At 63.0% G+C, this 57671-nt stretch carries 38 protein-coding genes and 2 tRNA genes (1 of these 40 running past the window's edge); 14 read left to right on the forward strand and 26 right to left on the reverse strand.

What is annotated here, in order from left to right; genetic code table 11:
• Window positions 1–282: VOC family protein (locus K1X71_07645; GenBank protein ID MBX7073008.1), on the reverse strand; the 282-nt coding region annotated here is incomplete at its 3' end.
• Window positions 283–412: 130 nt separating this feature from the next.
• Here K1X71_07645 and K1X71_07650 point away from each other — a divergent pair.
• The gene (locus K1X71_07650) at window positions 413–1657 is read left to right on the forward strand and encodes an NAD(P)/FAD-dependent oxidoreductase (protein MBX7073009.1); all 1245 of its coding nucleotides are present in this window, start codon (window positions 413–415) and stop codon (window positions 1655–1657) included.
• On the opposite strand, the gene K1X71_07655 is transcribed toward K1X71_07650, so the two are convergent.
• The 3 genes from K1X71_07655 to ruvB all read right to left on the reverse strand — a co-directional run bounded on the left by K1X71_07655 (window position 1647) and on the right by ruvB (window position 4425).
• Window positions 1647–2858, reverse strand: a complete 1212-nt coding sequence (locus tag K1X71_07655; GenBank protein MBX7073010.1) for a CoA transferase — start codon at window positions 2856–2858, stop codon at window positions 1647–1649. The two genes, K1X71_07650 and K1X71_07655, sit on opposite strands and share 11 nt — an antisense overlap.
• A gap of 58 nt (window positions 2859–2916) precedes the next feature.
• Complete coding sequence (locus K1X71_07660) at window positions 2917–3252, reverse strand: hypothetical protein (GenBank protein ID MBX7073011.1); 336 nt, start codon at window positions 3250–3252, stop codon at window positions 2917–2919.
• Between the two features lie 138 nt (window positions 3253–3390).
• The gene (gene ruvB / locus K1X71_07665) at window positions 3391–4425 is read right to left on the reverse strand and encodes a Holliday junction branch migration DNA helicase RuvB (GenBank protein ID MBX7073012.1); all 1035 of its coding nucleotides are present in this window, start codon (window positions 4423–4425) and stop codon (window positions 3391–3393) included.
• A gap of 189 nt (window positions 4426–4614) precedes the next feature.
• Here ruvB and K1X71_07670 point away from each other — a divergent pair, with 189 nt between their 5' ends.
• Window positions 4615–6240, forward strand: coding sequence for a Ppx/GppA family phosphatase (locus K1X71_07670; GenBank protein ID MBX7073013.1), 1626 nt, complete (start codon window positions 4615–4617; stop codon window positions 6238–6240).
• Between the two features lie 3 nt (window positions 6241–6243).
• Here K1X71_07670 and K1X71_07675 read toward each other — a convergent pair whose 3' ends face one another.
• The 3 genes from K1X71_07675 to K1X71_07685 all read right to left on the reverse strand — a co-directional run bounded on the left by K1X71_07675 (window position 6244) and on the right by K1X71_07685 (window position 8747).
• Complete coding sequence (locus K1X71_07675) at window positions 6244–7113, reverse strand: NAD(P)H-hydrate dehydratase (protein ID MBX7073014.1); 870 nt, start codon at window positions 7111–7113, stop codon at window positions 6244–6246.
• Window positions 7114–7132: 19 nt separating this feature from the next.
• Window positions 7133–7924: a nickel pincer cofactor biosynthesis protein LarB gene (larB, locus tag K1X71_07680; GenBank protein MBX7073015.1), complete on the reverse strand. Its 792-nt coding sequence runs from the start codon at window positions 7922–7924 to the stop codon at window positions 7133–7135.
• Between the two features lie 97 nt (window positions 7925–8021).
• Window positions 8022–8747 (reverse strand): FCD domain-containing protein, encoded by a 726-nt coding sequence (locus K1X71_07685; protein MBX7073016.1) that lies wholly within the window; start codon window positions 8745–8747, stop codon window positions 8022–8024.
• 279 nt (window positions 8748–9026) lie between these two features.
• Between K1X71_07685 and K1X71_07690 the strand changes: the two genes are divergently transcribed.
• The 3 genes from K1X71_07690 to accC all read left to right on the forward strand — a co-directional run bounded on the left by K1X71_07690 (window position 9027) and on the right by accC (window position 12075).
• The gene (locus K1X71_07690; protein ID MBX7073017.1) at window positions 9027–10121 is read left to right on the forward strand and encodes a Xaa-Pro peptidase family protein; all 1095 of its coding nucleotides are present in this window, start codon (window positions 9027–9029) and stop codon (window positions 10119–10121) included.
• Window positions 10122–10187: 66 nt separating this feature from the next.
• Window positions 10188–10670: an acetyl-CoA carboxylase biotin carboxyl carrier protein gene (accB, locus tag K1X71_07695; GenBank protein ID MBX7073018.1), complete on the forward strand. Its 483-nt coding sequence runs from the start codon at window positions 10188–10190 to the stop codon at window positions 10668–10670.
• Window positions 10671–10719: 49 nt separating this feature from the next.
• On the forward strand, window positions 10720–12075 hold the full coding sequence (gene accC, locus K1X71_07700; protein MBX7073019.1) for an acetyl-CoA carboxylase biotin carboxylase subunit: 1356 nt from the start codon (window positions 10720–10722) through the stop codon (window positions 12073–12075).
• Window positions 12076–12087: 12 nt separating this feature from the next.
• Here accC and K1X71_07705 read toward each other — a convergent pair whose 3' ends face one another.
• From K1X71_07705 to K1X71_07730, 6 genes are all read right to left on the reverse strand, one after another.
• A complete protein-coding gene (locus tag K1X71_07705; GenBank protein MBX7073020.1) occupies window positions 12088–14262 on the reverse strand; it encodes a DUF1926 domain-containing protein in 2175 nt (724 codons plus the stop codon).
• Between the two features lie 66 nt (window positions 14263–14328).
• On the reverse strand, window positions 14329–15387 hold the full coding sequence (gene galT, locus K1X71_07710) for a galactose-1-phosphate uridylyltransferase (GenBank protein MBX7073021.1): 1059 nt from the start codon (window positions 15385–15387) through the stop codon (window positions 14329–14331).
• A gap of 67 nt (window positions 15388–15454) precedes the next feature.
• Window positions 15455–17653: a hypothetical protein gene (locus K1X71_07715; GenBank protein MBX7073022.1), complete on the reverse strand. Its 2199-nt coding sequence runs from the start codon at window positions 17651–17653 to the stop codon at window positions 15455–15457.
• A gap of 147 nt (window positions 17654–17800) precedes the next feature.
• On the reverse strand, window positions 17801–19285 hold the full coding sequence (gene glgA, locus K1X71_07720) for a glycogen synthase GlgA (protein MBX7073023.1): 1485 nt from the start codon (window positions 19283–19285) through the stop codon (window positions 17801–17803).
• Window positions 19286–19524: 239 nt separating this feature from the next.
• Window positions 19525–20724, reverse strand: coding sequence for a pyridoxal phosphate-dependent aminotransferase (locus tag K1X71_07725; protein MBX7073024.1), 1200 nt, complete (start codon window positions 20722–20724; stop codon window positions 19525–19527).
• Window positions 20725–20900: 176 nt separating this feature from the next.
• Window positions 20901–20986: transfer RNA gene (locus K1X71_07730), tRNA-Leu, on the reverse strand.
• A 203-nt stretch (window positions 20987–21189) separates the two neighbouring features.
• On the opposite strand from K1X71_07730, the gene K1X71_07735 reads away from it, so the two are divergent.
• On the forward strand, window positions 21190–23586 hold the full coding sequence (locus K1X71_07735; GenBank protein ID MBX7073025.1) for a hypothetical protein: 2397 nt from the start codon (window positions 21190–21192) through the stop codon (window positions 23584–23586).
• Here the strand turns inward: K1X71_07735 and K1X71_07740 are convergent.
• From K1X71_07740 to K1X71_07755, 4 genes are all read right to left on the reverse strand, one after another.
• Window positions 23583–24815 carry a hypothetical protein gene (locus K1X71_07740; GenBank protein MBX7073026.1) on the reverse strand — a complete coding sequence of 411 codons (1233 nt, stop codon included), beginning with the start codon at window positions 24813–24815 and terminating at the stop codon, window positions 23583–23585. The genes K1X71_07735 and K1X71_07740 overlap by 4 nt on opposite strands.
• Before the next feature lie 108 nt (window positions 24816–24923).
• A complete protein-coding gene (locus K1X71_07745) occupies window positions 24924–25118 on the reverse strand; it encodes a hypothetical protein (protein ID MBX7073027.1) in 195 nt (64 codons plus the stop codon).
• 80 nt (window positions 25119–25198) lie between these two features.
• Window positions 25199–25372 (reverse strand): hypothetical protein, encoded by a 174-nt coding sequence (locus K1X71_07750; protein MBX7073028.1) that lies wholly within the window; start codon window positions 25370–25372, stop codon window positions 25199–25201.
• A 413-nt stretch (window positions 25373–25785) separates the two neighbouring features.
• A complete protein-coding gene (locus K1X71_07755; protein ID MBX7073029.1) occupies window positions 25786–27465 on the reverse strand; it encodes a squalene--hopene cyclase in 1680 nt (559 codons plus the stop codon).
• Between the two features lie 254 nt (window positions 27466–27719).
• Here K1X71_07755 and K1X71_07760 point away from each other — a divergent pair.
• Both K1X71_07760 and K1X71_07765 read left to right on the forward strand, forming a co-directional pair.
• A tRNA-Met gene (locus tag K1X71_07760) sits at window positions 27720–27793 on the forward strand.
• 373 nt (window positions 27794–28166) lie between these two features.
• Window positions 28167–28469 (forward strand): helix-turn-helix domain-containing protein, encoded by a 303-nt coding sequence (locus tag K1X71_07765; GenBank protein ID MBX7073030.1) that lies wholly within the window; start codon window positions 28167–28169, stop codon window positions 28467–28469.
• A gap of 120 nt (window positions 28470–28589) precedes the next feature.
• On the opposite strand, the gene K1X71_07770 is transcribed toward K1X71_07765, so the two are convergent.
• The gene (locus K1X71_07770) at window positions 28590–35585 is read right to left on the reverse strand and encodes an SUMF1/EgtB/PvdO family nonheme iron enzyme (protein ID MBX7073031.1); all 6996 of its coding nucleotides are present in this window, start codon (window positions 35583–35585) and stop codon (window positions 28590–28592) included.
• 290 nt (window positions 35586–35875) lie between these two features.
• Here K1X71_07770 and K1X71_07775 point away from each other — a divergent pair, with 290 nt between their 5' ends.
• Window positions 35876–36475 (forward strand): sigma-70 family RNA polymerase sigma factor, encoded by a 600-nt coding sequence (locus tag K1X71_07775; protein ID MBX7073032.1) that lies wholly within the window; start codon window positions 35876–35878, stop codon window positions 36473–36475.
• Between the two features lie 40 nt (window positions 36476–36515).
• Complete coding sequence (locus K1X71_07780; GenBank protein ID MBX7073033.1) at window positions 36516–40553, forward strand: protein kinase; 4038 nt, start codon at window positions 36516–36518, stop codon at window positions 40551–40553.
• Between the two features lie 5 nt (window positions 40554–40558).
• On the opposite strand, the gene K1X71_07785 is transcribed toward K1X71_07780, so the two are convergent.
• The 3 genes from K1X71_07785 to K1X71_07795 all read right to left on the reverse strand — a co-directional run bounded on the left by K1X71_07785 (window position 40559) and on the right by K1X71_07795 (window position 43773).
• Complete coding sequence (locus K1X71_07785; GenBank protein MBX7073034.1) at window positions 40559–41338, reverse strand: site-specific DNA-methyltransferase; 780 nt, start codon at window positions 41336–41338, stop codon at window positions 40559–40561.
• Between the two features lie 156 nt (window positions 41339–41494).
• Window positions 41495–41779 carry a DUF433 domain-containing protein gene (locus K1X71_07790; protein MBX7073035.1) on the reverse strand — a complete coding sequence of 95 codons (285 nt, stop codon included), beginning with the start codon at window positions 41777–41779 and terminating at the stop codon, window positions 41495–41497.
• Window positions 41780–41934: 155 nt separating this feature from the next.
• Window positions 41935–43773, reverse strand: coding sequence for a hypothetical protein (locus tag K1X71_07795; protein MBX7073036.1), 1839 nt, complete (start codon window positions 43771–43773; stop codon window positions 41935–41937).
• 394 nt (window positions 43774–44167) lie between these two features.
• Between K1X71_07795 and K1X71_07800 the strand changes: the two genes are divergently transcribed.
• On the forward strand, window positions 44168–45736 hold the full coding sequence (locus K1X71_07800) for a cellulase family glycosylhydrolase (protein ID MBX7073037.1): 1569 nt from the start codon (window positions 44168–44170) through the stop codon (window positions 45734–45736).
• Window positions 45737–45883: 147 nt separating this feature from the next.
• Here K1X71_07800 and K1X71_07805 read toward each other — a convergent pair whose 3' ends face one another.
• From K1X71_07805 to K1X71_07825, 5 genes are all read right to left on the reverse strand, one after another.
• The gene (locus K1X71_07805) at window positions 45884–47461 is read right to left on the reverse strand and encodes a hypothetical protein (protein MBX7073038.1); all 1578 of its coding nucleotides are present in this window, start codon (window positions 47459–47461) and stop codon (window positions 45884–45886) included.
• Between the two features lie 254 nt (window positions 47462–47715).
• Entirely contained in the window at window positions 47716–48162 is a 447-nt protein-coding gene (locus K1X71_07810; protein MBX7073039.1) for a hypothetical protein, read from the reverse strand.
• Between the two features lie 250 nt (window positions 48163–48412).
• Window positions 48413–51277, reverse strand: coding sequence for a hypothetical protein (locus tag K1X71_07815; GenBank protein MBX7073040.1), 2865 nt, complete (start codon window positions 51275–51277; stop codon window positions 48413–48415).
• Window positions 51274–53373, reverse strand: coding sequence for a hypothetical protein (locus K1X71_07820; GenBank protein MBX7073041.1), 2100 nt, complete (start codon window positions 53371–53373; stop codon window positions 51274–51276). The genes K1X71_07815 and K1X71_07820 overlap by 4 nt, the downstream gene beginning before the upstream one ends.
• Window positions 53370–54668, reverse strand: coding sequence for a hypothetical protein (locus tag K1X71_07825; GenBank protein ID MBX7073042.1), 1299 nt, complete (start codon window positions 54666–54668; stop codon window positions 53370–53372). Before K1X71_07825 ends, K1X71_07820 begins: the two co-directional genes overlap by 4 nt.
• 250 nt (window positions 54669–54918) lie before the next feature.
• Here K1X71_07825 and K1X71_07830 point away from each other — a divergent pair, with 250 nt between their 5' ends.
• The 3 genes in view from K1X71_07830 to K1X71_07840 are tightly spaced (each overlapping or abutting the next) and all read left to right on the forward strand, a layout consistent with a single transcriptional unit that may run on beyond the window.
• Window positions 54919–55626: a hypothetical protein gene (locus K1X71_07830; GenBank protein MBX7073043.1), complete on the forward strand. Its 708-nt coding sequence runs from the start codon at window positions 54919–54921 to the stop codon at window positions 55624–55626.
• Window positions 55553–57022 carry a DNA polymerase Y family protein gene (locus K1X71_07835; GenBank protein MBX7073044.1) on the forward strand — a complete coding sequence of 490 codons (1470 nt, stop codon included), beginning with the start codon at window positions 55553–55555 and terminating at the stop codon, window positions 57020–57022. Before K1X71_07830 ends, K1X71_07835 begins: the two co-directional genes overlap by 74 nt.
• Window positions 57022–57671 carry the beginning of an error-prone DNA polymerase gene (locus K1X71_07840; GenBank protein ID MBX7073045.1) on the forward strand. Its footprint extends 2554 nt past the window's final position, so 650 of the gene's 3204 nt are visible here — the first part of the coding sequence; it begins with the start codon at window positions 57022–57024; the stop codon falls past the right edge of the window. The genes K1X71_07835 and K1X71_07840 overlap by 1 nt, the downstream gene beginning before the upstream one ends.

Consider the following 57671-nt stretch of genomic DNA (forward strand, 5'->3'; position numbering starts at 1 on the left):
TTGCTCGCGCAGCGTCTGCTCCACGGCGTCGACATCGGCCACGTGCAGCGCCAAGTGATCGGTGCGGGTGGAGAGCGCCGCCTTCTCGGTGGGCGCCGTTTCGTCCACGATCAAGTGAATTTGCAAGCCGTGCCGGTAGAGCCAGGCGCCGGGAAAGCTGAAGTTCGGCCGGGACAGTTCCTTGAATCCCAACAAGTCGCGATAAAAGGCCCGCGACGCCTCCAAATGCCGGGTGGTGCGGGCCAAATGATTGATCGCGAGAATCGGAATCGGCGCCGGCATGGCTCGACCTCGTGCTGCCAGTGGTGCGGTCGCGCCGTCAGCGGCGCCTGGCGGCAATATAACCGCAGCGCCGCGCGGCTAATAGACGCGGGCCATTCCACCATAACGTCCACCGTGTACAACAGGCGCCATGAGCGAGGCGTATCAAGTGGTGGTGATCGGCGCCGGCGCCGCGGGATTGGTCGCGGCCGAGCGGGCCGCCGCGCGCGGTCGCAAAACGTTGCTGCTCGAAAAGAATCCCCGGCCGGGCGTCAAAATCCTCATGTCGGGGGGCACGCGCTGCAATCTGACCCAAGCCACCGACAGCCGCGGAATCATCGCCGCCTATGGCAAGCCAGGGCGCTTTTTGCACTCGGCGCTGGCGCAACTCAGCCCGCAAGATTTGGTGGCGCTGGTCGAGGCCGAAGGGGTGCCCACTAAGGTCGAAGCGACGGGCAAGATATTTCCCGTCAGCAATCGCGCGGCCGACGTGCTGGCCGCGTTCACCAATCGCCTGCGGCGCACCAGTTGCGAGCTATCGCTCGCCGAACCGGTGCAAGAGATCGCGCGCGATGTTGGCTTCGTCTTGAGCACTCCCAAGCGCAGCATCGTGACGGAAAAGCTCATCATCACCACGGGCGGCCGATCGTATCCCAAGAGCGGCACGACTGGCGATGGCTACGGCTGGGCACGGCAATGGGGGCACACCGTGGTCACGCCGCGCCCGGCGCTGGCGCCGTTGACCACGCCCGCCCCCTGGGTGAAGGAACTGCAAGGGGTGACGATCCCGGATGTCGCGCTCGAGATCGTTGAAGCACTCGCGCCCGGCCAGCGCCATAAGCCGCTCGACCGTCGGCGTGGCTCGCTCTTGTTCACGCACTTTGGCCTGTCGGGACCGGTGGCGCTCGACATTAGCCGCACCGTCGCCGCATACGCTTCGCCGAGCAAGCTGACTCTGCTGTGCGACTTTCTGCCGGAGCTTCGCGCCGCTTCGCTCGACGAATCGCTGCGCCAACAATCGACTGTGGCGGGCAAGCGGCTGGCGGTGTCGCTCGTGCCCGAAGTAATTCCGCGCCGGCTGGCCGAGACGTTGCTAGCCCGCGTCGAGATTTCGCCCGAGCGCCGCGCGGCGGAACTGGGGCGTGGCGAACGGCAACGCCTGGTCGAGGCGATCAAGTCGCTGGCCATTCCGCTCGAAGGCGCGCGCGGCTTTGAAAAGGCCGAAGTCACCGCCGGCGGAGTGAGCCTGGACGAGGTCGATTCGAGCACGATGCAAAGCAAGCTCGTGCCGAACCTCTATTGGGCCGGCGAGGTGCTCGACCTGGATGGCCCCATCGGCGGCTACAACTTTCAGGCCGCGTTCAGCACCGGCTGGCTGGCGGGCATCAGTGTGTGACCGATCCCAGCGCGCCCGAGCCTTCGACCTGCGCTAGTTCCGCGTCGTCAAACGACAGCCAATCGCGCAGCACCGCGCGATTGTGCTCGCCCAAGGCCGGCGGTGGCTGTGTCTGCGATACGTCGCGGCCCGGCCAATGAATTGGCGTCGTCAATAGCCGGTAGCGACGCCCCGCGCTATCGTCCACTTCCACTACCATCTGGCGGGCAGCCGTCTGCGGATCGTCAATCGCCCGGTCGACTCCCAACACTGGCGCGTGCGGCACACGAGCGGCCGACAGCACGGCATGCCACTGTGCGCCGGTCCGTTCGCTCATGAGTCGCGCCACCTCGGGAACTAGCGCATCGCGATGGGCCACCCGCGCCGGATTGGTGGCATAACGTGGGTCGCGAGCCCAGGCTGGCCGTTCGACCGCGGCGCAAAAATCGGCCCACTGCCGGTCGTTGCCGATGCCGAGCACCAGATGGCCATCGGCGGTGGCAAAGACTTCGTAAGGCACAATTTGCGGATGCGCGTTGCCCCAGCGCCGCGGCGCCTCGCGCGTGACCAGCGTGCTTTGCGCCACGTTCACCAAACTGGCCAGCGTGCAATCGGCGAGCGCCAGATCGAAATGTTGCTGCTCGGCGCCTTGATCGCGCGCGCGCAGCCCGGCTAGCGCGCTGATGGCGGCATAGAGTCCGGTGATGATGTCGGACATGGCCACACCAACTTTCATCGGCGCGCCGTCCGTCTCCCCGGTGATGGCCATCAGCCCCGAAGTCGCCTGCACCACCAGGTCGTAGCCCGGCACTGGGGCCAGCGGGCCAGTGCGGCCATAGCCCGAGATCGAGCAGGTGACCAGCCGCGGATTGATCGCCGCCAAGCGCTGTGGCGTGAGGCCAAACTTCTCCAGGTCCTTGGGCAAAAAGTTCTCGACCATCACATCAGCGCGGCGGATCAGCGCTTCGAGCAGCGGCCGCGCGGCCGCATGCTCCAGGTCGAGCGTGAGGCTGCGCTTGTTGCGATTGCAAGACAGATAATACGCGCTGGGGCCGTCGCCATCGACAAACGGCGGCCCCCAGTGGCGGGTGTCGTCGCCGGCGCCCGGACGTTCGACCTTGACCACATCGGCGCCCAGATCGGCCAACAACTGACAGCAAAACGGCCCCGCCAAGATGCGAGACAGGTCGAGCACGCGAATGTTGGCGAGTGGCCCGGTCATGGCGATGTCTGCTAGCGGCGAGAGCGCTCCCTGAACAAGGTTAGTGCGCCGCGGCCGGTCAGGCGGCGTCGCTGCAGGCCAGGCCACTGTCCATGCGCCACAGACCCACATCGTTGGCGATGATCATCAGCATGGCGCCCATCAACCCCACATTCTTGAAGAAGTGAATCTGTTGCGCGCTGCGCGCCGTCGGATCGGCGAAGGTCCAAAAGTCGTGAAAGAAGAACGTCGCCAAGACAAGAAACACCAGCAGCAGCGCCGCGCCGATTCGCGCGTAAAAGCCCAGGATGATCGAAAAAGCTGCCGGCCAGCAAAAACAGGATCGCGACCGCCAGCGCGCCCTCCGGCAACGGCACGCCTTGCTCTCGCATGGCGCCAGCGACTCCCCCGTAATTCGGAATCTTGTTGCCGATGGCGCTCATCAAGAAGATTGTGCACAGCAAGATGCGACCCGCCAGACTGACCGGTCCGCGCAATTCGTTTGGCATCTGACGGCTCCTGTGATTGTTGCTTGCCGCGCGTCGCGAATGGACTAATGGAAAAGCTGCTGCTGGCCTGGGCCATCGGGTTCGTCGGGCATGGCCAGTCCCAAGTGCCCAAAGCCGGCGGCGGTGAGCTTGCGCCCGCGCGGAGTGCGAATCACCAGTTCCGCGCGCAACAGGTACGGCTCTACCTCGTCGGAGAGTGTGTCGACTGCGGTGTTCATGGTGTGGGCCAGCGCCTCGACGCCGACGGGACCGCCATGAAACACGCGGGCCAGTGTCTCCAGGTACTTGCGGTCCTGGCCATCGAGCCCCAAGGGATCGACCGCCTGCATGTCGAGCGCCGCCTCGGCCACTTCGACCGAGATGCGGCCATCAGCCCGGCTGGTCGCGTAGTCGCGCACCCAGCGTAGGCGATTGTTGGCGATGCGCGGCGTTCCGCGGCTACGGCGAGCAATTAACTGGCAGCTCGCCGCGTCCGCCGCAATGCGGAACTTGGCCGCGTTGCGCCGCACAATCTCGGCCAACTCGTCGATGGTGTAAAAGTCGAGATGCTCGCGCATATGAAACCGGTCGCGCAGCGGCGCCGACAACAACCCGGTGCGGGTCGTGGCGCCGATTAGCGTGAACGGCTTGAGCGGCATGTTGATCGTGCGGGCGTTCACCCCTTCGCCCAGCGCGATGTCGATGCGAAAGTCTTCCATCGCCGGGTACAGGAACTCCTCCACCGCCTTGGGCAGGCGATGGATTTCGTCGATGAACAGCACTGAGCCATGGTCGGCGTTGGTGAGATAGGGAATTAAGTCCTTCGGAGCCTGTAGCGTCGCGCCGCTGGCGATCTGCAAGCTTACGCCGAGATCGCGCGGGATCACCGTGGCGAAGGTGGTCTTGCCGAGCCCCGGCGGGCCGTCGAACAGGATATGCCCCAGCACGTCGCCGCGCTTGCGCGAGGCATCGACGGCGATCTCGATGCGCGCATACACCTCGCGCTGGCCCACCATGTCTTGCATGCGCTGCGGCCGCAAGTCGCGATCATCGTCTTCGGGTTCTGGCGTTTGCCCTTGCAGAATCGCTTCGCGAGCCATGGGTTTCTTTGGCCCCAACCGGGGAATCGTCACGCGCTGAACAAATGTTGACGGCGCCACTCAATATAACAGCGAAACTCGCGGCCCGGCGAGGGGAGTCAGCCGCGTTTCGCCGGCGTCGTATTGTGCTATCCTAGCGAAGGCGGGAAACGGAGTTCCTGGTGTTCCACGCTCACCCACCAATGGCCAATGGAATCGACGCAGTATTATCTTTCGAACGACTTGGCGCCGCGACTGGCCGCCATCGACATTGGCACCAACAGCATCCGCATGATTGTCGCCGAGGCGCTGCGCCACGGCAGCTATCGGATTCTGGACGACGAAAAAGAGCCCACTCGCATCGGCCGCAACCTGAGCACCACTGGGCGGCTCAACCCGGAGGCGGTCGAAAGCTCGCTGCAAACCTTGCGGCGGATGAAGCAGATCGTCACGGGCTATCAGGTGCGTGAACTGCGCGCCATCGCCACTTGCGCGGTGCGCGAAGCGACCGACGGCGCCGATTTTTGCCGTCGCGTGCGGGATGAGGTCGGCCTCGATATCCAAGTGGTCAGCGCCGAGGACGAGGCCCGCCTGGCGTTTTACGGCGTGCCGCGCAGCTTCGATCTGGACGGGAAGAACGTCGCCGTGGTCGATATTGGCGGCGGCAGCACCGAAATCGTGCTTGCGTCGAACAAGCTGATCGAATCGATCTATACCACGCCGCTGGGCGCGGTGCGCATGACCGAGCTGTATGGCGGCAGCCAGGCCGAATCGAACGAGGAATTCGAGCGACTGGTGCGCAGCGTCGATCGACTGCTCAAAAAACACACTGAAAAACCTCCCTTTGTGCCGCACTTGCTGATTGGCTCTGGCGGCACCTTCACTACGCTCGGTTCCATGGTGCTGGCCGCCCGTGGCGCCGCCAACCAGCGCGTGCAAGGCGCCGTGGTCACTCAGGCCGAAGTGCGGCATCTGCTTGAACGCCTGCGCAAAATGCCCGCCAAGAATCGGCGCGCGGTGCCCGGCCTCAGCCCCGATCGCGCCGATATCATTGTGGCCGGTCTGGTGGTCATCGACGCCGTGCTGCGCCGCTTTCGCGTCAATCAATTGCAGGTGCATGCCGGCGGCGTGCGCGACGGGTTGTTGTTGACCATGGTCGACGAATCGATGGGCGCCGCGCCGGCCCCGCTGCGCGATCAGACCGAGGCCGCGCTGCAGTTCGCCGCGCGCTGCGGTGTCGACTTGGCGCATTCACAGCATGTGGCCCGGCTGGCCGCGCGCATCTTTGATCAACTGGCCGAGCCCTTCGCGCTGGCGGCCGGCGATCGCGGCTTGTTGGAGACCGCCGCCCGACTCATGGATGTCGGCTACTTGATCGATTACGACCAGCACCACAAACATAGCTATCAACTGATACGCAATAGCCGCCTGACTGGCTTTCAGCCACAAGAACTGGAACTGATCGCCAACATCGCGCGCTACCACCGCGGCGCGCGGCCCAAGAAAAAGCACGAAGCCTACCGCCGGCTCGCCAAGCGCGACCAGCAACGTGTCTCGCGGTTGGCCGCAATTTTGCGCGTCGCGGGCGGACTCGATCGCAGCCATAGCCAGCAGGTCAGCGACCTGCACATCGAGTTCAAGCCGGGCCAAGTCGTTGTGGCCATCGTGGCCGACCAGTTGCCCGAGGTCGACCTCTGGGGCGCGCGGCGCCGCGCGGAGTTCTTCGAAGACTCCTTTGGCGTCGATCTGCTGCTGAATTGGGATCCGCCCGGCGAAGTCCCTGCGGAATCGAACGGAAAGTCTGCCCGCCGCCGCAAGTCGCCAGCGGCGACTTAGCGCCTACTTGTCATCCCGCCGGATTGCGGCCGGCAAGTAGTCGATCAAATCGCGCGCGGTCAAGCTTGCTTCACCCAGTTCTGCGGCTGCCAGGTCACCCGCCAAGCCGTGCCAATGCGCACCCAGCCGTGCGGCGTCATAAGGAGCGAGCCCCTGGCACAAGAGCGCCACCAACAGCCCGGTGAGCACGTCGCCGGTTCCTCCAGTGGCCATGCCTGGATTGCCCGTGGTGTTGAGGGAGACGCGCTCGCCATCGGTGACGAGCGTGCGATGCCCTTTGAGCAGCACGATCGCGCGATGATTGGCAGCGAATTCAGCGGCCACCTGCTCGCGCGCCGCCTCGTCGTAGTCCCCCTCGGCGCCAAGCAACCGCCGGAACTCGCCAGGATGCGGGGTGAGGATTCGTGGACCGCCTGGCAGCGACAGCGCGCCTCGCTGCCGCGCGAGCACGTTCAGCGCGTCGGCGTCGAACACCGCCGCGCCCGTGAAGTGTGTGTAGAGCCAACTCACCACTTGCTGCACGCCAGCGCTGGTCGATAAGCCAGGGCCGCAGCCCACGCAAGTGGCGTCGGCGGCCAACTCGGCCAGTTCCTCGCGCGCCTCTGTCGCCAGCGCGCCCTTCTCATCGGCCGACAAGGGCGCCACCATATAGCAGGGGTTGAAGCTTGCCACGATGGTGTGGCAACTGGCCGGCGTTGCCAACCGCACCAGTCCCGCGCCGCCACGCAGCGCCGCCATGCCGGCCAGCGCGATAGCGCCTCCCATCGCCTGCGATCCGCCCACCAGCAGCGCCCGCCCATAGTCTCCCTTGTGCGTCTCTGGGGCCCGCTTGGGGAGTTTTAGCAGCGGAGTGTCGTCGCGAGAAATAGTCACGTTGCTCGCCGGCGGTCGGCTACCGCTCGCTCCGCTGGCGCGCCTGAGCGGCGTTCTTGGCGATCAGTCCGGCCACATAGGCGCCTTTGAATCCCGAATCGATGTTCACCACCGTCACATTCGACGCGCAGCTATTCAGCATGCCGAGCAGGGCCGACAAGCCGCCAAAGCTGGCGCCATAGCCAACGCTGGTCGGCACACCCACCACGGGACAACTGACGTAGCCCCCCACAACGCTCGGCAGTGCGCCCTCCATCCCAGCGATGACCACCACCGCGTCCGCGTCGGCCAGTTTGTCCAAGTGCGCTGGCAAGCGGTGCGGCCCCGCCACCCCCACGTCGTGAATCATCCGCACGTCGGCGCCCATCCACAGCGCGGTTTCTCGCGCCTCTTCCGCGATCGGCAGATCGCTGGTGCCGGCGGTGATGATGACGATCACCCCCCCCGCCCCCGCCGCGCGGCTCCCATTGCCGGGCACGCGAAACGTCCTCCCCAGCGCGTTGTAGGCGGCGTCCGGGAAAATGCGGTGTAAATGCGCGGCTTGTTCGGGATTGATGCGTGTGGCGAATCCATCGGCGCCGCGGGCAATCAGCGCCCGCAAGATATCCACCAGCGAATCGTTCGTCTTGCCTTGCCCAAAGACGACTTCCGGAAATCCGCAGCGGCGCTGGCGATCGAGATCGACCGAAGCGACCTCAAGCTGGGCCACGCCAAAATGCGCGGTCGATGCGGCGCGCTCGGCGAACTGAGCGACATTGATCTCGCCCCGCAACAGCGCGGCGCCGATTTCTTCCCAGCGATCACGATCCATAGCTGTATCGTAATCGCGATTGCCGCGCCTGCGAAGCCTGCGCGGGGCGCGCTTCGCGATGACGAGAACGCTGCTCTCAATAATGCCGGCGTAACGACTACGCGGTGGCGATGGCGGCGGCGCCGTTCGACCCGGCCGGTTGACTGGCCGCTTGAACGTGCTCGCCCAGTCGGGCGGCCGCCAGGTCGGCGTCGCGCCACATCAGCGCTTCCATGATCTGATCGTGCTCGGCTTGCGCCCGCGCATAGTCGGTCGGTTCCGAGTGTGCGGTCCACGCCAGAAAGATGTCGGTCAGCGCCTCTTCCAGCGTGCGAGCCAGAATCGAATTGCCCGATAGGCGCGCTAGCCGCGAATGGAACTGCAAGTCGTGCCAGCGCCAGTAAGCGACATCATCGACGCGAAAGCGCGCCTTGCCCACCTCCTCGGCCAGCGACTCGAGCTCGGCCTGCGATGCCCGTTCGCAAACCAGCCGGATCATCAGCGGTTCCAGCGCGGCGCGCGCCTCGTGCGCTTCGCGCAGCGCGCCGTCTTGATCTTGCGTCGCCTCGCGCGCGTCGGCGATGACGTGTAGAAAGTTGGGCTGCAAGAAGGTGCCGCCCCCTTGCACGCGCCGCAAGGCGCCGCGCTCTTCCAGCCAATCGAGCGCGTTGCGCAGCGACGGCCGGCTGACGTTTAGTTGCGAGGCTAGCTCACGTTCTGGCGGCAGACGGTCTTCTTCCACCAGTCCGTTGTTGAGCACATACGAACGCAGTTGATCGAGGATCAGCTGCGTCAGATTGGCGCGACGGACGGGCATGGGACTGGGGAGGAATGGCTTTCTCACGATTGGATGCTCTCGCTGGTTGGTGTGGCATACAAGCGGGGTCTTGCCAGTCCTGGCGCCCGATTGGCCCGATTCCTTACGGGGCCTCATTGTAATTCACATACCCTGCGCGTCCACGAAAACTTCTACCTGTCGGGGGTAATATTTGCCGGAGTGCGGTCGACCATGCCCGCGGACCGGCCCCTGGCCCATTTTCGCGCACTTGCGAAGCAGCGCACAAACTGTTAGCAAATGGCAGTTTCGGGCTGCAAAGGGGTGGTTTTGCCGAGCGGAAACAGCATGGCCGACTTTGCTTCGCGACGTGATAAAGCCTGCCGGGCGCTGCGCGGCCTGGGGCTGGAAACGCTGCTCGTCACCAACTTCACCAATGTCACCTACCTTACCGGGTTCACCGGCGACGACAGTTATCTGCTGCTTTCGCGTGACCGTGCGGTGCTTATCAGCGATCCGCGTTACACCACACAGTTAGAAAGCGAATGCCCTGACCTGACCTTGCACATTCGCCCGCCAGGGGAGGGCATGGTGGCCGCCATCGCCGGCTTGCTAAAAAGCCAGAAAACCGCGCGCCTCGGGGTCGAAGCCGACTCGCTCACCTTGACGCTCGCCGCGGACATTCAACAGCAGGCGACCCAGGTCGAATTGGTGAGCGCTGCGCGGGTTGTCGAAGAACTGCGCGAGATTAAGGACAAGGACGAAATCGCCCAAACTCGCCAGGCTGTGTGGTTTGCGGAAAGAGCGTTCGGCGCGCTGAGGGCCACGCTACGCAAGGAGCTTACCGAAAAGCAGGTGGCCGACGAACTGGAGAACCAGCTTCGTTTGTTTGGCGCCAAGTGCGCGAGCTTTCCGCCGATTGTGGCCGTCGGCGCGCGAGCGGCGCTGCCGCATGCGCGTCCCACCGATCAAAAAATCGGCGCTAGCGAGTTTGTGCTGGTCGACTGGGGGGCCAGTGGTCGCCTCTACATGAGCGACTTGACGCGTGTTTTAGTGACCGGTAAAATCCCGCCCAAACTCGAACGCGTGTATGGAGTTGTGCTCCAAGCACAACTCGCTGCGATCGAGGCGATTCGACCGGGCGTCTCCGGCCACGACGTGGACGCGGTCGCCCGCGGCATCATTCACAAAGCTGGCTTCGGTCAGTACTTTGGGCATGGTCTCGGGCACGGTCTCGGTTTGGAGATTCACGAGGCGCCACGTCTGGCTCGCGAGCAACACCGACCCCTGCGGCCCGGAATGATCGTTACCGTCGAGCCCGGCATCTATTTGCCCGGCTGGGGAGGCGTTCGCATCGAAGACGATGTGCTGGTCACCAAGTCCGGGCACGAAGTGCTGACGAGCGTACCCAAGTCGTTGGAAGAAATGGTCGTCGATTGTTGAAAGCCGATGCTCCGCGGCGCCGCGGAACGATCTGGCTTGCTGCCGAATACACCGGGAGATGATTGCATGGCGAGCCCAGCCCCGAACGCGGGTGAAATCTTCGATTTGCAGCGAATCCGCCGGCTCGCCAAATTGATGAACGACCAGGATCTGAGCGAGATCGACCTGCAGCAAGACGGCGCCCGCTTGCGGTTGCGGCGCGGCCATGCCGTTAGCGTGCCGGCGGTCAGCGTGGCTGCTCCGGCGCCTGTCAGCGGCGCGGGCGCGGCTGCCCCCGCGGCGCCCACTGCGGCCGACGACGCGCATGTCGCGCTGGTCACCAGCCCGATGGTGGGCACATTTTACACGGCCAGCAGTCCGGAGTCGCCCGCCTTCGCCAAGGTGGGGGACCATGTCAACGCTGAGACGATCGTGTGCATCGTGGAGGCCATGAAGGTCTTCAACGAGATTCCGGCCGGAGTGGCGGGTCGCGTGATTGCCGTCTTGGTCGAGAACGGCGACCCCGTTGAATACGGGCAGCCTTTGTTCAAGATCGACACCCGCGGGTAGTTCGGTCGCTTCATCCACCGGAAAACGCGCGGCGAGTCGGAATCGGCCCATGTTCAAACGGATATTAATCGCCAATCGCGGCGAGATTGCGCTGCGAGTCATCCGTGCCTGTCGCGAAATGGGCATTGAGACGGTGGCGATCTTCAGCGAGGCCGATCGCGGCGCGCACTATCTCGATCTGGCCGATGAGGCGTACTGCGTTGGCACGCCGCGCGCCGGCGACAGTTACCTCAAGATCGATCGCGTCATCAGCGCCGCCGAAATCGGCAACGTGCAGGCCATTCATCCGGGCTACGGCTTCCTGTCAGAGAACGCGCACTTCGCCGATGTCTGTCGCAGTTGCAACATCGAGTTCATTGGCCCCTCCCAGGAGTCGATGCAAAAGCTCGGCGACAAGGAGACCGCGCGGCGGTTAGCCCGCGCCGCCAAGGTGCCTACCGTTCCCGGCAGCGACGGCTTAATCGCGCACGAGGCGGAAGCGATCGAAGTCGCCCACAAGATCGGCTTTCCCGTGCTCATCAAGGCCACGGCCGGCGGCGGTGGCAAAGGCATGCGCGTGGCCGCCAACGATCTGGCGCTCAAGTCCGCATTGCAGCAGGCGCAGGCCGAGGCGGCCGCCGCGTTTGGCAATCCCGGCGTCTATCTCGAAAAGTACATCGAAAATCCGCGCCACATCGAAGTGCAGGTGATTGGCGATCAGCATGGCAATGTCGTGCACCTATGGGAACGCGACTGCACCACACAGCGCCGGCATCAAAAGCTGATCGAAGAGAGCCCCGGGCCGTTTCTTCAGGAAAAGACCCGCCAGGCTATCTGCGAGGCCGCGGTGCGCATGATCAAGGCGGCCGACTACTACAATGCCGGCACCGTCGAGTTCATCGTCGACCGCAGCGGCAGCTTTTACTTCATCGAGGTGAACGCGCGCATCCAGGTCGAGCATCCCGTGACCGAAATGGTCACCGGCATCGACTTGATCAAGGCGCAAATTCACGTCGCCGCCGGCGAGAAGCTTCCCTTCACGCAAAAACAGATCGCCCGCCAAGGCTGCGCCATCGAGTGCCGCATCAACGCCGAGGATCCCAGCCGCAACTTCCAGCCGGGGCCGGGCAAGATCAAGCTGCTCATTCCGCCCGGCGGGTTGGGAGTGCGCTTCGACTCGCACGCCTACACCGGATACACGGTGTCGCCATACTACGACTCGATGATCGGCAAGATCATCGTGCATCGTCCCACCCGAGACGAAGCGATCGCCTGCATGCGGCGCTGCCTGGCGGAACTGAAGGTCGAGGGCATCCCCACCACGGCCCCCTTGCTCGATGAGATCTTGAATCACGCCGACTTCACATCGGGCGCCGTCGACACCACCTGGGTCGAGCGCACTTTTCCGCGCAGCGCCGGCCGCTAGGAACGCATACCGCTAGGAAGCGTGAGCCGCCAGCACGCAGCGCTGCGGCATGCGGCTTTCCGCCAGGCTGGTGTCTATTTCCAAGCCGATGTTCACGCTCCAGCGGCCATCGGCATCGCCGACCACCTGCCAGTGTGGCAGCACTGCCACCGATTGATGCACCAGTTCAAAACCACCTTCAGACTGGCTGACCGTTTGAATCGGGAACGTCCAAAAATCGGTGGGCCGCGACGCCGCCAGCGCGACCCGAATCCCTAGCCAGTCGTCAACTAGCCCCAGCGACTCCACGCCATACAAGTCGAGCGACGTTCCCAACTGCCCCAGCCGCTGGCGATCGGGGCCATGAAAATAGCGGTCGTCGGCGCCAGCCGGCAGCCCGGCGAAGTTTATTTCCATCGCAAAGTGGAGCGGCGTCTCGCGCGGCAAGCCGTCCAGCTCGTACGAAATATCGAGCGTCGAGCCGCCCGCTTCCAGGGTCACGCATTTGGTGATGCGAATCTCGTGTCCCGCCACCCAACCTTGGCGATGCAGTTGAAGCTGCACCACTTCGCGACTGCGGCGCAAGCGCGCCTCGTACACGCCGTTCAAAAAGTCTCCCTGCTCCTCGGCCCGTCCGGCGGCCACCGCGTCGAGCGACGTCTCAAGCGCAAAGAAATGATCCAACAAGCCCTTGCGCGAATAGCTGTCGTACTGAATGCGCTGATCGAGATCCGCCTGTTTGAAAATCACTCGATCGTGGATGCTGGCGCACGTGTCCGACTGATTTTGTCCGCCGGCCAGCACCTTGCGATGATACGCCTCCGGGCGGCGCGACAGTGTGGCCAACAAGTTATGGCAGATCGAGCGCACGTCCAGTTCGTAGAGTTGGCCTCCGCGCGCCGGCGCGCAAAACGCCACCAGCCGATCGCTGGCAAGCTGCACCTCTTGCCGGGCGTCGAAATTGAAGTCGCCAGCGGCGATCTCCACCCACGCCTCGGGGCGGCCAGTGGCTTCGTCCAGCAAGTTGTCGGCCGCGATCAAATGGTTGTAAACCGCGTTGCGCAGGTGCGGCAGATAGATGCCCCCAAAGGCGCCGTGCCAATAACTGCAATTGCACTGCCCCTTGTAAAGCTCGGCGCGGGCCCGGTCGATCAGTTCCGGCGCGGCGCCGCGCGCGGCCAGCGCCGCCAGGCGGCCGCTGACCATCATCATGCGGCAGTACATCTCGTCGGATTCGGGGTACTTGGCCTTGAAGTTGCGCCAAAAACCGCCGCGCACAAATCGCCGCAACGTCGGCCAGCGCGGATCGTTTTCCATGTCGTGCGTCACGCGCTCGTAGTCGGCCAGTTGCTCCACCGGCAGCACCCATTCGGTCATCTCGCGATAACTCGCGTCGGGCAGATAGGTCTTGCCGATCGGTGGCGATTGGTCGGCGCACTCCGCCAGCGTGGCGCAGCGCAGCCAAGAGGCGTTGGCCGCCAGCGCGTCGAGAAAGCGAGTCAGCCAGCCGTCCTGGTAGCAATGCTTGTGCGTCTCGGGCCAGGTGCCGAACTTCTCGCCGTCGTCGCCAAAGACGGCCGTCGCGCCAGGATGCCGCGCCGCCACCCCCGCCAGATAATCGATGGTGGCCTGCGGATCGGCGAACGGAATGGTGTACCGCAGTCGTTCGCTCCCCGGAAACACCTTGAGGATCTGGCCATCGTCCTCGGTGATGTAGTATCCGTATAGCTCGTCCTCAACCAGTCCCGCGCAGCGGAAGTGAAAATCGTCGAGAATGATGTACTCGATGCCTGCCGCGACCAAGTCGCGCGTCAGCGATTGTTCCCAAACGCGTTCCGGTATCCAGGCGCCGCGCACGCGCGTGCCCAGCCGGCGCTCGATCCAATCGCTGTAGCGTTGAATCTGGCCAATGCGGTCGCGGCTGGGCAGCATCGAGAGGATCGGCTCTTCCAGCGGCCCGCCTATGATCTCCAGTCGCTCGTCGGCCACCAGTTCGGCCAGCCGGTCGATATAGTCGGGATGGCGGGCTTCCAACCACTGCATCAAGCAGCCACTGGTGTGCAGCGCAAAGCGCAGCGCCGGGTAGTTCGCGGCCACGTCCAAGAAGGGTGAGTAGCTTTCCTGGTACGCCTGCTCAATCACGCTATCGAAGTTGCCGACCGGTTGATGATTGTGCAGCGCCAGAACGAAGCGAATGGCATCAGACATGAGGTTCGCCGTTTTGCAATCTGCGGGTTCGTATGGACATCCGTGAACTACGAAACTTGCTTGCTTCTAGTGCAGCACGCGCAAGGGCGCGGCGCGCCGGGTCGGGGACTCGGCCTCGACATCGCGGAGGAACGCCGCCGCCTCTTCTGGCCCCACCGGATTGATGTAAAAGCCGCTGCCCCACTCAAAACCGGCGGGCTTGGTCAGTCGCGGAATGATCTCCAAGTGCCAGTGATAATGGGGCAGCTCGCCGGCGTCGAACGGCGAGTTGTGAATGATGTAATGATACGCGGGGCGGTCAAGGGCGGTTTCGATCTTTGCCAGCGTCTGACGGAGCACCCGCGCCAATTCTTCCACGCTGTGCTTCGGGATGTTCTCGAAATGGCTGGAGTGCGTCTTGGGGACAATCCAGGTCTCGAACGGAAAGCGGCTCGCGAACGGGCAGAACGCGACAAACCCCGGCGAATCGAGCACCAATCGCTTCTCCGCCGATAATTCCTGCTGCGCCATGTCGCAAAAGACGCAGCGGCCGCGGTAGTTGTAAAACTCCAGGGCCCCGGTCATTTCCTCCCACACGTTGATGGGCACGATCGGCGTGACGATCAGTTGGCTATGCGTGTGTTCGAGCGAGGCGCCCGCCGCCGCGCCGACATTCTTGAAAATCATGCCGTAGACCAGTCGCGGATCGCGCTTCAGATCGACCAGCCGGTCGCGGTAAACCCAGAGCACTTCTTCGATTTCGCGCTCACTGAGATCGGCGGTACTGAGCAAATGCCGCGGCGACTCGATGATCACCTCGTGCGCCCCTACCCCGCGCATCAGGTCGTACATTCCCTCGCCGCGCTTGTTCAGGTCGCCTTCAATCTCCAGCGCCGGAAACTTGTTCGGCACCACGCGCACCCGCCAGCCTCCGCGATTGGCCGTGGCGCCGTCCGGACGGTACGCCAATATCTCGCTCGGCGTCGCGTCTTCGTTCCCCTCGCAGAAGGGGCAATAGCGCCCCGTGGCCAGTTCCGGCGTCGGCTCAAAATCGTTCGGACGCTTGGCGCGGCTGCGCGCGATGATCACCCAGCGGCCAGAAATCGGATCTTTGCGTAGTTCGGGCGGGTCTTGCTTGTTCGTCATTGTGCGATTCAACTCGTCGGCGGAGGTACCAAAAAATCCTTAGCAGTCGCTCGCGCGCTCCCGCTTGTCACACCTGCCACATCAACAGTTCATAGTCGTGCGCAGGCACGCTTGTTTCGATCGCCCCCTCACGTGGCGCCCGCTCGGTGGCGTGCTCGTCGGCGATCAACTCCAGATAAAAGCTCACCGGATCGTCGGTCTCGCACGCCAGGCTGCGGAACGGCACTGCAATCTCCATGATGCCGTCGGTGGCTACTTCGACCTGCGATTCGAACACCGGCACATCGCCATGATAGAGCCGCGCCACCGGCTGCGCCGCCGAAGGATTGGCGATCAACAGCTCAAATCCGTTGGGCTCGAAGAAGGCGACTCGCACCGCCTCGACCTCCGCCAGCCGATCGCTGGCGGCGCCGCCGCGGCAATCGAGCCGAATCAACAGCCGCTCAGTGTCAAAGCCAAAATGCGCGGACGACAACAGGCCGTCGCTAGCCATAGTCATGGCGCCCTTGCCGCGATCGCATTGCAAGCGCCCCGCGTTGATCCATTCGAAGTAAGTGCGCCGCCCATCGACCTTGACGTTCAGCAGCCCCACCGGGTCGCTATACGCCCGTGTAGGCCGATGGCTCTGGCTGATCGGGCGCAATAGCTCCAAAGGCGCCGGCTCGCCCAGCGCGGCGTACACGTTTTGCAGATGCTTGCGGAACAAGCGATCGAACACGGCGTCCTGGCAACTCGAGTGATCGTCGCCAAACCACCAGAACCAGTCGCTTCCCTCGGCGATCATCAATTCGCGCCAAGCCTGTTCGATCTGCTCGGGGCTCTTGCGCCCCTCCGCTTGCGTGTCGAGCAGAAATCGCCGCGTTTCAAATAGCGCGTCCCAGGCGCGATTGCACTCGGAATGGCCAATCCAGATCCCAAAGTTGTGTTGAATCCAACTGCCGGGGAACAGATGCCCTAACCGATCGGTGGCCGGGTGGCGATCGAGATAATCGCAAACCCGCACCGACGACACCCGCGGATGCGTCGCCACGCGCTGATACATCTGTCGCAAGAAGTCGACGCCGCCGTTGGGGTAGTATTCCCAACAGTTCTCGCCGTCGAGAATCACGCTCACCAGCGTGGGCCGATGTCCTTCATTGGCGCGCGTCGCATGGGCGATCCCTTCCAGCTTGCCCAAAAAATCGTCCACCGCCTGCCCGGCGCCGTAACGCTGATAGTGAAAGCCCACCTGATCGCTCATCGCATGATCTCGAAAGATCATCTGCAGCGCGCGACCGCGCTCTTCCACGCGCCACGGTCGATACAGCATCTCTGGATTGCGCAGGTAGCCCGCCCCGTCGCGCGAGATCCACCCGTCCGTCGAGCAAGACAAAATCTCCTCGTCGGTGGCGATCCATTCAATGCCCGCGTCGGCGATGGCCGGTATCACCGCCTGACAAACAGACCCCTCCGAGGGCCACATGCCGCGCGGCTTGCGGCCGAACAGCCGCTCGTGCTGCGCCACCGCCGCCCGAATATGACGCTCCGCGTCTTCCGGGTAGCCCTCCAGATGCTTGGGCAAATGCACCTCGGGCATGGCGCGGCGCGCCAGTCGCTTGTCGATGAGCAACGGCAAGATCGGATGATAGAACGGCGTGGTGGTGAGCTCCACCTGTCCGCGGTCGGCCAGTTCCTTATGCAGCGGGATCACCTCGCGCAAAAGCTGCATCTGCTTGCCGAGGAGCCAGTCTTTGTCTTTTTCGCTCCAATGGCGCCCGCGGGCGCGAAACTCGGCCAGATCGGCGTCGCGCTCGAACGCGATCGGGTGCATCCAGGTCAGGTTCGACCACACTTGCAGGTCGAGAATGTCCTGTTTGCGAAAGCGCTTGGCGGCCCGCAGCGGCGGATCAACGTTCATGCCGCGCTTCTGGTATAGCTCCAGATAGCGCGGATAGGGGCGAATCATCTGGTCAGCATGGACCATGAAGAAGTTGTCGAGTAGATAAATGACGTCTTCTTCGGCCAGGCCATCGGCCGGCAGTCGCGACACGCGCAGGTGTGTGTCTTCGCGGTCGTGGTCGGTGTAGGCCAGCAGTTGCAACAGCAGGCTCGGCACCAGGTTGATCGTGGCATGCAACTCCGGCACTTCGCGCAAGTGCATGGCCATGCCCCAATAATCCTTGGTCCCGTGCAGCCGGACCCAAGGCATCGGGTTTTCGCCGCCGACATCGTCGGGGTAATAGGGCTGATGCTGATGCCAATAAAACGCCAAACAAAGCTGATGCATGGCACTCCTTGCCCAAATACCCGGCGCCCGGCCCCAGCGCCAAATCAACAGAGATCCGTCTCTAATCGTTTGCTTGTCGCTTCGCGGACGAAACCAGTCGAGTGGCGTCCCTCACAGCGCGGCGACTTGGTTACATCGGCATCATGCTCAGCGCGCGGCCACCAGCCGCCGTTGCAGCATCTGCTCGTACAACTCCTGATATTGCTGCGCGCTGCGCCGCCACGACCAATCTTGTCGCATGCCGCTCGACACCAGTCGCGACCACACGCTGGGCGTCGCGTAGGCGGCCAGCGCGCGCGACAGCGTCTCGCGCAGCGCCAGCGCGCTGTAGTCGTAAAAGCTGAATCCGTTCGCCGTGCCCACGGCCAGCGTCTCGTCGGTGCAATTAGTGATTGTGTCCGAAAGTCCTCCGGTCGCGCGCACCACCGGCACGGCGCCGTAACGCAGGCTGTACATCTGATTGAGCCCGCACGGCTCATAGCGGCTGGGCATCAGAAAGATGTCGGCGCCCGCCTCGATGCGGTGCGCCAGCGCGTCGGAAAACTCTAGCCGCAGCGCGAACTTGTGCGGGTGTCGCTGCGCCAGTTGCTCGAACATCTCGTGATAGCGTGGCTCGCCGGTGCCAAGAACCACCCACTGCGCCGGGGTGGTCGCCAGCGACTCGCGCAGCATGGGATAGATCAGATCCATCCCCTTTTGATCGACCAACCGGCCAATGAAGCCAATGAGCGGCTCGTCGTTGTCGGTCGGCAAACCCAGTTCTTGTTGTAGCGCGCGTTTGCACTCGCGCTTGCCTTGCGCCCAACTACCGGCGTCGTAGTTGGCGGGCAAGTCGCGATCGGTCGCTGGGTTCCAGATGTCGTAATCCACTCCGTTGAGAATGCCCACCAGCGCGTCGCGCCGCTGGCGTAGCACCCCCTCGAGCCCGCAACCTTGCTCCTCGGTTTGAATCTCCTGGGCGTAGCGCGGGCTGACGGTGCTGATCTGGTCGGCGAAGATCAGTCCCGTCTTGAGCAGGTTCAACTGGCCATAGAACTCCATCTGCTGCCAGTTGAAGTATTTCCAATCGAGGCCGGTCAGCACCATGTCCCAGTGCCAAAACTGCCCCTGATACGCCAGATTATGTACCGTGAACAACGTGCGAATGTGGTCGTAGCGCGGTACGCCGCGATGCTCAATCTTGAGATATGCGGGCAATAGCCCCGTCTGCCAGTCGTTGGCGTGCAGCACATCGACCGGCAGGTCCAGCAGGTCAATCGCTTCCAGAACGGCCCGGCAGAAAAAGACGAATCGCTCGCAGTTGTCGATGTAGTCTTTGCCGTTTTCGCGATACAACTCGGGGCGATCGTAGTATTCGTCTTGCTCGACGAGGTACACATCGACATCGCTCCCCGGCAACTGGCTATGCAAATAGCGGCCGCGCGCCTGCTTGCGCCCAATCTGCACCGCAAAGTCGATATCGGTCGGCGCCAGTGGCAACCCGGCCCGTTTGGCCTGCCGATAGGCGGGCATGAGCACGGTCACGTGGTGCCCTAGCCGCGCCAACTCGATCGGCAGCGCGCCACAGACATCGGCCAGTCCGCCGGTCTTGGCAAAAGGAACCGCTTCGCTCGTCGCCAGCAGGATATTCAACTTCGCGTCATTCCAATCCAAGAGATCGAACTGCAAAGCCACTCGCCCTCTATCCTATTCTAGTCCAGTTTGCGCAATGTGACGGAAAAACCCGCGCGATCATTCCAGCGGCTTCGTTACGATCGGCCATCCGGATGCGGACAATCCAATGACCATTTCGCAATCATCGCGCGCCGGGTGCTACGCTGGCGCGATGGCGGCAGCGATGCTGGCGCTGGGCGCGACAGTTGCGCGGCGCGCTACTTCGCGCTCTTCAAAAAGCCCTCGATGCGGTCGAAACCCGCTTCGAGCACCGGCAAACCGGTGGCGAACGACACGCGGGCGTACCCCTCGGCGCCAAACGACGAGCCCATCACCGTCGCCACGTTTTGTTCTTCCAACAACGTAAGACACCACTGGGCCGAGTCGTTGACCCGCTTCCCGCCGTAATCGCGCCCCAGATACGCTTTGATATTCATGAAGGCGTAGAACGCGCCCGCTATGTCGGGACAAGAGACATCGGGCAGTTGGGCGATTCGCGCGCGAACGTAATCGCGTCGCTCGGCGAAATGTTGCAGCATTTCGGCCACGCAATCCTGCGGCCCTTCCAGCGCCGCCAGCGCGGCGTACTGGCTGACACTGCACGGATTCGACGTTTCCTGACTTTGCAGATTGGCCATCGCCTCGGCGATGTTGGCTGGCGACAATGTCCAGCCAATGCGCCAACCCGTCATGGCAAACGTCTTGCTCACGCCGTTCACCAAGATCGTGCGTTCCGCCAGTCCCGGCCGTACGGTGGCAAAGCTCGCAAACCGGTTTTGACCGTAGATCAGCCGTTCATAAATCTCGTCGGCCAGCACCAACAGGTTCTTTTCGATCACCACGTCGGCCAGCGCCGCCAACTCCTCGGGCGAGTACATTGTGCCGGTCGGGTTCGATGGCGAACAGAGCAGCAGCATCTTCGATTTGGGGCCAATCGCGGCGCGCAGTTGCGCCGGCGAGAGCTTGAAGTCTTGCGACTCCTCGGTGCTGACGATCACCGGCCGCGCGCCGGTCAGCTTGACCAGTTCGGAGTAGCTGACCCAATAGGGCGCCGGAATGATCACCTCATCGCCCGGGTTGAGCACCGCGGTGAAAACGTTGTGCAGCGAGTGCTTCGCCCCGTTGGAAACGACCACCTGGTTCGGTTTGTACTCCAAGCCGTGGGTGGCCTGATACTGCTTGACCACGGCCGCCTTTAGCTCCGGAATGCCGCTGGCCACCGTGTAATGCGTCTGGCCGTCGCGCATCGCCTTGGCTGCCGCGTCGCAAATATGCGCTGGCGTGTTGAAGTCGGGCTCTCCCACGCTGAAGTCGTAGACCGTCTTGCCGGCCGCTTTCAACGCCTTGGCCTTGGCCGCCATGGCCAACGTGGCCGATGGCTCCAACGCTTGGACCAGCTTGGATACGGTCATCGACATCGTGCAGAACCTCCAGGGGCAGGCGGCAGGGGGGCGGGAAACAGGGCTTTATACCACGAGACAGCCGCCCCTTGCAGGTGGTTCAGAGCCGCTGAACGGATGTCGCTTCACCATGCCGCAGGCGCAATCAACTCGCCTGTGCGCAGGCGATGAATGTATCGCCAGAAGCCCCAAAGTAGCCGAGGCGGGGATCGAACCCGCACGGGGGTAACCCCCCACAGGATTTTAAGTCCTGTGCGTCTGCCTATTCCGCCACTCGGCCAACGGTGTGACAGTCACTATCGTACCCGTCGGCCGCCACGTTCTGTAGGTCACCGCCGCCACTCGGTTTGACACCCTGCGCGGCGGCTGTTTTGATGAAACCCCGCAGCCGCCAAGTCATCGTTCTGCCATGTCCGATCTGCCGGCCGACCGCCTGCAGCGCGCCACGATCGAAAGCGTTGCTCGCGGGCCTGGAAATCGCACTTGAAGCAAGCCAAAAAACCATCCTCGACTGCGATCACCCGTTTGCCCGGCGGACGCTGGCACTGGACGTTATTGGCGGTTTCGATTTTTTTGGCGATGGTCGTTTGGCGCTGGCAAACGCTCACGTGGCCGCCGTTCGACGACAACGCGGTCGGACTCTGGAGCGAAGCCAACTGGCTGGCCGAGAACCAGTTCAACTATCTGCGGCTGCGCTACGAGGTGCCCCACATGCTGGAGCAGCCTGGTTCTGCCCGCAGTTACATGATTAGCGTGCAGCCCACGCTGCTGGCGTTGGCCATAAGGCTGTTGCCGTCGGTCGGCGCCGTGGTCGTGGCGCAGCACCTGTTGGCGCTTTTTTACACAGCGATGATCGCGCTTCTGGTCTATGCGCTACTATGCGACCTGGTCGATCGCCTGGTCGCGGCGCTGGCTGCCCTGGTCGTCGTCACCTGCCCGCTCTTGGCGGCTCAGACCGACCTCGGCGGAATGGATTTGCCAATGGCCGCCGCGGCGCTCGGGGCGGCGCTGTGCGTTAAGCGGGGACGCCCCCGTTGGGCGATTGCCTGGAGCGCCGTCGCGTTTCTGTTCAAGGCCACCGCCATTGTGGTGGGCGCCGCGCTGGTGATTTGGCTTGCCGTGGCGGCGCTTGCAGAGCAGCGGCGCGGCGGCAAGTGGCTTAGCGCGCCAACTCGCAATGCGCTGCTGGCGATCGTCATCCTGGCCCTGCAACTGGCGCTGATGAAATGGGCCTCCGACGTGCCAATTCCTTGGTCGTTGACCAATTCTCCCTTCTTGCGAATCACCATCTTGCCGTGGACCAATCCCGATTTGTTGGCGCTATTGGTCGCGGTGGCCGCTGTGGTCGGTTGGGTATGGGCGCGCGGGCGCGGCGCCACGACGCTCTCCAGTTCGTCCGTCAATCTGCTGGCCTTTACCGCGCTGACGCTGCTGCTGCTTATTGTGGCGCTGACTGTGGCGATCTATGTGCCGCGCTATCTGGTGCTGGCGGTCCCGCTGGTGTGGCTGGTGCTGATCTTGGCGCTGCATGGATTAGGCGTCACCACGCGCTGGCTGCGCGTGGTGCTGTTGGCGGCGCTGGCGATCAATCTGGTCAACAGCCACGGCGCGCTCTATCCCAAATTGCCGTGGCGCTATCCCTTCCTCTGGGAACGCAGCCGTGAGTACCAACGACTGGCAGGCGCCTGGCGCGACGCCGTCGCGCTGCTCGAAGCTAAGTATCACGACGAACTGATCTTCTACGACTGGCCCGCCAATTTCTATTTTGATCCTCGCTACGGTTATCTCCAAGAGCGACTCCCGAACGCCTATCACATCACCGATCGCCCTTTCGACACCACCTCGTTCGATCGGCTGGTCCGCCGTTATCGAAACGAACATCAGACCGCTGGGCCACTCTTTGTGTACGCCAACAATCGCCCCTATGGCGGTCCGCTCACTCCTCCGCCCGACGCGAACAGCCAGCAACTCTACGGCGACGGCCTCCCCTCTCCGCTCGTTGTTTATCGCCAGCCATGGAACGACACGGCGCCGTCGCACGCGCTCGGCGTGTGGTACTTTCACGCGCTACGCGATATCGAACCGCGCGGCAGCCTGTCGCTGGCCCGCCTGCTCGCCTCGGCCGGACAATGGGACGCTGGCATCGAGCAAGCGCAACGAGAAGTGACAAACAATCCCGACGACCGGGGCGCGCGGCGCACCTTGGCCGCGCTGCAACTTCTACATGGCTGGCACGATCAAGCGCTGGCCACCATTACAGCGGCGCCCCCCGCTGCGCCGGCCAGCGTCGACGCGCAACTCGCCGGCGAGGCCCTGTGGGGACTCAAACGCGAGGCCGAAGCCGCGCGGCAATGGAAACAAGCCGTCGAACTGGATGGCCGCAACACCGAGGCGCGGCTGAAACTGGCCGAATGGCAATTGCGAAACGAGCGGCCCGCGCTGGCGCTCGCGCAGTTGCAAGCGGCGCGAGCCATGGAGCCGCGGAATCACGATGTGTCGCCGCTGTTGGCGGTGGCCCTGGCCGACACCGGCCGCCCCTGCGAGGCAATCCCGATCTTGGAAGCGCATCTTCACGAACGTCCAGACGATCTGCGGTCGGCCATCACGCTGGCGCGGCTTTGGGCGACGTCGACCGACGCCGGTTGCCGTGATCCGCAAAAAGCGGTCGCGCTGGCCGAACAGCTTTGCCAACAAACCATGCGCCGCAGTCCCGCCTGTTGGGAAGTGCTCAGCATCGCCAGTCAGGCCGCCGGCCAACGAGAGGCGGCGCTTGCGGCCATCGACGAGGCGATTACGATCTGCGATTCCAAGGCCGATCCGGCGCTGGCCGAGCGGTTGCGACAACAGCGCGCAAGTCTTGCTGACTCGGCTGGCGACTAGCGCCCCTTGGCCGCTCTGATCTTGAGCGTCACCGAACCGTGATTGTCGGCCAGGCTGCCCCAACCATCCTGGCAGCGCACATACAATCGACCCGGATGCGGCGCCTCGATTTCCCCTTCGTCCCCTAGCTCAAATGGCTCGCTCAACTCAAAGTCGCGAAACCAAACGCCGATCAGTTTGCCGGCGCCTTCCTGGTTCCCCGCCGCCGTCAAATCCGTCCCCTCCTTCTCCAGGCGCCACTCGCCCGTGGTCGTGAATTGCAAGACATCTCCCTCGGCAACTTCCACGCGCGTGGGTTGCCATCCCCGCTCGGCATGGACCTTGACACTGATCGGCCGGCTATGCGGACGCGAGAAGCGCTTGTTCCAATCCCAACTGCAAAGATCGGCCCGGTATCCCGGTTCGACGTTGCGCACAAACTCCAGATATTCGAACGAGATCTCGTTCGACATCGAGCCATACGCGTCCTCAAAGCGCGTGGGCTGCCGGTTGAGCAATGCCAACCCCAGCGGGCGGAAACGGTCCGAGTAATTGGTGTTGTTGGCCAACAGGTGGCACAGCGCCCAGCGCCAGGCGTAGTTCTGCCACGAGTCGCCGCTCAACTCGCGGGCGTTGACAATCTCGTTGAGGCTCTTGGGATCGCTCTCGCGCAAGTATTGCAATATCTGCGGTTCAACCTGCACGCTGGGATCGTTGGCCCGCCAGTAGTTGCCCATCTCGGCCATGCCTTCGCTGTACCACGTCGGGCCGACATCGCCAAAGGTCTGCGCGCAATAGGCATGCACCGCCTCGTGTTGCGGCGTGCCGTGATCGGCCACCGCGTACACGACCGACTTGGCCAGATAGCGGTTGCCGCGCACCAGCTTGCGCGAGATGGTGACCCCCGCGCCGTGCTCGATCTTTTCGCGCCCCTCGGCTTCGAGCGAATTGGCCGGCCAATTTTTCACATCGCGCACAACGTAACATTCGATGATGCCCGACAGCGGCCGCCCCCAATAGTTGGAGATCAGGCCGAGCATGGTCTCCAGGCGATCAAGCAGCGCGCGCGCCTCGCGCGGCGCGAGATCGGTGTGAACCAAGAAGTGCTGGCTTTGATAATCGGCCGGCGCGGCCGGCGCCTGATCGTCGTCGCCCTTCGGCTCCTTGGCGTGCGAGCTGGCTGTAGCCAAGATGCCAGCCAAGACCATCGCCGTCACCCCCAGAATCATCAGCCAGCGGCGCGGTTGCATGCCAGTTCAATGTCTTGGAGCCAGTGAATCCGCGGCGCGCCCCAACGCGGCCGCGATACAGCGCATTCTAATTGCCTGTCGCAGCCAGGGGCCAAAAAAATCGATCGCTCACCGCCGCCGGCGCGACTGGTTGCCGTCGCACACAAAGCAGCCCACGCTGGCGCCGAGCGACACGAAGGCGATCACCCCCATCGGGTTCATGGTCTCTTGCCCCTGCTGCGATGGCTGAACGAAATACAGCATTATCCCCAATAGCAGGCCGATGATCGTGGTCCAGGCAATCGTCTGATGATGCGGCTTCATCGAGCGGCGTCCCTTTCAAGTTGTGTCGCAAATCAGGCGGCGACTAGCGCTGGCGACCGAAAGAACTGTTCAGCCGACTGCTAATTGCGGCTGACGTAGTAATATTGCGACAACCGTAAACGCGGCCGCGCGGCGGGCGCCACGGCAATGCGGCGCGGGCGGCCGACTGGTCGCGACGCGCGTGCTCCCTGAGTGGCGCGACCTAAAGCGGCGATCGCGATCAGGCCACTGACAAAGCCAAGCAGAAACCGCATCATGGGCTCCTTCAAGCAGATGACCGCGCCCGCTCGGCGGCGCGCGGATAGGCAGGCAACGGTGGGTACGAGGGGCGGAAACTATCGACTGCTTCGGCACGCGGCGGGCAGAAACATCATGCGATGCGCGCCATAGCGCTCCGCATAGCTGGCCACACCAGAAACCCGATGGGTCAGAGAATTTATGCCGGCGTCTGGTCGCTGGCCAGTCTCTGCCATAGAGCCCTAGCGCGCCCGCGCCACCTTGGCCAAGGCGTCGTTACGAATCTTTCAAAAACACGCGCGGCAAGTCAAGCAACTTTGGAGATTTCTATCGAGAAGCTCACCGCGCAAATTCAAGAAGCAAACTAGTTGTTCCCAATCCATTGGGGGGCGACTCGCGCTTCGTATCGCGCCAGCAGCCAGCGCGCGCACTACGGCGAAATGGCAGCCGGCTTCGAAGACTTCTCGTTGTGCGCCGTGGCGTACAGCGGCAGGTGGCGATAGTACACTTCGAGAATGTAGATCGAGAGGCACGTCACATAGAGCCGGCCGCCGTGATAGCCCCACTGATCCGCCTTGCCCCCTGTGGGATGCCAGCTACCCATCTCCGGTCCCTTCTTTTCCTGCTTGTTCGGCAGGATCTCGCGCATCAGGTGATTCCATGTGTGCCAGCGGTCGTCGTCGAGATTGTGCAGCACCTGCGTCGCGTAGTACCAGTAATACACGTCGCGGCTGTCCCAGTCGGGCAGGTTCTCCTTCACCACCAGAAAGTCGGCGCCAAGATTCAGCCGTTGGTCATTGCGGTCCCAGCCGAGCCACTGCCGACACAGCAACCCCTCGGCCGTCATCGAGCGCTTGACCTCGCCCCCCGCCAGATAGGCGTAGCGGCTGCCACCTTCGTAGGCCACGCTCTCCAAAAACTGATTGATCATGGCCCATACCGGGCTGGGGATCTCGAGTCCTCCCATCTTCGCGCTTTGCAGCGCCATCACAAACCAGCCCGTCACCGAGGTGTCGCTGTCTTCACCCGGAATGTAGCGCCAGCCCCCTTTTCGTTTGTCTTGCGCGCTGAGGCAATACTGAATGGCCCGCTGCGCCGGTTCGCGCAGTCTGGAGTCTTGCGACATGGCGAACAACTCGCAAACCGCGATGGTGCATTGCGCCTGACTGTATAGCCCGCTATGCAGCGGCCCCTTGTGAAAGAAGTTGCCGTGCTCGTCTTGCAACCGCAACAGAAAGTCGATGCCCTTCTCGACGTGGTTCTTGTACTTCCCTTTTTCGTGCGTGTTGCCCGCGCCCTGAAACGCCAAAAGCGCCATGGCCGTGGCCGCCGCCACGTTTTCAAATTGCGAGCCGTCGCTGTACGGACCTTGCAAACTCCAAGAGCCATCGGAGCGCTGATGATTGGCCAGCCATGCCAGGCCCGCCGCCACCGCGGCCTCGGTCTTGCCGGTGCCGCCATAGGTGCCGATCAGCGCGCGGCGCGTCCCTTCTTCGCGCCCCGAGAGCGCGTTGCCAATCGCAGGCGCGTCGACCTTGCTGCTCGCGAACAGCCCCCCCGGACCAATCTCCAGGTCCGGAGGCGCGGCGAACGGGTCGTCCACCGGAGTCAAGTTCTCCGGGTTGATCACGTCGATCGCCTCGCCGGTGTCGACCCCCAATTGCGCGTCGTCCAGGTTCAACTCTTCTGGCGGCTCGTTGATCGGTTCGTCGATGTTGAGCACCTCCAAGCTCACCAGCTTGGGCAGTTCCACCGGCAAGAACCACAATCCCAAAATGATCACCAGCAGCATGTGAACCAGCAGGCTCACCAGCCACGGGGGCGCGTTCTTGATCGCCAGTTCTTTGAGGTTGTTCTCTTCGTGCTCGCCGGTCGATTCAGGCGTCGGCGCCGCGCTTTGTGGCGCGCCTGCGCGCGCAGCGCCATCCGGCGGACTCGGCAGCGGTTCCGTGCCAGGAGCTACCGGCATCCGCCAGCGCGCTTTGCCGCTGGCATCGGTCGGAGGCGGTGGCGGCAGCGGCGCGGATACGGGCTTGCCCGGCGGCAACGGGACCGGCGGTTCGGTCGGCGGGCCAATCGAAGGTGATAGTTCAGAATCCTGCGGCGACATGTCCCTTGGTGGCGCCGGTGCGCAATTGCCGAGCGATGAGGGGAAGGTGCGAAAGGACTCTTCCAGTCTAGCTGTCTGGCGCCGGCGGGAGAATCAATCAGCGGCGGAATTCGCTCGCATGGCATCGCCCATATTGCCGTAACAGGCCGCTTTGCCCGCACAAGCGGCCTTGGCGTCTGGCGAGTCGCGTCAAGATCGCGATCGTCCTCCCCTCGACACCCGCGCGGCAACTTATACAATGCAGGGACACATGACGCGGGGTGGAGCAGTCCGGTAGCTCGCGAGGCTCATAACCTCGAGGTCGCAGGTTCGAATCCTGTCCCCGCCACTTGTTTGAGCGGTAGCGAAAAGTCGCTACCCTCGGGTTATACGAAAGGCCAGCGTTCTCAGACGCTGGCCTTTCTGCGTTCTATTGCCAGTTCTGGCCACGAGTTCCGACCTCGCCAGAAGTCTCAAAGTCTCACGATCTGGCCGACGCGCGCTGAGCCGGATCGCACTTCTCCCGACCATTTGTAGCTCAATCTGGATCGAAAGTCTCGGCAGTCTCTCTATCTCTGTTCGCTCGGGTTAACGGCTGTTGTCATCGTTCAGGATTTCGGCTGGCGGAATTCGTTCATTGCATGCACTGCAAGATTTCACGTCCGCGAGCCTGTCATCCATTTGGCACTCACGGTGAACGGTTGCTAGGGCTGAAGGGAACGATGTCGGAGGCCGAACTGCACATGCTCCAACAGCGCAGCCGATGCGGCCTGACCAGCGTCCGCCGTGGTGCAAGCAATGACCAGTTGGCGCTGAGAGAGGATGAGTGGTTCGTCCCCGACCTCGCACGGGAACTCGGAGTTCGCCCGCACCGCATCTACGCTTGGATACGCAACGGTAGACTGCCCGCACGGCAAGTGGACGGCACCGACGGACGCTGGATCGTCCGCGCCGATGCTGCTCTACTTGAAAGCCTAGAAGCTGCTGCGAACGACGTTATCGCTCAAGGAAGCAAAAGTGCCTGATCGATCATCACGCTGCCAGCAAAGTCGCTTCGCGCGAGTGTGACAAGAGGTGTCTTGTGAAGAACCGTCGTCGAAACAATACGCGCTTCTCAGAGGCGCGGCGGGCCTCCGCAGGATTGCCTAAGCTCCGCAGGTTCGTCGTGGTTTGCGGCGAACATAGGCAAAGATTCCGAGAACGCCCAGCCCGGCCAGCGCCATCGTCGATGGCTCGGGGACGGTGGCGACGCGGAAGCCGAGAGCGCTGACTTCGATCGTCGGGCTGTTGACGATCCAGTTCGAGGCCATCAGGAAGTTCGAGCTGGTGTCCAACGCACCACCCCGCAAGCTCCGAGACGAGCCGCCGATGAGCGGATCGGTCCATTCAAAGACGTTGCCCCCTTGGTCGAACGTACCGTAGTAGCTTTCACTCAAGGGTCCAGCACTAGCCACGGTCGTCACGTTGCCGTTCTCGCTGTTCCAGTCGGCGCCAAAAAGGTAGTTGGCGACGTTCGTTCCTGGGTTGCTGATGCCGCCCGTGCTGTTGGCCGTGGCAACCGTGGGCACTGAGTTGCTCTGTGTGGGGTAGTCCCAGTAATCGCCGCTGCCGCTCGCGAGCGTAGGGTCGTAGTACGCCGCCTTGTACCATTCGTCCTCACTCGTCAGGAACCAGATCGCGCCTGAGTCGCGCGTAATCGAGGTGCCATTGCTCGGCGTGGGCGTTCCGCCCAACACCGTGTAGGCACCCGTCTCCGTGTCCCCCAAGCCTTGTCCATTGTGCAGCCAGTTGGCAAAACGGATGGCGTCGTACCAGTTAACGTAGTTGACTGGCTTGTTGCCCATGTTCGTCTTCGTGGTGTACGTGTAGCTGCCGGAGACCCCGCTGCGCGCGATCCCCCCACGGGCGCTGCTACCCATGTTCGTGTTGTAAAGGGCCAACGGATCGCTGGCCGCTTTGAAATTCAAGAACTCGGCGTACTGGGCGTTGGTCACTTCAGTCGTGCCGATGCGGTAGTTGTAGGCGACCGAGCCATAGCCTGTTGTGTCGGCAGCATTTCCCGCATTGCCGACCGGCACGGTGGGAATGGTGATGGCATAGAGGTTGGTGCCGCCCAGCAGGGCGAATGTGATCAAGACCGCTGCCGCGCTCACAGCACGACGCCGGCGCCGCACGATAAAAAGGCCCGCGACTCCCAGCGCCGCCAGGGCGAACGTCGACGGCTCGGGGACCATGGCGATGCGGAAACCGACGTGCGCTTGCTCGACCGCCGGAAGACTGATGCCTTGGTTGGGCAGCAGGTCGCCAGCGGTAAAGCTGGCCCAGGAGCCTCCGCGCTGACCCCGAAACGAGCCACTGATGACGGCTTCGTTCCACTCCACAACATTGCCCGCCTGGTCATTGGTGCCGTAATAGCTCTGACTCAAGGGGCCGGCGCTGCCCACGGTCGTGATGTTGGCGAAGCCGTTCCAGTTGGCCCCAAAAGCGAAGTTCGCGATATTGGCGCCGGGGTTGGAGATACCGCCCACACTGTCGGCCGTGGCCGGTGTCGGCGCCGTGTTGCTCTTTGTCGGCCAGGCCCAGTACCCGCCGCTGCCGCCGGAAAGCGTTGGATCGTAGAGAGCCGCCTTGTACCATTCGTTTTCGCTCGGCAAAAACCAGGCCGCGCCAGAATTGCGGACGATGCTCATTCCGTTGGTTGGCGTGGGCGTGCCACCCAGGAGCGTATAGGCGCCGGTCTCCGTACCGCCGCTTCCCTGTCCGTTGTGCAGCCAGTTGGCAAAGCGAATCGCGTCGTACCAGCTTACAAAGGTGACCGGCTTGTCACCCATGTTCGCCTTGGGTGAATAGGTGTAGCTGCCGCTAGCGCCGCTGCGCGCGATTCCGCCGCGGGGGTCGCTGTCCATGTTCGTGCTGTAGAGGGACAGTGGGTCGTTGGCAGCCTTGGCGTTCAAGAATGCCGCGTACTGGGCATTAGTCACTTCGGTCGCGCCGATGCGGTAGTCGTAAGCGACCGCGCCAAAGATTCCTTGGTGGTGAACCTGTCCGGCATTCCCCGGATTGCCGACGGGCACGGTAGGGATCGTGACGGCGTAGAGATTGGTGCCGCCCAGCAGGCTGAAGGTGATCAACGCCGCTGCCGCGCGTGTAGCGCGACAACGTCGTCGCACGATGAACAATCCGACAACGCCCAGCGCCGCTAGCGCGAACGTCGACGGCTCAGGGACGGTCGCCACGCGGATGCCGACAGAGTCGATCTCGACGACGGGTTGAGGCCGAGCCGGGAGGATCGAGGCGGCCAGGCTGCTCAAGGGGTCGCGAAACGCCCCCCCCCGCAAGCCCCGAAACGACCCGGCGATCAAGGCTTCGTTCCACTCCCACACATTACCAGCTTGGTCCGCCGTTCCATAGAAACTGTTGCTCAAGGGGCCAGCGCTGCCGACGGTGGTCACGTTGCCGTCCAGGCTGTTCCAATCGGCGCCTGAAAGGTAATTGGCGACGTTCGCGCCCGGGTTGCTGATGCCGCCCGTGCTGCTGGCCGTGGCAATCGTGGGTGCGGTGTTGCTGGCCGTGGGATACAGCCAGTAGTTATCGCTGTCGCCCCCTTGCGCGGCCGGCTGATAGTAGGCCGCCTTGTACCATTCGTCCTCGCTGGTCAGGAACCAGGTCGCGCCCAGGTTGCGCGTGATGCTCAGGCCGTTACTCGGCGTCGGCGTGCCGCCCAACAGCGTGTAGGCGCCCGTCTCCGTGTCCCCCAAGCCCTGGCCGTTGTGCAGCCAATTGGCAAAGCGGATCGCGTCGTACCAACTCACGTAGTTGACCGGTTTGTCGGCCATGTTTGTCTTGGTGGCGTAGCTAAAACTGCCGCTGACGCCACTTTGCGTGATCCCGCCGCGCGCGTCGCTGCCCATGTTCGTGTTGTAAAGGGCCAGTGGGTCGCTGGCGGCCTTGAAGTTCAGGAACTCGGCGTACTGAGCGTTGGTCACTTCGGTCGTGCCGATGCGGTAGTTGTAGGCGACGGCGCCATAGCCGGTCGTGTCCGCTGAATTCCCCGCGTTGCCCACCGGCACGGTGGGGATGGTCACAGCGTAGAGATTCGTGCCGCCAAGCAGGCTGAAGGTGATCAACGCCGCCGCCACGCGTGTAGCGCGACAACGTCGTCGCACGATGAAAAGGCCCGCGATGCCGAGCGCAGCCAGCGCGAACGTCGACGGCTCGGGGACGGTTGCCACGCGGAAGCCAAAGTAGCTGACGTTGGCCGACGGAATTCCATAATCGCGCCAAGCGGCGCCGGTGTGTTGAAAAAACCGCTCCCAACCGCCGCCGCGCACGCCTCGAAACGAGGCACTCCGTTCCGGGACGAATAGCACCGCTTCGTTCCACTCCCACAGGCTGCCACCCTGGTCGAACGTGCCATAGAAACTCGGCGACGACGTGTAGGCCCCAACATCCGTCAAGTAGTTCTGCGTGCTGCTGTAACTCGTTGATCCGGTGACCGCGTACCCATCGTTGTAGCCGCTGGAAAACGGGTCATTCCGTATGAAATTTCCGACTCGTGTGTTGTCGGGCGTGGTGCCTGGCGGCTGATCGGAGTAGGGGATACTGTTCGTGCGCATGGGAAAGTCCCAATAGCTGCTGCTGTCTCCACCTTGTGCGGCAGGTTGGTGATAGGCTGCCTTGTACCATTCGTTTTCGGTTGGCAGGAACCATTGCGCGCCGGGATTGCGCGTGACGTTCAACAGGGCCGCATCGCTGGTAGCGCCGTTCAGCGTGTACGCGCCACCCTCGGTCGTGCCGGCAGTTTGAGGCCCGACGGGCTGTCCGTTGTGCAGCCAATTGGCAAAGCGGGCCGCATCTCCCCAACTCACATAACTGATCGGACGGCTCGTGGATCCGATCGCGCTGTACGTGTAACTGCCTGGTGCGCCGCTACGCGCAATGCCTGTGATGTTCAAGTCCGTGGCCATGGATGTGTCGTAGAGCGCGTACGTATCAGTAGCTGCAACGGCGTTGAGAAACGCGGTGTACTGGCCGACCGTGACTTCCGTGGTGCCGATGCGGTAGTCGTATGCCACCGCTCCATAGCCGGTCGTTACATCGGTCGACATGATCTGCGTGTCGCCGGCATTCCCCGCATTGCCGACCGGCACGGTGGGGATCGTGACGGCGTAGAGGTGCGTGCTGCCCAGCAGGGCGAACGTGATCAACACCGCTGCCGCGCTCGTAGCGCGACGCCGCCATCGCACGAGGAACAAACCGACGATCCCCAGCGCCGCCAGCGCGAGTGTCGACGGCTCGGGAACGGGCGAAATGGCAATGAAAAGCGGGCGCCAGATGGGGACGAGAAACACATCGTTCGGCTGCTCGATGAAGTAACTCTCGTAGAACAGCGGCAGCGTGCCGAGGAGTTCACCTGTAGGGCCGTATTCGCGGATAGCAGATTCGAACGGAGACGCCACCCACAGGTTTCCGTTGGGATCAAACGCAAGGCCCCAGAGATCGGTATCCGCGGATGCGAAGATGCCGAGATAAGTTCCGGTCGGGCTGATCTTGTGAATGGCACCTCCGTCCTCCAACACGTCCGACACGTATAAGTTACCGCTGGCGTCGAAAGTCATATCCTCGATGATCCTGTATCCATCATCGAGGACCTTGAATGTGCCGAGGTAGAGGCCCGACGCATCGAATTTCGAGATGACGGACGTCCAATGCACCCCCGCGGCATCGGTATGACTTGATGATGCGTACAGGTTGCCGTCCGGACCCCAAGCGGTCCAACCGTCGAATAAGTTATACTCGTTGAGCATGGGGACGGTCGCGAACGTGCCAAGGTCGGTCCCGGTCGGACCGACCCGATGGATCGTGGTCTCCGATGCGACGTAATACAGGTTGTCGCTGGCATCAATGGCTAGGCGGGGAATCCAGCTCGCGTTGACAGGCACGACGAGCGGTCCCAGATACGCCCCGGTGGGGCCGAATTTTTCAAGCGAATCGGCGCCGCCGAAGACGAACGCATTTCCCATGGAGTCGAAGACCGCTTTTCCTCGTGCCGGGAGATGCTGACTGAGCACAGTTGCACCCAAGTCACCTGTGTGGCCCCCCGAATATTCGCTGGTGACGAAGACTCTGGCGGCGCGTGCCTCGGCACCGGCAAATAGCGTCGCGGCGACCAGCAGTACGGCAAGACTCGCGGCTCGCCGGCGCCGTACGATGAAAAGGCCCGCGACTCCCAGCGCCGCTAGCGCGAGCGTCGAGGGCTCGGGGACGGTTGCCACGCGGAAGCCGATGTAGTTGACTTCGTCCGCCGGGAGGTTGGAGCCGCTGCTCCGGAACGACGCCCGCAGGAAAACCGGGCTGGGCATGCCGAACGCACCGCCCCGCAAGCCCCGAATCGAGCCGCTGATCAGCGCTTCATTCCACTCCCAGACATTGCCGCCCTGGTCCGACGTGCCGTAATAGCTCTCGCTCAGCGGTCCGCCGCTACCCACCGTCGTCACGTTCCCGTTCTGGCTATTCCAGTCCGCGCCTTCCAGATAGTTGGCGACGTTCGTCCCCGGGTTGCGAATGTCGCCCACGCTGTTTGCCGTGGCGACCGTGGGAGCGGTGTTGCTGGCCGTGGGATACAGCCAGTAGTTATCGCTGTCGCCCCCTTGCGCGGCCGGCTGATAGTAGGCCGCCTTGTACCATTCGTCCTCGCTGGTCAGGAACCAGGTCGCGCCCAGGTTGCGCGTGATGCTCAGGCCGTTACTCGGCGTCGGCGTGCCGCCCAACAGCGTGTAGGCGCCCGTCTCCGTGTCCCCCAAGCCCTGGCCGTTGTGCAGCCAATTGGCAAAGCGGATCGCGTCGTACCAACTCACGTAGTTGACCGGTTTGTCGGCCATGTTTGTCTTGGTGGCGTAGCTAAAACTGCCGCTGACGCCACTTTGCGTGATCCCGCCGCGCGCGTCGCTGCCCATGTTCGTGTTGTAAAGGGCCAGTGGGTCGCTGGCGGCCTTGAAGTTCAGGAACTCGGCGTACTGAGCGTTGGTCACTTCGGTCGTGCCGATGCGGTAGTTGTAGGCGACGGCGCCATAGCCGGTCGTGTCCGCTGAATTCCCCGCGTTGCCCACCGGCACGGTGGGGATGGTCACAGCGTAGAGATTCGTGCCGCCAAGCAGGCTGAAGGTGATCAACGCCGCCGCCACGCGTGTAGCGCGACAACGTCGTCGCACGATGAAAAGGCCCGCGATGCCGAGCGCCGCCAGCGCGAGCGTTGACGGCTCGGGGACTGTTGCCACGCGGAACCCGATGCTGAGATTTTCGCTGGCAGGGAAGATGAAGTTGGATTCGTTGAGGAGGCTCGAGGCGGCCAGCGAGCCAGAGCCGAGGAAATACGAACCCCCACGGACGCTGCGAGATTCGTTCCACTCAAAGGCGTTGCCTGCCTGATCGAACGTACCGTACGGGCTGTCAGATAGGGTATAAGCACCTCCAACGGTAAAGCTACCGAGTTGGCCGAATCCGTAGTTGGCCGAGTTGCTCCCTCCGGGCGGACCCTGGGAGACAGGTGCCGTGTCGCTGGCGGTTGGATAGTCGAAGTAGTTGGCTGTCGCGCCGTCGTTCTTGTGATAGGCAGCCTTGTACCATTCGTTCTCGCTCGCCAGGGCCCAGGTGGCGCCGGCATTGCGGGTGATGCTCGGGCCATTGCTGGGAGTCGGAGTTCCGCCCAGGATCGTGTAGGCGCCGGTCTCGGTGTCGCCTGCGCCCTGGCCATTGTGCAGCCAGTTGGCAAAACGGATCGCGTCGTACCAGCTCACGTAGGTGACCGGCATGTCCGCTCGACCCGCGATCGTCGAATAGGTGTAACTGCCGCTCGCGCCGCTGCGAGTGATTCCACCTACGCCGCTGGCCATGGACGTGTTGTAGAGTGCGAGCGGATCGCTGGCGGCCTTGGCATTGAGGAAGGCGGCATACTGGGAGTTAGTCACCTCGTACGTGCCGATGCGGTAGTTGTAGCCGACCGCGCCAAACGTGCCTTGGGATTGCACCTCGCCGGCATTGCCCGCGTTGCCGACTGGCACGGTGGGAATCGTGACGGCCCGCGCGTGGGCGGCAGTGAGCACATGAGCTGTCAGCAGTACCAACCAAGCGAGCCGTTTCATTGCAAATTCTCCCCAGGTGAAAAACCGAGTTCTTCGCGGGCCGGTCGTCGGGACCGACGGACTCCGCCGGGGACTTAACTGCTGCGGCAGGGCGAACAGCCCCCTACTTTTCGTAAGCGGAAACCGCGTGCCGGCGGGGCGCGCGGCGGGCAAGAATTTGATTCCCAGCTCACACGATCGCCCGAATCGCTTGAAACCGTCCGCCGGCCGAGTACGCTCAAGGGGGGCTGAGCCGGCGCGCCGCCAGGGAACCCCGCGGCGCTGGCTGAGCCGATTCTCCGGGCCCGACTATGAAAGCCGACGAACGCTCGGCAGAGGCCGATTCGCTGGAGCAGTACCGCGGGTACTTGCGGCTCTTGGCCTCGCAGCAGATCGCCGCCCGGTTTCGCGGCAAGCTCGATCCCTCGGGCATCGTCCAGGACACGCTGTTCGAGGCGCATCGCGAGCTGGCTGGCGGACTCGTCGTGCCCTCGGCTGAGCGGCTCGCGTGGCTGCGCAAGATTCTGGCCAACAACCTCGCCGACGAAGTGCGCAAGATCACTGCCGACAAGCGCGATGTGGGGCGCGAAGTGTCGCTGCAGCAGGCCATCGAGCAATCGTCCCAGCGACTCGAACAGTGGCTGGCCCGCGACCTGGCGCCCGGCGCGCCGGCGGAGCTCGCCGAGCAGGTGCTGCAACTGGTGGCGGCGCTGGCACGGCTCCCCGAGGCGCAGCGCGAGGCGGTGGCGTTACACTATTGGAGCGGACTGCCGCTGGCCGAGATTGCCCAGCGGCTGGATCGCTCGCGCGACGCGGTCGCCGGATTGCTGAAGCGCGGCTTGCGGCAGTTGCGCGCGGAGTTGAAACTCCAACCTGACGACGATTTGCCCGGGGAGTCTGCACTTGTTTGAGTCCCACGAAAACCTGCGCAGCCGGCAGGTCGACATCGCCGTGGCCGACTACCTGGAGGCCCAGGAACGGGGCTGTGCGCCAGATCGCGAAGCGTTTCTGGCCGAGCATCCAGAGATTGCCGACGCGCTCCGTGAGTTTCTGGACGACTACGAGTCTGTGAACCGCGTGATGCCGGGGCAGCAGCAGGACAAGTCCACGGATGGCGCTGCGCGCTCGACCGGCGGGGGCCGTGCCATCGCGCCGATACTACCGGTTCCTCGCAACTTCGGCGCCTTCGAGCTGTTGGAGGAAATCGCCCGCGGCGGAATGGGCGTGGTATACAAGGCCCGGCAGAAGAATCCCGAGCGCATTGTCGCGCTGAAGATGATTCTGGCGGGACAACTGGCCTCGCAGGCCGACGTGGAGCGGTTTTCGGCCGAGGCCCACGCCGCCGCGGCACTCGACCATCCCGGCATCGTGCCGGTGTTCGAGGTTGGCCAGCACGAGGGACAGCACTACTTCACAATGGGGTTCGTCGCAGGGCTGAGCCTGGCCCAGCGACTGCTCGACGGACCGCTGCCGGCCCGTGAGGCTGCGACGATCGTCGCTGAGGTTGGCGGGGCGGTGCACTACGCGCATCAGAGAGGAGTGATTCATCGCGATTTGAAGCCGGCCAACATACTGCTGGACGACAGCGGCCGCGTGCGGGTCACCGACTTTGGGCTGGCCAAACGGCAAACCGACGGCAGTGGTTTGACACACACCGGGCAATTGCTGGGCACGCCCAGCTTCATGTCGCCCGAGCAAGTGTCGGGCAATTCGGCGGCGATCGGACCTGCCGCCGACGTGTATTCGCTGGGCGCGACGCTGTATGCTCTGCTGACGGGGCGTCCGCCGTTTCAGGCCGCCAGCACGATCGACACGCTCAAACAGGTGACCGACCGCGAGCCGGTGCCGCCGCGCGAGCTGGACGCCAGCATTTCGCGCGACCTGGAAACGATCGTGCTCAAGGCGCTTTCCAAGGAGCCGGGCTCTCGCTATCACACGTCCGACGAGATGGCCGAAGATCTGCTGCGGTTCGTGGCCGATCGGCCGATCCTGGCGCGGCGATCGACGGCGCGCGAGCGCCTCGTGCGCTGGTGCCGGCGGAATCCGGCCATTGCGGCGCTGACAGCGACAGCCGCCGCTGCCCTGATCGCGGGCACTGGCGTTTCGACGTACTATGCCATTCAGGCCGACGCGCGCGCTCGCGAGGCGAGGACCGCCGTCGTGGCAAGGGACGGCGCGCTCGTGGCGAAAGGCAATGCCTTGCAACTTGCGCAAGACAAGGAATTGCTCGAGCGTCAGCGATTGTACGCGGCGGAAATGAACCTGGCCCAACAGGCGCTCACGGCCGGCCACTCGGCGCGCGTCCTCGACCTGTTGGAGAACCACCGCCCGAAGGGTGGCGAGCCCGACCTGCGCGGCTTCGAATGGCACTACTTGTGGCGCGAAATCCACCCAGGCCTGCGCGCGACGCTTACTTATACGAACGGGTTGAATGTCCAGCTCGGTGGTTTGCCTCGCCTGGACGGTAGCTATGGGGCAGTTGCCATCTCCTCGGATGGAAGTACGGTTGCCCTCGGCTATGCGTTGATAGGCGACCGGTTCGGGATTGAGCTTCGGGATGCGAATACGGGAAGGTTGAAATCAACCCTGCCGTCGAGTCCCTACATGATCAGGTGTCTGGCGTACTCGCCGAACGGCCAACTGTTAGCCAGCGGTAGCCAGGGCGGACCGATCCGCCTCTGGAACGCCAGCGACGGTACGCTGGTCGGCCAAAGTGCCGACGATTGGGACTACGCCCGTTGCATGGCCTTCTCGCCCGACGCCAATCGCCTGGCCGTGGCCGGCGATGGAGTCGTCATCTATGACATTCGTGCAGATGAACCTCGCCGAGAGCTCGAGTTGCAGCGCGAGTTCGCGGATAGCGTCGTGTATTCTCCGGACGGCGGGCGCCTGTACGCAGGCGCGAGCTTCGGCGATAAGAATGATGGAACGCGGCGCCTCTCGCGCATCTACGACTTGACTGTTCAACCTCCAAAGGCCGTCCGTGAGCTTGACGAAACCACGATTTGGGATGTTTCACCCGACGGACGGTTTGTCGCCGCCAGCAACCCGACGAACAACGTCCTTCTGGACGCAGACGGCGGCGCGACGCTGTGGGAGTTTGGCCAGGGGGGACCGGGATCGTGGATGAAGTTCACGGCGGATGGCACCACGCTGATCGCCGCAGGTGTGGATCGCATGGTGAGCGTGTGGGACGCTGTCGAACGCAAATTGCTGTGCCGACTGCCGCATTCCGGCGCGGTTGTGGGCATCGCCACGGCGTCGGGCGGTCGCGATTGTTGGGCGTCCTTGAGTACCGACGGAACGGCCAAAATCTGGCCCGCGCGCCCGTCGGCCGCCTTAAAGGTGATCCACCCCGAGCTTCCCAACCGGCACATGGTCGCGATGCGCGGCGGTCAATCGGTGATTCTGGTCGGAGATGAGTTTCCGGCACAGTCATGGAGCCTGGAGACAGGCACGCGGACGGACGACCCGCTTCCGGCTGATGATATTCGCGCCGTTTCGGCCGACGGCGCTCGGATGGCCTCGGTCGATCGTGTTCCGACCGTGGGGAGTCCGATGGTGCGAGTGTGGGATCTGGCTTCCAATTCCCAGCCCAATGTCCTGACTCTCGGCGGATCGCGCGGATCGAGCTCGTCGTTGCACGTGCGTCTTTCGCCGAACGGCCGCTGGGTGGCGAGCTACGAGGATTGGATCAACGTGATACACGTCAACGAACTCGACGGCGCGCCGCCGACCAGGGAGGCGCCGAAGGCAATTCGCTATTCGAATCCGAGTTTCTGGCTTCTCTGCCCTGTGCTGCACGTCGAGTTTTCTCCGGATAGCCGCTGGCTGGCGGCCGCGCATCAGTTTGGAGTCGTCAACCTGTACAACCTCGAATCGGAACAAATCGTGCCTGTTCCTGTCCCGTCCGCGAGCGCGGCGACGCAAGTCGCCTTTTCGTCGGACAATAGATACCTGGCCTCGGGCACCGATACTGGCAATGCGCACGTTTTCGACATGCAGACGGCGGAGGTCATCGCCTCATTTCCAGGCCACGAGTCGGCGATCACGGCCTTGGCATTCTTTCCTGGCGACCGCACCCTGGCGGTCGGCAGTCGCGGGGCGATCCGCCTATGGGACCTCCCGTCGCGGCAGGAGCGATTCACGGTCCGACCGGCTGCGGACGCGGCGCAGACGTCCGAAAGCGCCGTGGTGCAACTGGCGGTAACGCCCGACGGCGCCACGCTGCTGTCCCGGCAGAGCGACGGCACGGTGCGCATCTGGAAAGCTCCGGGCAATTCGACCGAGGCGGCCGCCACGGCGCGCCATGCCGTAGCCACACTGTCGAACGACCCGCAGTTCCTGGCCCGGCGGGCGATTGCCCAGGTCGGTCTCGGCCACTGGGAGCAGGCTTTGGCGGACCTCCGCGACGCGCAGACAAATGGAATCAAATGGAGCGGCGAGCTGTTGAGGCTCTTGCACCGCGCATTGCCGCGGGAACGCGAATCAACGAGGTGGAACGAGCTGGAAACGGTTACGACGGCGCGCGACATCTTCCGTAGCGGCGCGCTGCGCCTGGATGATCCGCACGAGTTGGCCAGGCTGTGCTGGGATCTCGTCGCCGAAGGAGCGACCGACGATGATCAGTCCGCGCTTGCCGTTCAGCTTGCCCAAAAGGCCGGCGAGTTGGCACCCAACGATGCGTTCAACATGAGCACCCTGGGCATGGCCCAGTATCGCGCCGGGCAATGGCAGCAGGCCGTCGATTCACTCGACAAAGCAAGGGTGCTTGCGCCCGACAAGCACATTGCCTTCAACGGTTTCTTCCTGGCGATGGCCCACTGGCAACTCGGCCACAAGGACGAGGCCCGCACGTGGTACGACCGCAGTGTCGAGTGGATGGAGAAGAACCAGCCGAAGAACGACGATCTCAGCCGCTTCCGCGCCGAAGCCGAGCAATTGATGGGCATCACCAAGCCTGATGCCGCGCCAGCGAACGCGCCGTAAGAGGTTCACACCGTAGCAAGCGCGCGCTCGTGACAGCCGCCGCAGAACTTCACGCCCGCGATCTTGTCGTCCAGTTGGCATTCGCCGTGGACCGCACACGCGAAGATCTTGATGCGGACACCCCCGCCGCAGGTTTCGCACGGTTCCTGGCGGTCCTCGGGTCCGCGGTGGATGCAGGCGAGGAGTTGGCCGCGCGGGACGCGGGAGGCGGCATTGGGGCGCGGGCTGCGGCCGATGGGCAGGCCTTGGCGCGCGGTGAGTGCAGGGTGCTTGGCGGGGTCACACTCGTGCTCGAGGTGGCCGGGGACGTCATCTTTATATGTGGCGCGGAAGCCGCAGTAGTTACAGATGGCTTCCTTGGTCTCGGGGAACCATTGCCAGGACGTGGACATCACAGGCTCCAGGTCAGGGTGAGGTTGCCGGAGCCGTAGTTGCCGATGGCGAGAAAGGTCTGGATGCGCCACACGCCGGAGACCAGTTGGAGTTTGACGACCTCGACGACGCCGTAGCTGCCACTGGCGGATTTCGGGGCTGTTCACGTTGTCGTTGTAGACCCAGCCTTCGTTCCCCGTGTTGTAGGGGGGGGCGATGTAGATGCACTTCACCTTGCCAGCGTAGTAGGGGAGCAAGGCTTTGAGCGCCAGCAGATTGTCCCCTTGCACCAGCAGGTTGCCCGCCTCGGCGTCGCCGGCGCTAAGCTGGCGATCGCAGCGCAGCAAGTGGTAGCGAACCTTGTGGTGATGGTTCACCACCGCCGCCTTGCCGATCCAATCCAGCGTGGGCACTACTTGCGTTCCCCGTCCGTCGAAGGATTCAAACCGGCGAGTTTACCCGGCTGGCCATCGCATCGACAGTCCGCGGTACCGCATCTCCGCCGGCTTTCCGCAAAGCGGGGGCCACCGCCGCGTAGACATCTTCATCCGTGAAGTACTTCACGCCGCTCATGGGGGCGAGTTGACGCTGGCGTACCGCGCCTTGACCGCGAGTTCATCATCGGCCGCCGCGCCGGCCTCAATTTCGTCCAGGTGGTCGTAGGCGTACGCCAAGGCGTCGTGAACGTCCGCCGGCTTGAGCCCCGGATATTGTTGGACGATTTCTTCAATGCTCATCCCTTGCCGGTAACAACCCAGAATGATCCCCACCCGGATGCGGGTTCCGCCCACGACTGGCTGACCGCCGCAGCGGGCCGGGTCTTGTTCGATGTTGCGGTAATCCAGCTTGGTCATGATGGGCATCCCTTGGGCCGGGCGCGGCTCATAGATGATTCTACCATGCGATGCCGGCTATTCGATTTCCCATCGCCGCGCCGGCCGCGCGCCGCTGGCGTTTGTCGGCCAAGCCACTGCCCGTTGGCGCCAACCAGTTCGCCGCCGTGCTCAAGCTACGTCATCACTTCCACGATCAGCGTGCCGCCCGGTCCTACCGTTGCCACCAGCTCGTCTCCTTGCCGCTCGATGCCGCTGCCGGCTGGCCAAGCGTGCAGCGCACGAGCCGATTTGATCGGCGACTTCATGCGCAGCGTCTCGCGCTGCGCGCAGTCCGCTTCGAGTATGCTGCCCAAGTTGGCCACGTCGCCGCGGTAGGCGCCATACGGATTGTGCAAACCGATGATCCACGCCTGGTCGGCGGCGCGCCGATTGATTTGCAGCAGCATGTCGCCAGTGCGCGTCAGCGGCGACCATTTCTCCAGCGCGATTTTCAGCCGGGCAATCTGCGCGTCGATTGGCCCGCGCACGGCGCAGGCCGGTGCGTGGCCGTCGCCAATCGCGATCACCTCCCGGTAATCAGACCACACCGCTTCTGGCGCGTCGGATGGCGTCACGTCGAACAGTTCCGCATACGGGCAAGGCGCATAGCAGGCGACTTCACCGCGGGCCAACTCGCTGGCCCCCTTCGCCGCCGCCGACTCCGCGGGCGGATAGAGCGCCTCTTTCACTTGGGCCCAATCCAGATCGATCGCCCGCGGCGGAATCAATTGCTGGAGCTTGCCCGCCCTGGCAAAGGGTGGAACCACGGTGGCGTCTAGCACCAAGGCGATCGGCGTGAATGGCTCGCCCACGTCCCCCACCTGGTCTTGAAAATCGAGCAGGTCGCGCGTCACTCGTCCGTAGGACGAAAGCTCCCCACTGTCCCAGTTCGTCAGATTGCATTCCGCGCCCCACTCCTCGTGCAGCGTATGCGCTCCCGAGAGATAGGTATGAAAGAACGAGCGCCGCTGCAGCGCGCTGGAGGGGCCCAATTCCGGACCGATCGGCCATACCGATTTGTCCCAGGTGTCGGGCGGAATCTGCCAAGACGACTCTCCCAGCGGCAGGAACGATGTGCAGCCTTGCGGCCCCCACGGGGCGAAGAACACGCCCCACGGCTTGCCCGCCGCCTTGGCCGCTCCGCGCAGACTGGCGACCATGAACTGCGAGCGGTGCGACGCCCAGGGGCCGACCTCGGCCAGGCACGATCGCGCCCCCAGTTTGTAAAACGCGTGCCACACCAATTCTCCCTTGGCCGATCCCTCGGCATAGCAGCAGCGGCCGGCGACTCGATCGGCTTGCGCCTGAAAGTTGCGCACCGTCTCCTGCCACAGCGCTTCGAAATCGCGCGGAAATCGGCGCCCGTCGTAATCGTCTACTGTGCCATATTCGAGATAGCGACTCGCGATGGTCTGGTGGTTGAGATGGTCGCGCACGGCCGCGGCCTCGATCGGGTCCTCGGCGTATTTTGGATCGACGCTCAGGAATCGATCCCAATCGTTGTGCGTGTTGGAAATCGTTTCATGAATTTGTCCCCCCAGAAACTTGTCGCCCAACAGTTCGTCATAAGCGCGGATCAACTCGGCATCGAACTGGTACGGGTGATAGACAATGCCCCCCGCGACCCGGTCGATCACCAGCGGGCGGCTCCGGCCGCTGACGATGCGATGCAGCGCGCCCCCCACCCGCGCCACCTGGTTGAACCGCGCGCTGTCGTCGCCATACGACGAGTTGATGAGCCGCACGCCGTTGTGCGGCCGCACGAGGCCCGCTTTTTCCAATCCGGCCCAATAGCTGCCAGATGCTTCATAGGTGTGCAAAAAGCAGAATCCATTTCTGCCGGCAGGCGACGCTTGGTCGGTGGCGGCTTCCGCGCCGGCCGAGCGTTCGGCGCCATCAAGGTCAGCTAGTCCGGCGACGGCGGCCGTGGCGGCGCAGCGCGACAAGAATACGCGTCGATCGATGGGCGTCATCGGTTGGTATCAACTTTCTTGGCGAAGGTGTTCTGTGAGCAGCGCCGGTTTCAAAACCCTCGCTCTGGTACTCGGGACCGAGGGCAGGGTGAGGGGCGAAGCGGCGATCCGCAGCATTACTTTACCAATGTGCCTGCCAACAGGGGGCCGGCGCTGGTGAAACGGTTGGACCAGTTACAGCTCGGCGCAGGTGCGCTTTACTGCGGCATTGGTCCGCTTCGGCCGCCCAAAAAATGGCCCCTCCAACGGCTAGCCCAGTGCGAAACCACAATCCGCCACGGCATCCCCCCAAACGACTCGGTTTCAGCGATAATGATTCGAGCATGTCGGTTGCGCCGTGCGCTCCATTTCAAAAAAAGGTTGAGGAATGATTGTCAGGCATCAGACAAGGGGAATGTTCAGGGCGCTGGCCGCGACCTGGTTTGCGGCGGCCTTGATCCAGGGTGCGGCCTGGGGCGGCGAGCGGTTCGTCTCGGTTTCTGGCACGAGGTTTCTGGACGCGGAGGGGCGACACCTGTTGTTGCACGGCGTCAATGTCGTCGACAAAAGCGCCGCTTGGAAACAGTACGAGTGGCTGGACGAGTCCGGCTATGCGGACATGAAGTCGTGGGGGTTCAACTGCATCCGGCTAGGGTTCACCTGGGCCGCGGTGGAACCGGCCCCCGGAGAGTACAACCCGCAATGCCTCGCGGAATTGGACAAGCGGGTGGCGTGGGCGGCGAAGCATGGGCTGTATGTCGTTCTGGACATGCACCAGGATTTGTTCAGCATGAAGTTTTCCGACGGCGCGCCCGAGTGGGCCACGCTGACCGACGACAAGCCGCACACCACCCTGGGCGCTGTGTGGAGCGATGCCTACTTCACCAGCCCGGCGGTGCAGCGGGCGTTCGATAATTTTTACGCGAACAAGCCGGGGCCGGGCGGGATCGGTCTGCAAGATCGCTACGCGGGGGCATGGAAGTTTCTGGCGGAGCACTTCGCAAACCATCCCACCGTGATCGGCTATGACCTGATGAATGAGCCGTTCGCCGGGAGCCTGGTGACAAAGGGTTTGTTGCAAATTGTCAGGCAGGTCGCGGCCGAGGGCGCCGACCCCAAGGGCGCGTCGACATCGGCAGTGTTAGAGGTGATGACGCAATGGGGAACTCCGGAAGGACGCTCCAAGATTCTGAAAAAGCTGGACAATCCAGAGGTCTATGGACGCGTCCTGGATGCGGCTCAACCGGTGTTTGAGGATTTTGAAAGAACGACGTTGACCGCGCTATTTCAAAAGGTCACCGACGCGATCCGGCAAGTTGATCAACAGCACATCATCTTTCTGGAAACGAGCGGCGCATCGAATATGGGCGTGCGCAGCATGATCGAGCCGATGAAGACCGCCGACGGCGGGCGCGATCCGCTACAGGCATACGCGCCGCACGGCTATGACCTGGTGACCGACACCGCGGAGGTGGCTTCCGCGTCCAACCCGCGCGTGGAACTGATCTTCGCGCGGCATGGCGAAACGCAACAGCGTTTGGAGATGCCGATGCTGGTGGGCGAATGGGGCGCGTACTACGGCGGCGCCGAGGCGGCGCTGCCCGCCGCCCAGTTTGTCTGCCGCCAGTTCGAGAAACTCTTGTGCGGCGACACCTATTGGTCGCTGGAGAAGAACTTCGCCGAGCAGCCAGTGTTGCAGGTGCTGTGCCGACCCTATCCGATGAATGTCGCGGGCACGATTCTGGCTTACGAAGCGACTCCCGCCGCGCGCAAGTTCACCTGCACCTGGACCGAGGACGCCGGCGCCAAGAGTCCCAGTCGGTTCTATGTTCCCGCCTCGTTTGATCCGACGAAGGAGCGGATCAAACTGGAACCTGCCGGCCACGGCTTTCAGATCGAACCGGTTGCCGAAGGGTGCGAGAACGTCTATCTGACCGTTCCGCCGGCGGGCACAAGCGCCGAGCGGCGACTGACGATCGAGTAGCCGATTGGTGAACTGCGTCCCCCGGATGTGAATTTACCTGTGCGGGCGGATTGCCGTTTCCTGGCATACTCCGATCAAGTCGCACCGCGCCAACAAGACCGCCCGCGGAGAGAGGAAATCGTACCCGTACTGCGATTCGCATCGGAGTTACGGTGTCAATTTCACTTCGACGCGTTGAATTTCAAACGACGCCTCATCGCCGTTGGCGACCTTGATTTCATGCGTTCGCGACGGCGCCCAGGGACTGGCCGGAATCCGATATGTCATCAGCGAAAGCCCGTTGTTCGTTTCCGACTGTTCCACGAAGTCGCAAGGCTTTCCATCCCAGAAAACCAATGGTCTCACCGGTGGCGTGTCCGCTTCGGCGGCGACGCCAATCATCACCTCGCGGCGCCAATCGCTGGGTGGTTCTGAGCCAAGCTGCATGCTGAAACTCGCTTCCTTGCCCGTCGCCGGCAATGGCGGTTGGTAGGCTTCGCTCGGCGCCACGATATCGCGATAAGTCACGCCAATCGACCGCGGAACTTCGCGCACCGCAGCCAGTGAAGTCATGGCCCGCAGCGTGGCTTGATACGCCGGCTTCGCCAGCGTGCCAGGAAAATAGTTGAAGAGATAAACCGCATCCGCGCCGTCTTCGAGCACCAGCGCCGCGGCCCCCTGGGCGAGTTCGGACGAGACGAGTTCCGCCGGGCCGCCCGGCATCGGCCGATAAAGCACTTCCAGACCGCCAACCAGCGTCACTTTGGCTTGGCCCAACTGCTGTCGCCACTCAGCAATGCCCATGCCGAACTCGAGCGTGGCCCAGCGCGGAGTGACCACCAGCAGATCGATGAGCCCCTGCTTCGCCCATGTGCCCACGTCCAGCCCCATGCCTTGCGCCGTTTCTGGTCGCGACGGCGCCCGCACACCAAGCCGGATGGGGTGTCCCCGTTTGACGGCGGCTTCATCAATCCGCTGCCGAACTTCGTGCAGCCACGCCGTGAGGATCGGCGCCCCTTCCTGTTCCTGGTCCGCGCTAAACAAGTACGGCTCGCGCATGAAATCCAACTCCAGGCCATCCACGTCATAGCGTTCCAATGTCTCCTCGATGAGCGCCATGAAGCAATCGCGCACTTCGCGCCGGGCATAATCCAGGCAACTGGCGAAGTAGCCCGTGCAATTTTGCCGGCGCAGTTGCGGGTTCTCGACCCAGAAACTGCCGTGGAAAGGATGAGTCGGAATGTCGTTGTAGTGGCAATCGTTCATCCGCAACGAAATCCACGGCGACATGCCACGCTGCCGGCATCGCGCGATCACGCGCGCCGGATAATCCACACCCTCCCGGTGAACCTGCAACATGTTGCCGATCCCGCGGCGATAGGCGGACGCCTGCTCCGCCGGAATGGGCTTCAAAATCGGCTGATCGTCCGGTCCCGCGGGATCGTAACCATCCCAGAACGCCTCCCATGCCTGGCTTCGATAGTTGGTCTTTCGGGAGTTCGTATTGCAGAAGAACACCGTCACGCCGGCATCGGCAATTTCATCCACGTAGCGATCAATCAATTCCCCAGATTGGCCGGCGGGAATTTCCGTCGCAAAAAAGAATTGGGTGCAATCCTGGTTGTAGTAGAGTTGTCCGCCGGGCGGGGCGCCGAGAGCAGCGCCGGCGAACCACCACAGAGCTAGCGCGAGCACCGGTATCAGGTTCGCGTTCTGCTGTACAGATAATCGAGTTTGCGAGTTCATGGTGCTGTAAGGATTCTGAGTGAAGGTGATAGCGCACGTCGTACTCGGCGACATCCGTCCTTGGCGGCGCCCACCATCTTGACCTGTGCGCTGGCGGGCTTCCAGCCCGACGTGTTGCGTCTGATGGCAGGGGAGTTTCCCTTGTCGGCGCGAGTCGCCATTGCCACTGGTTCTCAACGGCCGCCGCGCCGGCACCCTTCGCTCGTCATGCTATCCCTGCAATAGTCACCCAATCGATGGCGCGGCCAATGCGGCTATTCAAGGGGCAACGGGGGTGTCTCGACCGAGACATAATAAGCGTCGTTGCGCCCGAGCGGGCCAATGAATTCTTTGCTGATGATCTTGCCAACATAGCTGCCATATCCGTCGGCGTTGAGAAATACGTCGCTCGACCAGGTTTGCCCTGTGGATGAATCGGTCCACGAGTAGGCGATCTTGTAGGAATCATCCTGCGGCGAGTAACGCACGTCGGAGACCTTGGTCGCGATCGAGGCCAAGGTCGTGCGTTTCTCGAATTGACGCGCGACTTCCTTGGCTGACAGCGGACGAGTCGTGCTCAGTTCGTGTTTCAGACTGTTCAACTCCCGTTGCGTTATGACCTGCATGATAATCAAACAGACCACGGTCATGCACAGCAGCAGGGAAGCGATGGAGAATTGAAAGCGGGGCCTGTGGCTGGTTGAGGAATTCGTTTCGCTCATCAAGTCGGCGCCAATCTGAAAAAAAGTTGGCAAGCAGTTCCGCGCGCATTCTCTCCCCCAACAGCGCGCGATTCAACCAGCGCGCTGGCGATGTGAGTTTCCGCCCCCGCCAAACCCAGCTTGACATCAAATACTGTTCATAAGTATAGTATCTGCCAGAAGGTGCTAGCAGTGCTATCGCGCGATGAACAGACGCAATTTCTCCGTCAACGCTTGCGGCAAATCGAGGCCCCATCGCCGGTGGTCATTGCTAATACCCACCAATCCCGAGTTTGAAGTTTAAGTCATCCGAAATTGCTTCGGGTAGCGGCACTCCAGCGCCGGATTCGGCCGTAATCAGTCGGGCAACTTCATCCTGCCCCATCACGACTCGGAACCAGCGCTCGCGGTCTGACATTACCTTGTATTGCCGTTCGTCGGCCGTGCCCGCGAGGTACGGAAGGTAGACCTTGATCGGCTGGAGCCCCTCCGCTTTGCATCCGAGTCGGTCTAAGCGGCCGGAACGCTGCTCAATGGTGCTGGGGTTCCAGTCGAGGTCGTGATGAATGACGTGGCGACAGAACCTCTGTAGGTCCACACCTTCTCCCATGACCTGGCTGCAGACCAGGATGTCCGGAAAGAACGGGGTGTTGAACGCGCGCATCAATCGTGCGCGCGCCTCTCGGCGTGTCGTGCCCATCGCTACCTGGACATTTGCAAGCGTCACCCGTCCCGAATCCGACTCATCTCCTTCGTCGTCATTGGCCTCCACACGAATGGCCCCGGTCTGGGTTCGTATTGCCGCCTCCAAATACGACTGCCGCTCGTCGCTGGAGCAGCACTCCGTTAAGAGTCTGATGAACCCGTCGAACTTTTGATGCCACGACACCCCGGATGCATCCTGGTGTGCCATCATGATCGCGACCGCGTCGTCAGGCTTTACCGAATCCAGTTCGGAAAGGGGAAAGCAGCGAGCCAAGGTTGTCGAGACGCGGAGAAACCGCCGCATGACTTCGACGAGCGTCGTGCGTTGTTCTTCGCTGGCCTGGACGGACTCGAGCGCCGCCTCGTGCGATTGAACAATCTGTCCAAGCGCGGAATCAATGGCGCGTCGTCCGGGAGAATCCGAATCATCGAAGTACCGCTTTTGAATTCGTCCCAGGAGTTGCTGGACTCCACCAGGCTTTACTTCTTGCCCCGACTCTTCGAGCCGTCGTATCGTCACATCCAGAAGGCGTTTCTCAATCTCCCCGCTGATATGAATCCGCAGCGCTCGACATGTCTGCCGGTAGAACGCGAACACAAGCACCTTTTCGCCGGCCTCCCACAAATCGACGACTCGTTGAACCGTCGAGTCGATCTTGGGGTGTGTTGCGCCACTGCATTGATTCAGTGCGCGGTCGAATTCTTGTAAATACCAGCGCGAATGGGTCATTTCGACCATCGCCGTTAGCGCTGCGTCCTGATCGTCTTTGCCGTGCTCGCGGCTTTTTCGTGTGAATCGAAATGCCTCATACGATGAACACAGCGCTTCGCCGAGCAAATCCTGCCCGGCGCTAACCGCACTGCGGGCCGCCAGGAAGAACGGCCGCAACTGCTCCTGGGGCACGGGCAAACCGCACGGGACGCCTCCTCCGTTGGCGGCCGAGCCGTCGAGGCGTTCCCGACGTGCGATGACGGTGTCGTTCCAATGAACTCCCTTGTTGTGACGCACCACCCACGGCCGAATCGCCTGTTGCGCAGCGTCCCGAGCGACTCGAGCCGCCTGATTGGCATCCACCACCGCACGCTGGCGATGGGTCAACGATTCGCGAGGGGCTGCCGAAATCCGCTTCCACCAATCCTGGACCTCACCGTCACAGTCCTCGTCGCGCAATCGGCTCCAGCTTCGTTGCAAGGCAATGGCGGTGCGCTGGCTTTCGTTGAGACGGTCTCGGAGGCCATCCATTTGACCGATGAACTTATCACGCTCGCCCAACACGCCAGCATCCCACCGCACATCGCCAAACCGTCTGAGAACGGAAACCAGTTCGTGATGTCCGAGTTGAAACGGCGTCGCGGTAAGGAACAACATGCGGTCGAAGGCGTGCGCCATCGCTCCATCCCCTGTGCGCAGGTCTCGCTCGGAATCGGGAGACTGAAGTTGTCGCGCCAGCGATGTACCGGGATTCTTCAAGTGATGCGCTTCGTCCATGACCAGGAGCGGCGAGCGCCAGCGAGCTTGGGCTAGCAGATCTCGCCAAAGCGATTCCTCGGCTTGCCGCAGGGCGCTACGAGCCGCATTAAGGCGCTCCGATACCCGCTCTTTGCCGCCGCGCTCACGAACAGGCATTTGTTCCAGCGCGCTCGCTAGCGGCTTGAGGTCGATTCTGTGCAGTGCCCGCGATACCAATTTCGGAACCGGGTCGTCCGCAAGGTGGCGTCGCTCATTTCGCACCGCGCTGTTGTACGTGTCTTTCCAGGTCGACGTGTCGGTCCTGAGCAGCTGTTGCCAAAGGTCTTCCCCCCAGTCGTGAGCCCGTTCCTCTCCGACCGCCCAGAGAAGTTCACCCAGGAAGCGATGGATTTGGTTCTTCACCTGAATCAAACGGCTGGCCTTGCCCCGGCCATGTCGGCGCAGCGTCTCGGCAATCAATGCCAAGCGAATCCATTTGTCAGTCTGTCGCCGGGCCATCGCGCCTTGCGCTAAGAAGATAAGATGGCAGCGAGTGCGGGGCGGATCATCAAGCAGCTTCATGAGGTCGATGCTGTGGCGTGCCACTCCATATCGCACGCATTGCGGCTTGGCTAGGTCCTTCGGTAAAGCTCCTTCGCGTTGCACTGGGCGGCGATCATCGAGATACAGTTCACAGAACGTCTTTAAATCCTGCTCCCACTTGTCGACGAGATTGGCGGGAACCATCACGATCACGGGGCCACGGGGACTTTGCTTGGCAACGCTGTAGGAAATAGCCAAGGCAACGAATGTCTTACCCATGCCGACTTCATCAGCCAGGATGACTCCCGGTTGCGATTGTAGGCGGCACAGAATCTCTTCGACTTCAGCCCGTTGGCGCTCTTGGTCGGCTTTGGGAACGCGGGCATTAAGCTGTTTTCCCAACAGCAGCTCTGACGGCGATCGGTGGTTGTCGTTCATGTGCGGCATTGTTCCACCACCCGTGCCCAGAAGCCTTTCAGGTCTGGCGATGCTCCGTCCAAGCATCCTTCGACCTGCTGATTGATCATGCCGGCCAGTTCGCCCAAGAAGGAACGAAAGACCTTGTCAAAGTCTGACTTTGGCAGCGCGTTGTCTTCCACTTGGTATTTGACTTCGCGCAGCACGATCAAGAAGTCCGCCAGCGTGAGAAGGGCCTCATCGCCATTCCCGTTGGCGTCCTTAAACTCATTCACGAGTCGCTGTGCAAGCGGCTCGATCCCGACCAACCCCCGAAGCCGCCACTCCAGGGCTTGTCGTCCCCACACGGGACGTTCGAGGTTGCACCGTAGTTGTGCAAGGACGCGTGCGCGGCGTCGGATGCGGTGCAAAAATGTCGTCTGCAAGTCGTAACGCCGGAGGGGGTCCAAATCAATCGGCGTCGCCGAGTCCAGATCGGTGTCGAAAAGGTCGGACGGCTGCTGTTGCTTAGCCCAAGCGCGAAATGCTGCGCTCGGATCGGTCGCCGCGAGGATCAGGAGCATGTCGTCAGCCGACATCTTGTCGAGTTGATCCGGCGGCGGGAGCTTTTGGCCATCTTGTACGTTCAACGGCAAGAACGCCTCGGAGTCCCCCCAACAGACCAGCAACTTCTCCGGCGGCAGCACTGACTCCCAGGCGCACTCAATCACGGGTGGTTGTCCGTCGTCTCGCCACGCGGTTGCTGAAAACAGCTCGGGCGGCTTCCGGCCACATGCCAAGACTTTCCAGTCGTCTGGTAGCTCGCCCGCATCAAGTCGCAATTCCACGCGACGCGATTCGCCGGCCGAGTACGTGGCCGACAGGAATCCTGCCGGCAAGGAAATCGCCGTGGTCTGCTCCTCCTCGTGATCCAATTGGGGACCAAGCCATTCGGCGCCCTCTGGATCTTCCAAAAACGCCACTTGTGGCCACACGGATTCTAACATCCCAACCTCCCGTCCGTACTCAACGCGATCGGCTATCGACAGTAGGTTCGCCTCGGCGTTGCAGTGGTTCCCCACTCCCATCCCCGCACACGTGAAGTTGGAAGAACCGATCATCATTGCCGAATACTGGTCGGCTCGGAGCAGCAGCAATTTGGCATGCCAAGGTCTGCGGTTCTTGTCGCCATCACTGTTAGGCAACGTGCCTATCCTAACGCTCCCCTGGTACGACGACGGTGTCGAAAGCAATGATTTCGGCGCGGCAAGTCGAGGTACCGCGTCACCTGCCTCCGCTTGGACGGCCGGTACGCAGAAAGTAAGTGATCGCGTCGTTCTCCTCGCCATCTTTTCGCAGAGCGTGGCCGTAACGCGAGTTGCCCCATCGTCCCCATCAAAGAATGGCGACGCCGCCCAAGCTTCGTGTGGCGATCCGCCCCGCTCACGGCATGCCTGGACCGCCTGTTCGAGACTGCTGCGCGAGTCGTTTTTTCCGATGGGGGGCAGGGTGACGACGAGCTGTTGGCGAATCGCTCCTCCGCGACGAACCGACTTCCAATCGCGTGTGTGGTTCTCAACGTTCGCCAAAAACTCGGTTGCTCGACGAACTGCGGGCGGACTACTGGCTGCTCCAGGAACCAACGTCAACAGGTTCCGCAAGAAGTCGATTGCTTGGGCCAGTACCGCCGTGTCTCCAGCCTCCGGCCTTAGATCGACAGTTCCGGCGACTTCGAAGTTCGTCCGGTATCCAGGCTCCGTCAGGTTGGCTGACGCCACGATGATGCGCGTGCAACGTGTCCAACTGAGCACACTGATCTTGGCGTGTTGTTTGCCGAATCGTATGCGGACGGGAAGCACGTCCCAACGCAACGAATGTTCGACCCCTGCTTGCGTATAATCGACAAGCACTCCCGCATAGACCCCGCCCAATCGACTTTCTCGCTCCAGAAGAAACGCCAAATCCTCGCGATTGGGTTCCGATTCGATTTCCAGAAAGCGCGCCAAGCATTGCTCATCAAACAGTCCAGGCGCAAACGTGTATGTGGTGGCGAGGCATCCTAACGGATCGCCAGCGCCCGATGGCGGCCGCCACAGGTCAAGCATTGCACCGCTTGTGGGTTTCTTGCGCTTGCTCATGCGAGGTCATCGTAGAAACGTCGGATGGGCCAACCGCGATAATCGTGCAGGTATCGACCCACTTGGATTTCGGGCCTCGCGATCCGGTAGGCGTGTCGAACATAGATTTGGTCTTGGCCCAACCGATCGAACCAAGGGCGCTTTCCATCGGCCGACTTGTCTCGTTGGACTGTCTCGTGGTGGGAACATAGCATCCGAGCGCATCCGCCAGCATCCAAGGGCTCGGCAAATGCGCCGAATCGCTCATCGAACAAGTTGTGGAGCGAAACTCCGGTGAGGCTCACTGCCGACAGGGCATGGTGTGCCGCCTCAAATCGTTTGTGAAGGCCATGCACACTTTTCGCAAATCCTTCATCGTTGCTGATGTCCGTCACACAGAATCCCTGGAGATCCGTCCTCGCCGCTTGTGCTCTCAGGACATCGAATGCGTCCTGAGCGCTACGAGCGAACGCCTCATAGGCTCGAATGGCTGCCAGCAGTGGACCGTAGGCAGGTTCTATTTGCTCCAGGCGATCATGCAGTCGCTCCTCGCGGAATGGCTCATCAGAGAATTCCTTCTGCAGCTTCCAGAGCGTCGAGAGGGCGCCCAGCTTGCGCTTGTCAGACGTAAGCAGATGCTCGCGGATGCACCGCCGCTCTCTCGCCTTCGCAGTCGCCGGCGCAAAGGCGTCCGCGAGTTCAGACCATGACCCCGAACCCCAGTTTGGCTTGGTTCGCGGCGGACTTTCGCCCAGGCTACGACGTACAGCGTCGGACCATCGCGAAATCAATGGTTTCGCGCTTTCGAGGCCGCCCAATCCTAACCCGCGGGCCCATGCATCAACTAATAAATCGGCATTTGGCCCCGCGCCCAGGTGAACGTCCACGAGCCCCAAATGGGACGCAAGTCGCTTGTAGACTCCGTGAAAACCGAAAATCCTGGGAGTCTTCAGGTAGCTGCGAGCATCGAGATAGCCGTGCTGATCCAGGGCGTGGCGCGTGACCAACGTTCCTGGCACGCCCCAGTTCGAGGAGTCTTCACCTCGGGATCGGACCATCGCTTCAACGATCAGCCATTCCCAGACCAAATAGGGCGATGCGTCGCGCAGGTTAGGATCGCTGTCGATGCCCTCGGTAACCAAGCATCCGACGGCCATTGCCGTGAGAAACCGAATCCTCTGCATCCGCTCGCGCACCGCCGGCACTAGTTGTACCGCCAACTGGTCGGCGATCTGATACAACCCAAGCGGGTCCAGCGTGCCTTCGCTGGTTCCCGGTGGGTCGTAGGCGGTCAGAAATGGAAGCGTAACGGACATGCGATTCGATGCTCAGTGCACCTCAATATTTATTGATGCGGCTACTCGTACGGAGTGGCCACATTGACCAAGAGTCTTCTCCAAATCAATGCTGCGAAATATTCGGTATCCATTTGCCCATCGGGTCTCGTCGCCCCCAACAGCGCGCGATTCAACCAGCGCGCTGGCGATGTGAGTTTCCGCCCCCGCCAAACCCAGCTTGACATCAAGTACTGTTCATAAGTATAGTATCTGCCAGAAGGTGCTAGCAGTGCTATCGCGCGATGAACAGACGCAATTCCTCCGTCAACGCTTGCGGCAAATCGAGGCCCCATCGCCGGCAGCGGCGCCGATCTCCAGCGGCATCTCCGCGCTGGACGCCCTGTTGCCCGCGCGCGGATTTCGCCAGGGAACCTTGATCGAATGGCTAGGAAGCGGCGCGACGACATTGGCCCTCTTCGCCGCGCGGCAGGCGTGCCGCGCCGGCCCAGGGGCCTTGGTGGTCATCGACCCGCAGCGCCGATTTTTTCCGCCGGCCGCCGCTGGCCTGGGCATCGACCTCAGCCGACTGGTGGTGGTTTGCCCCGCCACGTTGACCGATGCGAGTTGGGCCTGGAATCAGGCGCTGCGCTGCTCGGCGATTGCGGCCGTGCTCGGTTGGCCCGCGCGGCTGGGCAGTCGGGAATTTCGCCGTTGGCAATTGGCGGCGGAAGCGGGGGGCGCGCTGGGGCTATTGGTGCGCCCCGCCAGCGCCGCGCGCGGCCCCAGTTGGGCCGATGTGCGATTGCACGCGCAGCCGCTCCCCGCGCCAGGCCATCGCCGCTGGCAGGTGGAGACGTTGTATTGCCGCGGCGCCGAGTCGGGCCGAGCGGTGGAGATCGAGATCGACGAGGAGGGTTCGTTTCGTGAGACGCGTTCTCTGCCTGTGGTTTCCGCGCTGGCCGCTGCAGCGCCTGCTGCGCGCCCGGCCGGAGCTTAAGCGCCGCGCCGTCGCGATCTATCAGCAACAGCGCGGTCTCAAGGTTGTCGACTCGAATCGGCCGGGCGTGCTGCCGGGCACGCCAGTGGCCGAAGTCGCCGGTCTCTGCTGGGTGGCGCACGATCCGGCCGCCGATCGGCGCGCCTTGGAAGAACTGGCCGACTGGTGCGAGCCGTTCAGCCCCATCATCGGCCTGGAAAACGCCGATCCGCCCGACAGCTTGTTGCTCGATGTCACCGGCCTTGGGCCCTTGTTTGGCGACGAGGCCGCGCTGGCCGAGCGGTTGGCCCGCGCGCTGGCGCGGCAGCGGCTGCGCGTTCGCCTTGCCTTGGCCGACACCGTGGGCGCGGCCTGGGCGCTGGCGCATGCGGGGGGAGAGTTCACGGTTGTTCCGTCTGGCGGCGGCGAGGCGGCCCTGGTCGATTTGCCGGTGGCCGCGCTGCGACTCGCGCCGAGTCAGACGGCCCTGCTCCAAGAGCTTGGCGTGCAGCGTGTGGGGCAATTGCTCGCGTTGCCGCGCGCCAGCTTGGCGCGCCGCTTTGGAGCGGCGCTGCTACTGCGCGTCGATCAGGCGCTGGGACGGGTTCCCGAGACGATTGTCTCCCATCGGCCGTCGCCAGAAGTTGTCGTGGAACGGCAGTTAGAACATCCCTTGCAGCAGCGCGAGGCGCTAGCGCAACTCATCGCCGCGCTGGTCGAACAACTCGCGCGGCGACTGGCCGAGCGTCAGATGGGAGCGATCCAACTCGCTTGCCAGATCGTTTGCCAGCCGGGCGAGGCGCAGTTTGTCGTCGGGCTCTTCCAACCCAGCGCCACGGCCAGGCATCTGTCGGAACTGTTTCAAACGCGACTGGACCAAATCGAACTGCCGGGGCCGTTTGTCGCCGTGCGCTTATCGGTGCTGTCGGCCGCGCGGCTGGCGACGCGGCAACGGGCGCTGTTCGACGATCCGCAAGATCGCCGCCGCGAGCTGGCTTTGTTTGTCGATCGGCTGAGCAGTCGCCTGGGCCAGGGAGCGGTGCTCCAGGCGGCGCTCGTTCCCGACGCGCAACCCGAGTACGCCTATCGCTACGCGCCGCTCGCCGGCGCCCGGAGCCGTCGTGGACCATCGGAAAAGCGAGCCGTCGCTGATCTCTCGCGTCCGCTTCTCTTGGAGCCGCGGCCGATCGCGCTGGTGGCCATCGCGGTCGCTCCGCAAGGGGCACCGCGCCAGTTTGTCTGGCGCGGCCAGTCGATGCGGGTTGCCCGCAGTTGGGGGCCAGAACGGATTCAAACCGGTTGGTGGCGCGGGCGGCGCATTCGCAGAGACTACTACCGCGTGGAGGTCGAGGCGGGGGACCGCTACTGGCTGTTCCGTAGCGGCGGACAATGGTTTTTGCATGGAGTGTTCGATTGATGCCCGAGCTGCGCCCACCGGAACAAACGAGCCATCGATCCTCCCGGCGCCGCCTCAGCGCCGGCTCTGGGGCCTATGCCGAGCTGCGCTGCAAATCGAATTTCTCCTTTTTAGAAGGGGCGTCGCATCCCGACGAGCTAGTGGCCCGCGCCGCCGAACTGGGTTACGCCGCTTTGGCGATCACCGATCGCAACACGTTGGCCGGCGTGGTGCGGGCGCATGCCGCCGCCAGGCAAGTCGGGCTGCCGTTGTTGATCGGCGCCGAAGTCGCCCTGGTCGACGCGCCCTCCGTAGTGCTGTTGACCATCGATCGCGCGGGCTACGCCAATTTGTGCCGCCTGTTGACCCTGGGAAAACGTCGCGCTGAAAAGGGGGATTGTCATCTGCTCTTTGCCGATCTGGTGGCGCATGCCGAAAACCTGTTGGCGTGCGTCCCCCTGGTTCAGCGGCAGCGCGGCGCTCCGTCTGCTGCCCAGCTCAAGTCGATCTCGCCTGCGGCCGCGGCTTGGAACGGCGGCGAACAATGGACTTCGTTGCCGTCGCTGTGCGCCGTTCGCGAGCTGTTTGGAGATCGCGCCTATGCCTTGGCCGAACTCCATGCCGGTCCCGACGACGGCGCGCGACTGCAGCGCATGCGCCTCTTGGCCCA

Source organism: Pirellulales bacterium, from assembly GCA_019694455.1.
Lineage (GTDB): Bacteria > Planctomycetota > Planctomycetia > Pirellulales > JAEUIK01 > JAIBBY01.

Bases quoted from the DNA above. Each gene is read 5' to 3' on its own strand.
- K1X71_07650 (MBX7073009.1), top strand. From the start codon at position 413: ATGAGCGAGGCGTATCAAGTGGTGGTGATCGGCGCCGGCGCCGCGGGA.
- K1X71_07655 (MBX7073010.1), bottom strand. From the start codon at position 2,858: ATGACCGGGCCACTCGCCAACATTCGCGTGCTCGACCTGTCTCGCATC.
- ruvB (MBX7073012.1), bottom strand. From the start codon at position 4,425: ATGGCTCGCGAAGCGATTCTGCAAGGGCAAACGCCAGAACCCGAAGAC.
- K1X71_07670 (MBX7073013.1), top strand. From the start codon at position 4,615: ATGGAATCGACGCAGTATTATCTTTCGAACGACTTGGCGCCGCGACTG.
- larB (MBX7073015.1), bottom strand. From the start codon at position 7,924: ATGGATCGTGATCGCTGGGAAGAAATCGGCGCCGCGCTGTTGCGGGGC.
- K1X71_07690 (MBX7073017.1), top strand. From the start codon at position 9,027: ATGGCCGACTTTGCTTCGCGACGTGATAAAGCCTGCCGGGCGCTGCGC.
- accB (MBX7073018.1), top strand. From the start codon at position 10,188: ATGGCGAGCCCAGCCCCGAACGCGGGTGAAATCTTCGATTTGCAGCGA.
- accC (MBX7073019.1), top strand. From the start codon at position 10,720: ATGTTCAAACGGATATTAATCGCCAATCGCGGCGAGATTGCGCTGCGA.
- K1X71_07705 (MBX7073020.1), bottom strand. From the start codon at position 14,262: ATGTCTGATGCCATTCGCTTCGTTCTGGCGCTGCACAATCATCAACCG.
- galT (MBX7073021.1), bottom strand. From the start codon at position 15,387: ATGACGAACAAGCAAGACCCGCCCGAACTACGCAAAGATCCGATTTCT.
- K1X71_07715 (MBX7073022.1), bottom strand. From the start codon at position 17,653: ATGCATCAGCTTTGTTTGGCGTTTTATTGGCATCAGCATCAGCCCTAT.
- K1X71_07725 (MBX7073024.1), bottom strand. From the start codon at position 20,724: ATGTCGATGACCGTATCCAAGCTGGTCCAAGCGTTGGAGCCATCGGCC.
- K1X71_07740 (MBX7073026.1), bottom strand. From the start codon at position 24,815: ATGCAACCGCGCCGCTGGCTGATGATTCTGGGGGTGACGGCGATGGTC.
- K1X71_07745 (MBX7073027.1), bottom strand. From the start codon at position 25,118: ATGAAGCCGCATCATCAGACGATTGCCTGGACCACGATCATCGGCCTG.
- K1X71_07750 (MBX7073028.1), bottom strand. From the start codon at position 25,372: ATGCGGTTTCTGCTTGGCTTTGTCAGTGGCCTGATCGCGATCGCCGCT.
- K1X71_07755 (MBX7073029.1), bottom strand. From the start codon at position 27,465: ATGTCGCCGCAGGATTCTGAACTATCACCTTCGATTGGCCCGCCGACC.
- K1X71_07765 (MBX7073030.1), top strand. From the start codon at position 28,167: ATGTCGGAGGCCGAACTGCACATGCTCCAACAGCGCAGCCGATGCGGC.
- K1X71_07770 (MBX7073031.1), bottom strand. From the start codon at position 35,585: ATGAAACGGCTCGCTTGGTTGGTACTGCTGACAGCTCATGTGCTCACT.
- K1X71_07775 (MBX7073032.1), top strand. From the start codon at position 35,876: ATGAAAGCCGACGAACGCTCGGCAGAGGCCGATTCGCTGGAGCAGTAC.
- K1X71_07790 (MBX7073035.1), bottom strand. From the start codon at position 41,779: ATGACCAAGCTGGATTACCGCAACATCGAACAAGACCCGGCCCGCTGC.
- K1X71_07795 (MBX7073036.1), bottom strand. From the start codon at position 43,773: ATGACGCCCATCGATCGACGCGTATTCTTGTCGCGCTGCGCCGCCACG.
- K1X71_07800 (MBX7073037.1), top strand. From the start codon at position 44,168: ATGTTCAGGGCGCTGGCCGCGACCTGGTTTGCGGCGGCCTTGATCCAG.
- K1X71_07805 (MBX7073038.1), bottom strand. From the start codon at position 47,461: ATGAACTCGCAAACTCGATTATCTGTACAGCAGAACGCGAACCTGATA.
- K1X71_07810 (MBX7073039.1), bottom strand. From the start codon at position 48,162: ATGAGCGAAACGAATTCCTCAACCAGCCACAGGCCCCGCTTTCAATTC.
- K1X71_07815 (MBX7073040.1), bottom strand. From the start codon at position 51,277: ATGAACGACAACCACCGATCGCCGTCAGAGCTGCTGTTGGGAAAACAG.
- K1X71_07820 (MBX7073041.1), bottom strand. From the start codon at position 53,373: ATGAGCAAGCGCAAGAAACCCACAAGCGGTGCAATGCTTGACCTGTGG.
- K1X71_07825 (MBX7073042.1), bottom strand. From the start codon at position 54,668: ATGTCCGTTACGCTTCCATTTCTGACCGCCTACGACCCACCGGGAACC.